The organism is Azomonas agilis, from assembly GCF_007830255.1.
Taxonomy (GTDB): Bacteria; Pseudomonadota; Gammaproteobacteria; order Pseudomonadales; family Pseudomonadaceae; genus Azomonas; species Azomonas agilis.
On record NZ_VLKG01000004.1, the window covers coordinates 230,685 to 288,355 of the forward strand.

The window sequence follows — 57,671 nt, forward strand, 5'->3', positions numbered from 1 at the left end:
GGTAGTTAATGATCATGGCGATACTGAACGCCAGCATAAACAGTACCGGCAAAGGTAAAACCCCGCCGATCAGAGCCGCCATCAGACATAGGGTTAATAAGCCGTTTACCAAAATCAATTTGGGACGACGAGCTTCAGGATACTGGGATACCGTGACTTCCGTGTGATTTTCTGGGGCATCGTCCAATTGCAGTACGCCTAAACGAGCCCGTTCGCGCAAACCGTAGAACCAAGCCATCCCCAGCAAGGCGATGCAACCAACGGCCATAGCCGGAATCATGGGTACAAATACGTCAGAGGGATCAACGTGCAGGGCACTGGCCGCGCGAGCGGTAGGGCCACCCCAAGGGGTCATGTTCATAATGCCGCCGGCCATGATAATCAATCCCGCCATAATGCGCGGGCTCATACCAATGCGGCTGTATAGGGGCAGCATGGCCGAAACACAGATCATATAGGTAGTAGCTCCGTCACCGTCCAGCGATACGATCAAAGCCAACGCCGCCGTGCCTACGGAAATGCGCAGCGGATCTCCCTTCACCATTTTGAGGATCAAGCGCACTGGGGGATCAAACAAACCTGAGTCAATCATCAGAGCAAAATAAAGAATGGCAAACATCAGCATTACCCCAGTGGGGGCCAGCTTAGTAATGCCACTCATGATCATCGGGCCAAGTTGGCTGGTGAAGCCACTGGCGATACCAAACAGTACGGGGATCACAATCAGCGCAATCAGCGCAGAGAGCCGCTTGGTCATAATCAGGGTCATAAAGGTAATGACCATGGCGAAGCCAAATAGGGTTAGCATGGGCGAAACTCCAAGCAAGGAAATGACTGAAATCCCATCCCCTTAATGAATTATGCAATTCAAAGAAGGACTCAGGTCACAGCAGATTCCTGTTGTATTTATTGTGGGCTAGAAGCTGTCTTGGAAAAGGCAAACTCCATACCGAGCCCATGCTAGCAACGCAAACTTTCAACCAGCTTTCATTGCCGAGTGTATAAAACTTTATTAACTACTCGAAACCAGCCAAGGTTAAACTTTGATTTTTGGATATAGGCCAATTTCTAAAAAATAGATCAACTCAAAGCGACGAAGGTTTGAACGAAATAACTCATTCTTATCGCTATTGAGTTGATCCTAGTCGAGCTAATTAAGGGCTATGCTATAATCTATTCTAACAAATACACCCTATGGGTTTAAAACAAGGCTTTATTAAAATAGCGAAATCGGGTAATTAATAACTACGCGGTTTTCGTTCCAACTGGTGTTAGTCCCCCAATTTGCCCTCTTGGTCGAATTACGCAAACGAATACTTAAATTCTTTAAGGCCCCACTTTGAAAGACATACCTCAGTTCATTTTCACGGCTCCAAGTTTCGCCATTCGTAGCGCCATCTCGGTGAACATTGCGGCCATCAATATAGCGGGTCATAAAATTAAGGCCGGGAATTCCCCAAGCCGCAAAATCATAGTCATGGCGAATTTGCCAAGATTCTTCTTTGGGGTTGTTAAAAGGGCCTGCATACACATCGTTAGGCAGTGGGTCAGCACTGGTACCGTTGACCTGTAGCCAGCGATCTTTCCCTGTGAGTTTTTGATAAGCCCCAGTAAAAGTATGAGCCCCCATTTTTAACGCAAACACACCAAAAAAAGTTTTGTTGTCCAAATCACCAGCGCGGGCATCACCATCTTCCTCCCCGTCAAACAGGCCTAACTTGGAACTTAAAGAAACACCCTGCGCTAAGGGTTGTGTATGGCGAATCTCAAAATAACGCTGCTTATACAGATTTTTTAGCTGGGCAAACCAAGCACTTACCATAGTTCGCCCCTCATTAAAGCTGTATTCTGCGCCACCAAAGTTGAAGCGATCCGAATGGCCACCAGAAATACCATCAATACTCATACGCTGCATGCTGGCATCATTACGAGGGCTAGTTTTATGCATTTGCCCCGCATAGATAGTTAAATCTTTAAATTCTTTTGAGGTGAGCATGCCGCCTCTAAAGGTTTGTGTTAAACCACGACCGTCATCTGAGCTAAGAATGGGCAATATAGGATTCCATTCCCCTCCCTTAAATTCAGTATTTGAGTAACGTGCTTTAAAGGCGATTCCCAAGCGACCAAACTCATCCGCGGGCTTATTACCTCGATGCACGGGTAATAGTTGAGTGCCATAAGTACCTCGACCACCATCTAACTTAATCGACCAAAGTCCTAATATGTCGACCCCAAACCCTATGGGGCCTTCAGTAAAACCTGATTTTAGATTCAAAATAAAACTTTGTGTCCACTCTTCAGCCTTACCTCGGGTGCCTCCGTGGTCATAATCACGACCCAAATAATAGTTGCGTAAATTCAAAGTACCTTTGGCATCGTTAAAAAACTCTGCATGAAGGGTTGCAGAATATATTGAGATTATCAAAGCAGCGCTAAACGCTACCTGATTAGGTTGTAGCTTAGGGAGCATTGAGGGGGTTCCTAAACAGCATGAAGAAAAAAATGCGCTGCTCGCTCCATAAAAAAGAGACGAACTTTCTGCGTTCTGATCACAAGCTGTTTAGGGTTTAAGTGAAGCGGATACGAATACTCATAGAAGTGTCGACCTCAAAGACTTTATTGTTTTTATAGGTATGCCTTTTGGCAAAACCGGGATTATGGGTCGTGGCTTAAAACAAGAGGAGCGCCACTAAACCAAGCCTAATAAAAGAAGCTTTCATTAGGCTTTCATTGAGGTACAAAGACTAAAAGCTTGAAATGAATTGGACTAAAAACCAAGCCGCCTCAATAAATTCACGCTATAAACTGTTAAACAACGCCCGCTTAACTGGCTTTTTACTGGATAAGACCAAAGTCTTTAGCGATGGCTTGATAACGAACAACTTCCCGACGAATATGGGCTTGTAGCTCAGGCCCTGTTATGGCGAGAGGAAAAAGCCTGTGCTGATCACGCAATATTGCGAAGTTTTCAGAGGCTAGGAGTTGGTCGAAGCTATCCTTCCACCACGCATAATCGCTGTCACTGGCTTTTGGGCCTAGGTAATAGCCTCGAATAACTGGCCAAGTGGTGTCTACCCTTGTTCTCTGGCTGTAGGAATGGAAGCCATACTCGGTTTATCCAAGCGCTCAGCCAATACCGCCAAAATTCGAATTCCTCCACTCTGTAAATGGGGCATAGAGTCGGAAATATCGGTACTGGCTACCTGAATATGGCCACTGAGCAAGGCTGTGGTGGTGGCTCCGCCACCCTCCAAAGCCACGTAGTGCAGCTTATGGGGATCAACCCCAATGGCTTTGGCCAAGAGTGCGGTCTATATCCAGTCTTGTCTTGGCTACCGATAGCGCCGCTTAAGCCAATAACAACAGGAGCCGGATTGGCTTTAAGGGCGGCTACCAAATCGGAGAGGGATCGGTAAGGCGAATCTGCGCGCACGGCAATAGCACCGTAACTGGCACCTACAGCGGCTAACCACTGTACCGCAGTCTCATCAAAACGGCTGAATTTCCCCAAAGCCAAACTCAACAGAGAACCCGTTGAGAAGGCAATTAATGTCCCTGCTTCCGTCGGACGTTGGGTCACTACTGTATTATAAGCCATTGCGCCCACACCACCGGGTATATAGCCGATGTGCAGCGGGGTTGAAAGTAACTGACCTTCAGCTAAAGCATTTCAGGCCAGCTTGCAGGTATAGCTTCTGAGTGGTTTTAATCACCTAGGCTTAAGAAGTCGTTTGGGCGTTGGAGGGATTAGACGTGCAAACCGCTTTAGGTTGGGTTAGCACCCAATAAGCAACGGAAAGCATGGCAATCCAAATAGCAGCCAGCCAACCGATGGTTCCGTCATAGTCTCCGACTAAAAACGCTAAAGAGGCGGTTTCATTATGGTCGGTGATTTTGCGGCCCAGCATGATGACGGCAACCCAGCCCGCATGTACCCCGATGCACCAACCAATATGTCCCGTGCGCTCACGCACTAAGCTTAAAAAGATCCCCACAAAAAATAGGGCCACTAAAGAATCTAGGTGCTCCCATTGGAAGAGGTGGCCCAAGGCGTAAACTACGGTCCACCAAGCTCCAGATAGGTCGTACTCCATGCCTTCTGGAAGCGGCTTGGGATCAATGAAATGCACAATGGAATACAGCAGGGCACTCCAAAATAGGGTAGCAACCAACGTATTGGTGCGGCGCATCGCGGTATGCAGGGCTCCACGGAAAATGGTTTCCTCTAAGAAGCTCACCAAAAATCCGCCAATGATTCCGTGCATCAACTTACCCAAAATACTAAGCCAAGCAGGCGGATTCGGATCAGGAATACGAACTTCCAGTACCATGAGGACTATCAATAATGCCGAGAGAATAGCCACTCCAATCAACCAACCTAAACCCAGTGAGCGGCGAAACTCCGAACCGGATACACCGTAACCAATGGCTGATCGCTGTGCTATCTGCAACAGTCGTAAAAAAGGCCAAGCGCCCAGCAAAATAAGTAACTGAGCCAAACGCCCCATCAAACGATGAGGCTCAAGCTCAAACCAAGTATTTAAAGGAATAGCTAGCAAAGCGGCACAGGTAAAACAGGCAAGCAAATAGGCAAAAAATAAAAGGGCAATGCGCATAAGAGGTATGACCTTAAAGTAGTTCCGTTCTTTAATTAGGATTTATCCAGTGTAATGGTTTCACTATATGCAGCTAAAACGGTAGAAAAATATTGTGTTGAGATAAAAACGAAGGGATTTCTCCTTTTAGCTTCTCTATGCAACCAGCGTTGGCAGACTCAAGGATGAGGCCACTTGATCTTTAAATAAATCAACCGCCCCTTGAAGGTTGCCTAAAAAACGAGGTTGTAACAACCAAAGGTCAATCACAGGTTTAAAGTCGCGTAGCTGCACAACCGATAGCCGTTCCCTATGCATGCTGCGTTTGAGTAAGGGTTCTGGAACTAATCCTAAACCCACACCCTGAGCTACCAAGCTCAGTTGCAGCTCAATGCCAAAGGTTTCCAAATTGACCCGCAACTCCAAGCCTTGCTCCAGCAAAGTACGGTGCAGGCTAGCTCGAAAACCGCAGCCGTCTGGATTCAAAATCCAACCCTGTCGGTAATAATCCATCAATTTGCCGGTACGTTTAAAAGCCATGTCTTGGGCACAGACCACCAGTAAGTTCATACTGCCCAGTGCCTCACCCAGTACTCCTTCGGGAAAGACTTTTCCCGCAGGGAATAAGGCTGTGGCGGCATCTAATTCCCCTTTTTCCAGTTTTCCCATCAAGTTACTGCCCCAACCTGTTACCACTTGGGTTTGTAGGTCAGGATAGACCTGCTTGAGTTGTTCAAAAGTATTGGGTAGCAGTACGTCGCCCAATGTTTGAGGAATGCCTAAACGCAAGGAACCGCTTGGTGGGGTATCACGGGCGACTAACTCGCGCAGATTATCCATCTCACGCACAATGGCGCGGCATTGCTCGTAAACACGCAAACCAATAGCCGTGGGTTTGAGGGGTTTGGTGTTGCGGTCTAATAATTCAACGCCTAAATCCTGTTCTAAATTTTGGATACGCCGTGTAATCGCAGGTTGAGTCAGTTGCAGGGATTCAGCGGCGTGGATGATGGACTGGCAGCGAACTGCCGACATAAAGGCTGCAATGTCGTCAAGCTTCATTCGCTATTCACATAAAAGGCTAAGGATAAAATGTCTAAAAATGATAATGACTATGGAGGGGTTCGAATAGTGCAAATTTGATGGCTGTATCTGGCTGGGTCTAAAATCTGCCGTTGTAAGCGGGGATGGTGGAGCCGACTTCACTGCAAAGTATTTCAACAAAGTGCGCAGGATTTTTAGCCATGCTGTGTTTAAAGAATAGCAGTCAGTGATTGCTCTTTCTCCCACACAGGACAAATCCATGAACAAGCACCTTCTTATTTTGCCAGTACTCTGCCTGTACGCTTCCGTGACTCTTGCTGCTACGGATACTCAACCTAAGAGCATTTTTTTGGCGCAAAGCACGCAGCCTGAAGGGGATGGCACTCGAGTGGATGACCGCACTGAGCGGCGTATTGAACGTAGAACAGCCATGCAAAATGCCACACCGGAAGAGCGTGCGGCCCGACGTGAAGAACGCCGAGCTAAAGCGGCGGAGGCTGCTGAGCATATTCGCAGTACAGAAGGAGGTGCTCGACGCATAGAACGCCGTCAAGAGCGACAGGACATTCGCCAACAAACCCGCAGTCAGCATAGTAACTAATTAGGGTTTAACGGATGCGTACCTATACTCGTTGTTTGATGCTGAGCCTGAGTCTTTTAGGTGCAGGCACGGCTTTGGCTGCCGCTCCAGATGGGCAACGCCTATTTGAACATCTGGATAAAGACGGAAACCAATATTTAGACCGCCAAGAATTGGAGCAAGCCAGTGCTAAGCGTTTCCAACGCTTGGATCAAAACAATGATGGCCACATCAGTAGGGCGGAGGTAGAGCAGGCCAAAGCGCGCCTTCGGGAACGCTTGGATGCACAAAACAATTTGGATACACAAAACAATAGGGGTCAAGGTCGTTTATTTCAGCATCTGGACACCAACCAAGACCAACAAATAAGCCGCGATGAGCTTAAGGTTGGTACTGAGCGACTGATGCAAACCCTTGATAAAGATGGCGATGGGCGTATCAGTCGTGAGGAGGCGCGGACTCAATTTGAGCAGCTTAGGGCACAGTTTCAGCCTCAAGCCTCTGAACACTGATGAAGCTGCTCAATCGACTCTTTTCCCGCAGCAGTGACGAAGCTTTAGTTGCTGCTGTGGCTCAGGGAGATGAGCAAGCCTTTTCGCGCTTGGTAGAACGCTATGGCCCCAAGGTATTGGGCTTGGCTCAGCGCATTGTGACTTCCAGAGCCGATGCTGAAGACATTACTCAGGAGGTTTTTACCAAGGCTTGGCAAGAAGCTGCGCAATGGCGAACTGGAAAAGCCGCCTATACGACTTGGCTGTACCGAGTCACCCTAAATTTGAGTCTGAATTGGAAACAACGAGTACATCAGCGTTTTGAGCCCTTAGATCCCCACGAGCCTTGGTTAGCTTGCCCTTATCCCGATGCAGAACAGCAATTGCTCTGGACACAAGCGACCCAAGCGCTGCAACAGGCGCTCAGCATCTTGCCTGAATCGCAACAGATGGCCATCCAACTGCGCTACGGCAGCGGGCTGTCGGTGGCCGAAATTGCTGATTTGATGGAAGTCACGCCGAAAGCCGTGGAGTCCTTATTGGTTCGGGCCCGTCAGGGGCTTCGTCAACATTTAGTTTCTTGGGAGCAACTCCATGTCATCAGCCCGAATGATGCGCTACCTTAAACACTACGGTACCGATTTACACTTATGGCCTTGGCCGACGGCGCTGTGGGCGCGTATTACCCTGCGTCGTTCACCGGAAGCACAACAGCTATGGCAGAGAGTCCATCAGCAAGAGCGACTATTGCAACAGCATCTTTGCCCTAAGCGGCTGCCAGAGACCCTGCAACAGCGCTTGAGGCGTATTCCTCAAACTTACCCTAAAACGCATAAAAATCAGACGCTAAGGCCCATCTGGTTGCCTTTAGGCATGACCTTAGCTTGCACCTGCACAGGAGTTGCAGTCAGTGCTGGACTATGGTCTGCGCCTAGCGATCTCGATACCACATACCTTGCCAACCTTTCTTGGGTGGTTCTAGACTTGATCTTACATCCGGAGGCAGTGTTATGAGTCGTAGTCTCATCATACTCAGCCTTTCACTGTGCTTAAATGGATTGCTGATTGGCTTATTTATTGGACAGAAATTGCACTCTGAGCAGCCTCAGTATGCCGATCGGCCATTGTTACAGATGATCCGCAATTTACCGCCTGAAATGCGTGCCCCTCTGCGCCAAGCTTTAATAGAACGTAGGCCTGAGCTGCAACAGGCGATTGGGGAAAGTCGCCAAGCCCTGCTACAGATACAACAACTAGCCCGTCAGCCTGATGTGCAAGAAGCACAACTACGCCAAGCTTTTGAGCAGTTGCATACCGGGCTTGAGCATCTACAGCAGCCTTTGTATCAGGCGATTATTCAAAGCCTGATGGCGACCCCCGCAGCAGTACGGCAAAATTGGCGCACTCCGTTAGCACCGCGCTCCAATCCACTGCCTGTAGAACCTTTCTTTGAAGCTGATTGAGCGTGCCGATTATTAGGTCGCAAGGACATTGAGATGGACACCGTGTTTTCGAGCCCATTACCACTGGGTTTTTTAGGCCCTACTTCGGGACTAGTGTTTTTAGTGCTTGCAGGATGTGCGTTGCTGGAGGGCGCAGTCTGGAGCTATCGTACTCCGGGAAGCTACGACTGGCGAGCCAGTACAGCATCTTTAGCCGATGCTTTGATTCGCAGAGGTTTGGATTTAGCCTTGAGTTTATCCCTTACTACCCACTTGTTTTTGTTGGCCCATCAATACCGCCTTCAAAGTATCGAAATGTCAGGTTTTTGGGCGTTTGTGCTGCTGTTTGTGGGGCAAGAATTTTGTTATTACTGGTTTCATCGGGCTTCACACCGTACCCGTTGGTTTTGGGCCAGTCATTTAGTGCATCACTCGCCGAACCAGTTGAGTTTGGCTACTGCCATGCGCTTAGGTTGGACAGGAAAGTTGGCGGGAACAGGATTGTTTTTTACTCCGTTAGTTTGGATCGGTTTTCCTATTCAAGCGGTCGCAGCGGCTATTGCCCTCAATCTTTTGTACCAATTTTGGATTCATGCGCCTTGGATACCTAAATTAGGTCCCTTGGAGTGGGTACTGAATACGCCAACGCATCACAAAGTGCACCACGGTAGCAATCCAGAGTATTTAGATGCTAACTACGGTGGGGTGCTGATTATTTTTGACCGGCTGTTTGGCAGCTTTTGTGAGCATCGTGAGGATATTCCAATCCGTTATGGTTTAACAGAACCTCTGTATAGTCATAACCCCATATATATTGCTTTACATGGTTGGGTTGAACTCTGGAAGGCTCAACAGCCTATCCGAGGGACTGGTGCGAAATTGCGGTTTTTATTAAGTCCACCTTGAGGCTTGATGGCTATCTCTACTTCACTAATAGGCTGATTTTGTTCAGAAACTATTGGAGACAATCAATTCGTTGACATCCTTCCTGCCCTGAAGGATAAGGACTTCCATAACTGGATGGTCATGCCCGACCGCGAGAATATTCTTGGTTGTGTTCACATCGCAATTATGCGTGACACCACAGGCTTCTCTTAAATCAACTCCAATTTGATCCATGCCTTGAGGCTCTGTGTAAGCACCAAGCGTAGTGTGCCGACTCATTCAGCTAAGGTCAGCGCTGTGTCCTTATTCTTAGATGTTTAATGCTCGCTAAATATATTATTGTGTATAGATTAAGCTGATAATTTAAACTACTTTATAGTGTTAATTTTGCTACGATTTTATTTATAAAGCCGTATCGAAAACCAGATCAAAATAAACTACTGTAAAAATTTAATTTATTGAGCGGTTCAGAGTTACCTTGGTGTTTAGTCTGCCGCTAAAAACATAGTTTTAATATTTTAAATAAAAATTTAATCGAAGATTATTGAGCAAACTAATTATAAATACCTAATGCTGCAATCTGTAGTACCGCAATAAAAATAAGGGTTCTAATAATTGAGATCAAAAACCCTAAGGTGAAGCAAAACCCTATTGCTTATTCAGAAAAATTGAGGGAATATTGCTTGGGAGTTTGTTACAGATGCAGTAACGATACGGAATTCAACTCAAAGATAAGAAGGAAGGTTGATGAAACGTAGCCCGTGGCGTCAAGCCTCATTATGTGAGGGGCTGATAGGCAGCCTCTGGTCATCCTTAGCGCTGTTTTCAGCACTGCTCATCCTTAGCTTTTTTTTGTTTGACCAGCAAATCCAGCAGCTAATCACCCATCTAAACCTATCCTCTACTACTTCTGAACCCTTTCAAAAGCTGTTGTTGGCCTTTTTATTAATCGCACTGCTGGCGTTAGATGTTATTTTACCGGTTCCCTCCAGCATGGTAGCACTGCTTGCTGTTGCTTCGTTTGGCGGTTTAGGAGGTTACTTACTGGTTTTTACAGGGCTTTGCCTAGGTGCAAATCTTGGATATTGGTTGGGTGCGGGCTATTTCCGACTTCTATCTAACTGGCTCAGTATTAAAGAATGGCAACAGGCAGGACGACTAGGAAAGCAATTAAGTACAATTTCTTTAATCTGTTTACGAGGTGTACCTGTATTAGCGGAAGCTTCCGTACTAGCTGCCGGAATGCAGCATTTTCCCCCAAAAAAATTCTTGTTAGTAACCAGCTTGGCTAATGCTGGTGTAGCTTTAGTCTACAGTGCCTTAGGGTCGTTTATTCAAGAGGATGATGTATTATTTTTAGCTGTTATAGCAGCTATTGTTTTACCCATTATATTTATGGGTGGAGCTCATCTATTAAAAATCTTAAAGTTGAGTTATCAAAAACAAGCAACTCGATACTCATCAGAGTTACTTGAAGGGCGTTTTGAGATCAGTTACTACTATCCAATAGTATTCACTGAACATATATTTGATCCAGTAAACCCCTGTTTATACCAACAGCTAGCCCAACCTCTTGTTGAGTCGCCAATAAAAATATTGTCCTTTATTGATACAGGATTATTACAGTCTGCTCCTGAGCTGAAATACCAAATTTACCTATACTTTAATAGTCATGCTTCAACACTTCATTTATTAGCCGATCCTATCCCCGTACCTGCTGGGGAATTGAGTAAAACACCGGAAGTATTGCAACAACTCTATGCTCAAATGTTAGATCACGGATTAGATCGACATTGTTATGTGTTGGCTATAGGCGGCGGGGCTGTATTAGATGCCGTAGGCTATGCCTGCGCTACCTTCCACCGAGGCGTTCGTCTTATCCGAATACCTACGACTGTACTAGCGCAAAATGACGCGGGCATTGGTGTCAAAAACGGAATTAATGCCTTTGGGTACAAAAATTTATTAGGGGCTTTTTATCCCGCCAATGCGGTCATTAACGATTTTCAACTGTTATCTAGCTTGCCACGACGTGATCAAATTGCCGGACTAGCTGAAGCGGTAAAAGTGGCAGTAATTAAAGACCAAGTATTTTTCCAATGGTTGGAACAGCACGCGGATGCCCTTGCCGCTTTTGAGCATGAGGCCAGTCGCTATGCCATTCGACGGTGCGCAGAGCTACATTTAGAGCATATTACACGGACGGGAGGCGACCCTTTTGAGCGTGGTAATGGCCGTCCGTTAGATTATGGCCATTGGGCGGCTCACAAATTAGAAAGCTTAGGTCAACACCGACTCCGTCATGGAGAGGCTGTTGCCGTTGGGATGGCACTAGATGCGGTCTATTCCTCCCTGTCTGGCCTACTGCCTAAGGCTGATGCGGAACGCTTATTACGACTGTTGCTTAAGCTTGGTTTTTGCTTATCTCCGCCCGAATTAAGCCTAAGAGATCCACAGGGAGGTTTACAGGTGCTACAAGGATTAGAAGACTTCCGCCAACACTTGGGGGGGCAGCTTTCTATTCCGATGCTGCATCAAATAGGTACGTCAGTTAGCGTACACCACATTGAGCGGTCATTAATGGAGCAGGCCCTACTGCAACTTTCAATGAATGCCGCCAGCGATTTCTCCTTGCTAACAGAGCAGTATGCAAAATGATTAACGCACATCCGAAGCTACAAACATGGATGACGTTAGGGCGTATTTCCAATCTGCCCACTGTGTGGACTAATACCTTTGCCGCATTATTACTGACCAGTAGTACTACCGCATTACCTATACCCTCTTCTGCCGCCTTGATACTCCTTTTAACCTTAGTATCACTGCTGTATTTAGCAGGCATGCTATTGAATGATTTCATTGACAGTGACTGGGATCAGCAACACCAAAATCCTCGTCCTATTATCTTGGGTTTAGTAAGTCGTCGGCAGGTTGGTTTGGCCATTGGTATATTGTTGTCACTGGCTCTGGCTGTACTGTTATACCTAAGTCAGCTTTTGGATCAGCCTCAATGGGTACTGAGTTTTAGCCTAGTCTTAATAGGGCTAATTTTTGCCTATAACTTGGGCCACAAAAAATATACCCACAGTGTTTGGCTGATGGGAGGTTGTCGTTCAGCGGTATATCTAACAGCTGCGTCGAGTTTAGCTGCTCCTCCTGAATTACTTTGGCTATGTGCAGTATTACTGGGTACTTATATCAGCGGCCTCACTTATTTGGCGCGGCAAGAACATCGTAATCAAATACTGAGCTATGCACCGATGCTCCTTATGTTAAGCCCAATATTATTGATAATCTACGCCGACAGTATTTGGTTTTGGTTGGTGTTATCTTTATGGTTAGGTTGGCTAGGATGGAATTATTGGCACTACTTAGCCTGTTCAACTACACGCCAAGTACGCACTTTTATTGGTGCAGGTCTTGCCGCTTTACCCTTATTTGATGCATTAGTACTGACCCTTGCCCATCAGCCATTGGGCAGTTTGCTATGTGTTCTTGTGTTCTACTCATTGCCTTATCTTCAGCGCTGGGTCAAGCCAACATGAACCTAGAGAATTCATTAGAAATAAAGCATCAAGCTTTGATCGACCTTCAAGAATACTTTATTAAGCATCTTGAACATGCTCTCTTACCTTGGTGGCAGCAGGCTTTAGATCAGATTCAGCAGACTCCTGATATACATAAGGTGATGCAGTTAAGCAGTCAGTGTAAACGCTATTTTAATGATGATCCTACTCTATCGTTATACAATAACCTTGTTTGGAGCCCGCTTAGATTAGCGCGACTGTTGTTATTAACCCAAGCATTGATACAACAGCCTGTTGATACTCAACAAACATTTCTGCACCAAGCCTTTGCATGGGTGGATGATCAAGAAAAGATTTCCATTTTAAAAGTAATAAATTGGCTTGATAACAGCGGCTGTTGTTTAGATTTAGTGCAACAAGCAGGTCGTACCAGTAATAGTCAACTATTTGCAGCCATTGCATTAAATAACGCCTATCCTATGCACCATTATACTGAGCGAGCTTTTCATCAACTCATATTGAAAGCACTGAGTATGAGCCTTGAGATTCAGCATATGGTGGGATTAGCTGAACATCGTGGCCCCGTTCTTAATCAACTAGCTTTGGAGTTACTCGAAGAACAGCTCGCGGCTGATCGAGCAATATCTGATGATCTTATTCATCTTGTAGCCTTTTCCTTATTGACTTCAGCACAGCGTAAGTATCTGGAAGATCTTTGTTTGCAACGACGCCTAGCCCCCATTTGGCAGGATCACCTTGTTAAGGTACGAGGTTCTGAGCGTCTTATCGTGTCCTAAAATAACGGCCAAGGATGTACTATGCCGAAATACTTTGATCCCCATATCCACATGCTCTGCCGTACCACGGATGATTACCAAAACATGGCGGCCGCCGGGATTTTGGGTGTTATTGAACCCGCTTTCTGGCAAGGACAGGCTAGAACCTGCGTGGGTAGTTTCGTGGATTATTTTGATACCTTACTTGGCTGGGAGCGTTTCCGGGCCAGTATGTTTGGCATACATCATTTCAGTGCCATAGGGCTTAATCCTAAGGAAGCCAACAGTCCCTCCATCGCAGCGGAAGTACTGGATATTTTACCGCGCTATTTAGGAAGGGATGGCGTCGTGGCGGTAGGGGAGATTGGATACGATGACATCACCCCTGAGGAGGATTTGTTTTTAGCACGCCAATTAGAGCTCGCTAAACAATTCAATCTTCCCGTTTTAATACATACTCCCCACCGTGACAAAATTGGGGGAACTAAGCGCACTTTAGCAGTGATCAGAGAAGTAGGTATCGCCGAACACATGGTGATTATTGATCACCTCAATGAAGTGACGCTGCCCCTCGTCCTAGAGAGCGACTGTTGGCGTGGGCACTCTGTGTATCCCAATACCAAAATGTCAGAACAGCGGATGGTAGCGCTGTTGCAAGAGTACGGTACTGAAAAAATGGTGGTAAACAGTGCCGCCGATTGGGGAATCAGCGATCCGCTTAAGGTGCCCAAAACAGGGCAGGCCATGCGGGATGCGGGTTTTACCGATGCTCAGGTCGAACAGGTACTGTTTCATAATGCGGTAGATTTTTTCGCTCAAAGTGGGCAGATGGATAAGCAGATCGTCAGTACCCCCTTAGCCATTGATCAACGCCGCCAATGGCAGAATAATTCTGCCCTGCGCGGTCAGGAGCCGGTCGTCGAATGAGCACTTATATGGGATGGAACCCAGCTCAAATCAGCTATTGCGGCAATGTACATCCCGCTAACCATTTGGCTGATTTTTGCGCTTCGATTGAGCACTTTTTTCAAGGAGTGCGCCAACAACGAGACCTCAATACGCAGGATAGTGGCTTATGGATTAGTGCTCAATCGGCTGCTGAACTGCAAGAACGCTCTGCTCGCGCCCATTTTTTGCACCTGTTGCAGCGCACGGGAGTGCGTTTAACTTCTCTTAACGGTTTTCCCTATGGTTCTTTCCACAAAACAGCGGTAAAGGCGGAAGTTTATTCGCCTGATTGGTCTGACCCGAGGCGTTTAGAATACAGTCTGCAACTGGCGCATATTTTAGCGGAAGCCTTACCGCAGGATTGTACCCAAGGAGTCATTTCTACTGTCCCTCTAGGATATGCAGCCTATTGGACAGGGGAGCGGCAACAACAAGCAGAGACTTTGTTACGCCAATTGACTCAGTCTTTGGCAGAGCTACATCAACAGACCGGCAAAAAAATTGTATTTTGTCTGGAAATGGAGCCAGATTGCGTACTGGAAAATACCACCCAAAGCATCGCCTTCTTCCAGCATTGGCAAGCTTTAGATCCACACCATGAATATTTAGCCCTGTGCTTTGATGTGTGCCACCAAGCGGTGGTTTTTGAGCATTGCTATCAATCCTTAGAGCGGCTGAGGCAGGCTCAAGTACCCATTGGCAAGATTCAACTCTCTAACGCTTTGATTTGTCGTTTGCCTGATCGCACCTCGGCTCAAGAACAGGTTCTCCAAACCTTAGAGCGCTTTGCAGAACCTGTATATCTGCACCAAGTGAGAGCTCAAGCTACTCAAGAGCAGCAGTTGGCTTGGTTGGATCTTCCTGATGCTCTGTGCTCATCCAATGAAATACTGTTGAGCTGTGCCGAATTAAGGATTCATTTCCATATACCGCTCTTTAGTGAGCAACTGCTAGTGCCAGAACTCAGTAGCAGTCAAGAAGCCCTATTCCATACGTTCGATTATTTGGCCGATCACCCTGAGTTCAGGCCTGTTCTGGAAGTGGAAACTTACAGTTGGAACGTTCTCCCCCCTCAAGTACGCCCGGACTCTGACCGAGCCTTAATTAAGGGCATCGCGGCAGAACTACAATGGGTTGAAGAGCAATTGTTACAGCGGGGTTTATTACGCCCTTGCGAATCAAGGCTAGAGGTGTAACGCCATGCACCCCACAAGCCGAAAGCCACTTCTTTTAATCAATGTGGTGGGATTAACGCCGGCCTTATTGGGAGAAGCAACACCCCGTATTAATGCTTTTCGGCAACGAGGGCAGATGGCTGAACTACAGCCCTCTTTCCCTGCGGTTACGACTACGGTACAGGCTTCAATGCTCACGGGATTGCCCCCCTCAGGGCACGGCATTGTGGGCAATGGATGGTACTTTCGTGATCAAGCGGAGATCCGCTTTTGGCAACAGTCGAATGCCCTGATTCAGGGAGAAAAAGTATGGCAAAGCCTGAAGCGTTACATACCTGATTTCCGTTGTAGCCAATTGTTCTGGTGGTACAACATGTATGCGGATGTAAATGCTTCCATCACCCCGCGTCCGCATTATCCCGCCGATGGGCGCAAGGTGTTTGGCCTATATTCGCATCCCGCTTCATTGCATGAAGCTATTGAACAGCACGTTGGCCCATTCCCGTTCCAGAACTTCTGGGGGCCTGCGTCCGATATTGGTTCCAGTCGTTGGATTGTTGATTGTGCCATCATCGAGTTCCAATTAAATCGCCCGGATTTACAGTTGGTCTATCTGCCCCATTTGGATTATGGATTGCAACGCCTTGGCCCTGAGCATCCTTCTGTCACAGACGAGTTGCGGGCCATTGATAAAGAAGTAGGGCGTTTATTGGATTTTGCTCAGCAACAGCAGGCCGCTGTGATGCTGGTATCTGAGTACGGCATTGAACCCGTGCAGCAGTCTGTCTCGATTAACCGAATCTTGCGCGCTGAAGGCTTATTAAAAGTGCGCAATTCCTTGAGTTGGGAATTACTTGATCCTGGCGCCAGTGATGCTTTTGCGGTGGCCGATCATCAGGTGGCCCATGTGTATCTGAAACGAGATCAGGATTTGGCGCGGGTTAAATCATTATTACAGCGTCAAACGGGCATTGAACTCGTACTGGATAAAACTGAACAACAAGCATGGCAGCTCAATCATCCACGCAGCGGCGATTTAGTGGCTGTAGCAGAGTCAGGTTATTGGTTCGATTACTACTATTGGTTTGATGACCGTAAAGCGCCCGATTTTGCGCGGACGGTCGATATTCATCGCAAGCCGGGTTATGACCCACTGGAACTTTTTATTGATCCGGCGATTCGTTTTCCCAAATTAAAAGTGGCTCGTCGCCTACTTCAAAAGAAGCTTGGGCTTCGTTACTACATGGATCTTATTCCATTAGATACCCGCATGGTGCGTGGTAGTCATGGACGCTTACCCAGTACCGGCCAGACAGGCCCGTTGCTCATTACCGATTGTGACCTAAGGTTATCGAACTGTCTGCCCGTTACCGCCGTAAAACAGTTGCTCCTACAGCATTTTTTGGAGCCTCTGCGTTGTAACAAAAACAAAGCCAAGGATAAGGAGATTTCATGCACCGAGTCATCCCCGCTGCACTGCTGAGTGTTTTAGCCAGTGCTGTTCAAGCCCAAACCTCATCTGATTTTAACTGTAATAACTTCTTTCGCTATGGAGATAACCCGGAAGCAATAAACCAAGCTTTTCTGAAAGATCCCGAGGCGATGGCGTGGAATTGGTTTGTATGTTTAAACCAATCTGCAACATCACAAAGCCTTGCGCGTGTGTGGGAGCAACTAAAACCCACCGATCAAGTATTTTTGGCGGATGGCGATAAACCTCTTCCCTATGACCAGCGTGAGCCTACGCCCCTTGCGGTTATAAAGCAGGCTACTGCCTTAGGTATGGATCCCAATCAGATATTCCATAATTTGGACAGTACCCAGCAAGTGGATGGCTTGATTTTGGAAATGGGCAATCAAGTACCAGCCGCGCAAAAAGGTCAACCGGTGCGTTTTCAACTGTTAATGGGCCAAGATACCTTCGATTACATCTTAGATAAGGGTGTTTATAACGCTAATGGCCAAGCGGCATTAACTTCGAGTCTGTCATTTCCTGCCAGTGCTTGGGAGCTTAAAACCTCTTGGATTTGGATAGGAACAGATGAAAACTTTAAAGCTCAGTTAGAAAAAGATGGCTATTACATCACACAGGCTTACTACTTACAAAACGGTAGCCAGTACCAAGTAGGTTATGCTGCTTTAAGTGGTATGCATGTGATTAATAAACTCACACCTGATTGGGTCTGGATGACGTTCGAGAACCGTAGTAACAGTAAATACACGGTCACCAATGCAATTCCACCCGCACCTATGACTAATACCACAGGCCCAACACCAGCAGCTCAACAAGCTAATACTAACTTTCAGGCTAGTTATCCCAGCCTGAGTCAGTACGAGCTTATTGGTGTGCAATATACTGCGGGGGGAGCACCTAAATTATTGGCTAACTCGCAGTTAGAGTCTGCATTCCAGAGTCAATCCTCTTGTTTAGCCTGCCACGGTACGGCGGCTTATTCGGCGCAAAAAGGTTACTTTAGTTTTGCGCTGCCTGAGCAGGATGGCATCGTCTATCCTACAGAGCCTTTACCAGACTCGGCTTTCGTTGGATACAACAAATTGGACTTTGTCTGGTCGTTAAAACGCGCCCAGTGGAAACGTTAAGGAGAACAGCCATGAGCGTATTAAACTTTCCCCGTATTTACTGCAATGGCCACATGTTCTGGAATCCACCTACGGCCAACAATAACGACGTATATCCGCTGTATGATGCGGTTAAAATGGATCTTAATTGGCCATTTTTGTCTTATTATGGTATCACTCCAGATAATGCTCGTACCCAATTAATGCCTTGGATTATTGCCCCTTTAGCAATAGATCAAGTACCAGATTATGTATTACAAGTTCCCGGCAATGCCTCTCCTAGTGCTTACCCAATGATCCCTGCGGAATGGGATCTCTTTGGCGATAATGCCTGCGGTGCGGTCAATTATAAAGATATTCGCTCGCGTATTATCGGCGGCGAATTTCAGGCAAATACTTATATTGATCAAGATGCTTTAGTCAATAAGGAATTCCAACTACTGGGCAATCCTTTTGGCAGTAATAGCCCCACTCCAGCGCGTTTTGTTGATGTTAGTCCTTGGCAAAATACTTTTACTGCTTTGTATTTCGACAAACTGGTATTAGGAGATAGTCAGTCTGGTTTAACTCTAAACCGTGAGTATCGCATGCTGGATCGCTTCCTAAACTTTAATTGGGGCGCATTAGGTGGGTTAAATTACGTTACTACTACTTGGCAAACTTGCTTCCCCAAAGACAACCTGCAATGGATCATCGGCGATTCGGTGCTGTTACAGACATTGCAACAGCAAATGGAGCAACAGCAGGCCCAAGGGCTTATGTTCCGCTTCTCGACCTACCTGACTTTCTACGACCGTAACGGTATTTTTAACGACTACCCACCGATCAATACGCGGTCACATAGTCCTGCAGATTTAGAAAACGTACAGGCGATGTACCAAAAGGGATTGGACAATGTCGCTGATATCTTTTTTAACCCAGCTTACAGTCGTACTGCTGGAACTTTAGGCTTATGGTTTGCTGATGAGTTTCCTACAGCACCTTCCGGCCGGCGTTTAATACCGCAATCAGCAGTACCGCTCAGCAATGATCAAACTAATACTTCAGCGGCCCTAGGTATAACCTCAACACAGATTCAAGGGAGCTTGTTGTCCTTAGATTTGGGAAATACATTCCCCTTTTATCCTCTGCCCAATACTACAGATACTGTTCCTGTGGCTGAAAAATACCAAGCTGGAGATTACCAAATCGGCTTCTCGGAGGCAGGGTTATTTATTCCTGTAGCCAAGTTTGGGTTTGATCAATATAACCAAGCAGCCTTTGATAAACGTTCCGGTATTTTGGACTTAGACTTAAAACTTGATGAAGAGCACTTAAGTAAATTACAGAGTCTAAATGCACCACCCTTGGAGTTAAGACTAATTACAGGCCAAGTTGCAGCCACTCAACAAAAATGGACAGCAGAAGTTATTGAAAGCGGTAGTTTTATTGATGTGGGCGATACTAAAACATTAAATATCATGGTGCAGTGTGATGGTAAGCCTGCTGTAAATACTACGTTATGGGTAGCAGAATATAATAACCCATTTATGTTAACTACCAGTAATTACTACTTAGCATTCGATAATGACATTGACTTTGTGTTGTTTTTTGATGATCCACAAGATCGTAGTCAGAATAAACCAAGCCTGCCCCAATTTGTAGGAACAGCTATCCCGCAAAGCTTTGCTACTTTGGGTAGTGGTCGCGATTTAGGGGCTATTGAATCAAGCGCTAACACAGATTTTACGCCTATCAGTTACCAGAGCTATTTAAAAACACCTGCTGCACTGGTATTAAGCCCTTGTTTAGAATTTGCACAGTCTATTGCTAAGGTTGGTACTCTGGATAACGGAGCCCAAGTTGATTATAACTTGGCTAAAGTACAAACTAACGCACAGGGTATTGCTCAAGTAACCATAACTGCCGTTGCACCGGGCTTCCCGACTTTGCGCTTTTTTGTGCAAGAGAGCAGCGATCAGGACCCAGCCACTCCCTTCAGTTTTAATTACATGGAGGCCTATACTGATTTTCTAGCTCCCCTACGGGTATTGCCTGAAGAGCCAAATTTAATGCAAGACTTCATTAACTATTGGAATAGTATCTATACTCAAAAAGATGCTAAGCAACAAATCTGGGATGGATTTATTTACCCCCAGATTTTTGAGCCTTTCTATTATCTGTATCCAATCATGGATAAATACATGCCCTTAAATTCTTTACAACGAATTGAAGGAGCTATTGATCAGCTATTGATTTTAATTAGCAAGTCCTACCAAGAGGAAAGTACACTAGCCATGCCTATTACCCGGGACTTACCTCAAAGTCGCCGTGCTGTGTTAGAGCGCTGGGCTAATGACTTAGTAAAACTTCAATATCCTCCAAGACCGCTCAGTTAATCGACATATAATAAAGTACACAGGATTATTTAATCCTGTGTACGATATAAAAAAGGAACATACCATGATAAGCCGCATTTCTGCTGGGTTGTTATCGGCAACTCTGCTGATTAATTATTCTCTCTGTGCTGCACAGGATCAAGGTGATGTGTACTTCACTAACGGCGTGCACAATAATCTAGGCTGTAATAAGTCCAATGGTAATTGTATTGCTAAACGCAATCCGGAGGATCCGAGTGATCCTTTCTTTCCGGCCACTTGGGTGAGTGATTGGATCATGTATCGAGTCACTCAAAACTATGAGCATAACCCACCACCTTATAGCAACCCACCTGAAACTTTAAAAGCTGAAGACTATACCGTATCTCACGGTACTAGTTATTATGATACTACTTATATTCCTGCTGATGGAGATGGCTATGGTGCGATGATGGAGCACTATGAGAACTATTGTCTGCCCATCTTTCCCATCAAAGATAATAACTACACCTGCTCGTTTATTTCACTGGGTAATAAGGCGTACTTTCTAACTTATGAAAAAGATCGCCCCAAAACCATGCCAGAGTGTTGTCTATTTTCACCAATGAACCATCCAGCACGACAGGACTTTATCCAGCATTTACCCTATAGCCCTGTGCGTAGCCAGAATTTGCAAGGCAGTGTGCAAGCCTATGCTCTGGATGTGGCTTCACCCCAGGGGCCAATCCTATTCGGTTATGCCTTTTATAAGCAGGCTACCCGCTCTGGTGTAGAACAATCCTTATTCCGTCATCCGCAATCCTTCTATTTTTCGGGCGATACCACCCTTGCTAATGCACCCATTGTTAGCCAGAACTACGTTAATTTCCGCATTGAAAAACCAGATCCAGCTAAAACATGGGATCTAGTTGCTCAAAAATGCCCTATAAACCCTGAACCCTGCCAATTATTTAACCCGCCGGAATCTTTGGCGAATGGTGCTAAACCCCAATGGAACAATCTTCAGCCTACTAATCCTTAAACGGGCAAGGAGTGCCACTATGAATAACCGCTTTCGTTTAACAGGGCTTGCTCTAGCACTATCTACCAGCTTGTCTGCGATCGCTCTTGAACAACCTCAACAGTCCAGTTCTGTCAGTACAGCCTGCCAACCACCTGCAACAGCTCCTGAGGCTGATGCCAGCCAACAGGATTTTGACCGCTATAGTTGGAATGTATTTGTTGCCCTCAATTGGCCCGCTCAAACTGGTCAGCGAGGTCAACCGGATTGCAGCCAACCTCTAGGCTCATCGGGGCCCAGTGTTTGGCAAAGTTATAAAACCCTGGATGAGATATTTTTACCCAATGGCCAAAATCCGGGGCCTTGGAATTCTCCACTGGAAACTCGAAGTCTGAGCCAAATTAATATCGCAGCCTTAAAGAATACTTCGGTGGTGGGTGCAATTGATCAGGCTGTGGGAGGTTGGTTAATTGATCAACGAGGTAATCCCACTTACTACGATATTGCAGCCAATCAAACTTCTTATGACTACATTGTAGAAAATAACTTCTATAATGCTGATATTGTCAGCAAAGCTAAGGATATCAATTTTCCAAATCAGGCTACAGAAATTAAAACCGCTTGGCGTATTCTTACTGCTCAAGATGATGCCAGCCGTTACCTAACTATGCAGGCTCAGGTAGCGCAATTTGATACTCAAGGCCAACCCACTGGTAATACTACTGAAGCAACTCTTGGGCTGGTAGGGATGCATATTATTGTTAAGGCTCCGGGGTATCCGCAGTGGATTTGGTCCACTTTTGAGCAAGTTGATAATGTGCCACCAAAGGTTAAGAATCCCGATGGAACATGGAGTAATCAACCCCAAGTAGGCATTAATTACAGTTATTTTGATGCCAATGCTCCGGCAGACAGCCTAAATCAATCGCCCTGCACGTGGCAGCAGCAAGGGAAAAATTTGATATGTACGCCCAAAGCAGGTACCAGTTTTCAAACTCCTAACCCCTTGGATCGTACTACGCCCATCATCACTGCTACCGCTGAGGTGAATGCTCAGTATCAGCAAGATTTGCAAAATACTCTGCTCAAGTACTACCAACTAATTACCACGCAAAGACCTAAGTATCCCGATAATCCCAGCAATCCTTTAGGGCAGCCCACTCCTGCAATCTCAGCGAATGTAACTATGGAAAGTTATATCCAGCCCAACAGTAGCTGTATGCAGTGTCACTCTATGGCCCAAGCAGTTAATAGTGTGTATCGGTCTGACTATTCATATCTGTTTAAATTTGCCAAATCCCCAAGTACTCTCAAAGACAACAAGGACGAGCAATAAGCTATGAGCATCTTAAATGGATCAAGGTTAAATTTTTGGGGTGGTATCCGCACCGATGTCAGTGTTCCTAATAACTCACCCAGCATTCCAGTGGGCTCGGAGAATGAGACACTTCAACTATTTGATTTAACTATTTCCCAAGTAGCCCAAGAAGCTCAGAGTTATACGGATGATCAACTTAATAATATGATCAATGCCCCCACGGGTGATTATTATACCGCTGGAGGTTGGAATCATTACGGACAGCATGTAGTGGACATGCAAAATGTATTAGTCAGCTCCCAGGGTAGTCCTAATAATATCAGTACTGTGGGTGATCTAGTAGGGCAGCCCGTTTATCTATTGGGTTCGGCTGATCCTATAACAGGCCAACCCCCTGTTTCTGGGCCGATGATGGTGGATTTAGATCCTACCAACGGTACCAGTACACAAATCTACATTGGAGGTTTATTAATAGGTACAAGCAGCAACCCCCAACTATTAATTCGCAGTGATGTGGTGGCCAGCAGTTTTGATGTTAATCAACGCTTGCTTAATGGTGAGTCTGATGCACCCGGATCATCAAAATTTAGCGGTACCTTTCAGGTTACTTTTCCGTTAACCAGCATTGTTAGCTGGAACCAAAACAGCCCCATCCTAAAAGATATTATCGAGGCACCTGAAGCAACGGGCATTGTCGTGCGTTTTGTAATGTTCGAAATGTGCCCTACCATGACGACCCAAGAACTGGATGATGATTACGCAGCCAATCAGTTCACTCCAAATCCCAGTATTGGGCGGGTCATCGGTACTCTAGCAACAGCCTTTGCTGATGAGCCATTAATTTGCCCCGTAGGCCGTCAGCTAGTTAATAAAGATATATCCAGTGTTGGCTATGCCCAATTAATACCCAGTGGTCTGAGTATTGATATGGTTAACTTAATTCCTAAGGAAAACTTTCGCCCAATACGTACAGACATTACCAGCCCTATCGAACCTAATATAAATTATGGCGATCTAAGCATCAATGCGGGTAGTACGCTAATAACCACCTTGGACTCTAATAGTTCAGTGCTAACTGACTATTACCTTTATGGTGGCATCGTCGATATCTCATTAACATCCGAGCAAACTAATTTACTACAAGAGTCTGCAATTTGTATTACGGGGTCAGAAATTGTTGCTGAGACCAGTCTCAATATATATGAATGCCCTTATCGTATCTATTGCGATCAACGTAACCTTTATATGAGTGATTATCCTCAAGGGATATCTCTCAGCTTACAGGTACGCTACTTGGGTGGCCCTATTCCTCATAATACATTCATGACTGTAGTCTCCTCTCCATCAGGTAGCTATAAAAAACCTGAATATTGGGATTTACTTGAACACCCTAAAGTTATCCATTTGATTCAGGGCCAAACCTCTGTTGAGGTGCCTATTACCCGTAAAGTCTCTAGTTATGGACAGGCGGGTTATACCTGTTTGACCTATTCTATTTGGGATGTTGAAAGCTTTTCTGGTTTTACTAATTTCCGTTGTTATGCAAATACTGATTTTGGAATTCCAGCAGGTAGTATGGTTACTTGGGAGCAAGTTTACCCCTATGTGCTGCGTTTCCACTATTTAGCCTTCCCTGCTATGTCGCGCTATATTCCTCTTAATCAGCAAGATGCTATTTGGAATGCTCGGCAAGCGATCCTTGCCCGAACATCAGATGCTTATAAGGGAACCACTCTGTATATGCCTGTAGTGCGCTCCATGTCCCCCAGCCAACGGGCCTTACTTAAGGCTTATCTCACTAATACGCCTTGGCAGCCCTTGTAAGTATTTTGATAAAGGATGATCAATATATGCAGAAATTAACAAACATCCGTATTCCCGCACAGCCTCACGAGGCTCTGTGTTCCAGCACTATTATTGCTGATGGATTACTCAATCCAAGGGGCATCAGCGTACAAGCTGATGGCAGCTTGCTGCTGATTGAGGCGGGCACAGGCCATACTGATACTCCCTTTAGTGGCCGTATCAGCCAGCTACAACCGGCCGCCCAAGGTTCTAGTACGCACTACTTGGCTCCTGAGATTTTAGTGCAAGGATACCGCTCCATGAATATGCAGCAGCGCATGCTGCGGGATGAAATCATGGGGTTATCGGATATTAGTTGCCTAGGCGGCCACTGTTTCGCCAGCCTGACCGACTATGTCGAAGGCTCAAAAGTAGTGGATTTACAACACAACCCCCCAGAGCCTGTGTTTTATAGCGAAGGCAACCTCAATGCTCTGTGCTATCACCCAACACGCCGTAGTTGGTTGTCAGTTAAACCTGACACCAACCAAGTCGTGGAATTTACCTTCGAGCGAGGTGAGCAAGAACTGGTAAAACTCCCTGATTTAGAGCAGGGTCAAGAGGCTGTCCCCGTCGTTTTAGTGTACGAACCCGCCACTGATGCACTCCTTATTACGCTTTTCTCTGGAGAAATGCGCCAAGATCCCAGCTTAGCCGGCATTGAGTTTATTAAAAATGCGGGCCAAGTTATCCGTGTTTGGCCTGATGATGGACGCATTGAGCCGGTCATCACTGATCTACAATTGCCTACGGGATTGGCCGTAACGCCGCAGGGCTCAATTCTGGTACTGGAATTATGCGACCAACTGCTACAACCACTGACACTGGACTGGGACGGAGCACCAGTACATGGCGGCTTTGAGCGTTTTAGCGGCCGCTTGCTGCACTGTGATCTAAATACAGGGGAGGTTTCGGTACTCGCTAAAAATTTAGACACTCCTTCTAACCTGTGTTTGCTTCCTGATGCAGTGCTTGTTAGCGAAGGTATGGGGTTAACGGGTCGCATGATACCGACTCCAAATAATGAGGTGGTACCATTAACCGGCAGGATCAGACGTGTAGCACTTCCATTCCTGCAAGGCGCTTAAAAGCTTTTTCAAAGTGAGCTACTATGCCGCTAACACTGGATTAATCCAGTGTTAGTTGGTTTCAGCTCATCTTGCTTGACCAAAGCCTTCACTCCAAACTGCTTAGTTTGCTTTGGAAGACTGGCCTAAAACCGCTTAAATATCGTAGAGGCGATGGTTTGGAATCGAAGTGCTTAAGAGTGCACCTAAAAAACAAAGTACCTCGATATATCATTTCACTCAAAATGCAGAAGTGTATTTTCCTGATAGTACCTAAAGTATTTTTTGACTGGCCTTATTGTCATTGTCCGCCTAGGGCATAAGTTTATGAAGCAAACTTCACCAGTATTATTCTGGTGGTTTTATCTGTTTTAAAACACAGTACTAAATTTGTATTATTCATAAGGTAATATATTTTTACCAAAATATCTGTATATAGTTCTATACGCTTTTTGACCCGTTTACCTCCTGTATGGCTTCCCTAGACTTTGTACCTATCGCATTAGCGACTGGAACTGAAGCTAAAGTGCAACGACTTCTGGCTACCGTTGTGATTGGGGGTATTTTGTCCTCCACTGTGCTCGCTCTTTTAGTCCTACCCGCTCTCTACCAATGAGTACATCGTGACAGGTTCTTAGATGAGCGGTAGGATCCTCGCTGTTTTTGATATTGATTATTATTTGATAATAATGATTAATAGCGTTTTAGCTGTGAGGATGATGAAGCAATGTTCAAATCGTGCAACAGACCATGCCCTGATTGCTGGAACTGGCAGGGCTTCATGATTCGTTGTGCCCTAAGGCCCAATGAACCCCGTTTAATCGACTGTTTTATGAGTTTGGGCATTAGCCTTGTCGAGCGAGGTCAAGTCAGCCCTTGGCATATGTCGTACAAAAGCTTGAATTTATTTTTCGATACGGCCTGTGACAGAGCCCTACCTTGGCATTGGCGGAGCCTATGTCTTGATCATGCATGGCAACCCCTATACAGCTTGCAGCGGCTGGCTAATAACCCCGAACGACAAAATCGCCTCAACCAAATGCGTTACCGTCTGAGTACCTTACGGCTACAACCCTCTTTATCCCCCACGGAACTAGCAGAAGGAAATCCCTATGAGTAACAGCAGAATAGAGCGTGACAGTATGGGCGAATTGGCTGTTCCAGTCGAAGCCTTATACGGAGCGCAAACTCAGCGGGCGGTAAGTAACTTCCCCGTATCCGGCTTGCGCATGCCCTTGGCCTTTATCAAGGCACTGATTCTGGCCAAAATTGCCGCTGCAAAAGCTAACGTCGAACTTGAGCAGCTTGCTCCAGAGTTAGGCCAAGCGATTGTGGGTGCGAGCCAGCAGCTACTGGAAGGGGATTTTATGCAGCATTTTCCGGTTGACGTATTTCAAACGGGTTCTGGTACCAGTACCAACATGAACGCCAACGAGGTAATCGCAACGCTAGCGAGCCGTATTTCTAACGATAAAGTCAACCCAAACGATCACGTCAACTGTGGTCAAAGCAGCAACGATATTATTCCCTCCTGTATTCACATCAGTGCAGCCATTGAGCTGAGCGAACAGTTGTTACCGGCGTTAGAACACCTAGTTGAAGTGATTCGCAAAAAATCGGTGGAGGTGCATCCCTATGTGAAAACAGGGCGTACCCACTTGATGGACGCGATGCCAGTGCGTATGAGTCAAGTATTGAATGGCTGGGCTCATCAAATTCAGTCAAATATTCAGCACCTTAAAGCTCTACAACCCAGCCTACAGGCTCTCGCTCAGGGGGGTACCGCTGTAGGTACAGGAATTAATGCTCACCCACAGTTTTCTGAGTATTTTTGCAAGGAGCTTCAGAGCGTAACCGGAATTTCCTTTACCCCTGGAGAAAATTTCTTTGCGCTGATCGGATCTCAAGACACCGCAGTAGCTCTATCCGGTCAATTAAAAACAACTGCTGTCAGTTTGATGAAGATCGCTAATGACCTACGCTGGATGAATTCTGGCCCTCTAGCAGGTTTGGCAGAAATCGAGCTGGAGGCCTTGCAACCCGGTTCATCTATTATGCCGGGCAAGGTGAATCCCGTTATCCCGGAAGCCACCGCTATGGTTTCGGCACAGGTCATAGGCAACGATGCGACCATTGCAATAGCAGGCCAGTCAGGAAACTTTGAACTGAACGTCATGCTACCGATTATTGCCTACAACCTACTGAACAGTATTGAGCTCTTAAGTAACATTAGTCTTTTGTTGGCTGATCGCGCTATTGCTAGCTTTAAAGTGAATCAGCCTAAAATCAAAGAAGCTTTAGATCGTAATCCGATTTTAGTCACCGCTTTGAATCCTCTCATCGGATATTTGAAAGCTGCAGATATTGCTAAACAAGCTTACCGTGAAGGTCGCCCTATTATCGAAGTAGCCTTAGAAAACACAGATCTTAAGCGCGAAGAATTAGAGCAACTATTGAACCCTGAAAAATTAACCGAGGGTGGTTTGTAACAGTTTGGTAAGGGTGAGCCGTTGCGGTCTCGGTTAAAAGCCTTGGCCGTTGAGTAGTTAACCTATGGGTATTTGTTGCTCCATTCAAATACTGCTGCATTAGGCGATCTTCAAAATTTGCTCCCCATGTACTACAACGCACGGAAAAACTAAAAGGATGCACCGCATCAGATAGCATCCAATCCAATGCGTCGCGCCGATGGCCGCTACTCACGTGAGGGTGAATCATTCACCCTCTATTTTATGGCCCTTTGATGATGGGAAGGATTACCTTTCATGATCCGTTTATTTATGTTTTACCAAAAAAACAAAGTGTTTTTACTGTTTGTTCATTAATAAATTGAAAATTAGCTTGTATATTAACCGCGATTGAGCTGATGCCTTTTGGGGATAATATGCAAAAAATTATATTTTTTATAGCATTCGTTTTTATAGGAATAAATGCTTATGCTTTAGAAGCTACTGAAGCTCACACCTATTTCTATGGAGATGATCTTGATATAGCCTCCGTTGTTTTAATAAAGACTTCGGACTCAATAAATTTTGACTGCGGAGCATTGAGTGAAGAAATGATATACAAAGATTCCAATGGAAAAGAGCATAAACTGATATACAAAGTAGTCTCTAAAAGTTGTCAGTGGTAAATTATTTTTTATCGATTAAGCTGCATCCAGCAAATAAACTACAGCAGACACCTGTTAAAACCATCATCCAATACATGGGTGTTGGTGTTCCGTCTTGAAGGCTACTCACTAATGCACTAAATAAAGCACCTAATCCAAACTGCACAGCAATGGCCAGTCCAGCGGCAGCACCAGATTGCTCTCTAAACTCCGTTAATAAATTAGCTAAACAGTTTGCTCCAAGCATGCCAGTAACACTGATTGATAGGAAGGATAAGACACTGCCTAAAAATAGCGGATACTGTACAAGAGCGATGCAGATAAAAAACCCAATACTTGATATAAGTGTAATAGCAGCCCCTGCTAGCAACATTTTCTTAGAACCAAATCTAAAAACCAGTTTTGAGTTTAATAAGGTTACACTAATAATTCCAAGACCATTTATGAAAAATATCCAAGAGTACGCTTGAGGAGATAACTGAAAAAACTCTATATAGATAAAGGGAGAAGCCGCAATGAATGAAAACATCCCCGCAAACGAAAATCCCATACACAGAATATAACTCATTGAGCGTAAGCTGCGTAATACATCTATATACCCAAGCATTGCTTTTAGTATAGACTGGCTCCGCTCATTAATGTTTTTTGTTTCCGCTACAAAAATATAGCTGGATATAAAACATAGAACTCCAAATATAAGTAATACGCCAAATACTATCCTCCAACCAAAGGCTAGTATTAGATATCCACCAATCACAGGTGCTGTTAAAATAGTCAGCATGGTTGTCACATGCATGATAGATAATATTCGTGCGGCAGAGGTGATGGGGTAAATATCTCGAACAATAGCTCGTGCTAATACAGAGGTTGCGGCTGCTCCTAGACCCTGTAGAAATCTAAATTTGATAAGATAGTCTGAACTGCTAGCAATAAAACAACCCATTGTAGCAAGTAAATAAACTACTATTCCAATAAGCAATAATTTTCTTCTCCCAAAATGATCTGATAGAGGGCCATATACAAGCATTCCTCCGGTCAGTCCGGCCAGGAAGGCGCTGATGGTTAACTGTATTTGTGGTTCTGAAGCATTTAAATTGGCTGCTATGAGCGGCAAGCTTGGTAAATACATGTCAATAGATAAGGGAGCTATTGCCACTAAAGCTGCTAGTAACACTAAGATATATTTAGGTTGGTTATTTAAAATGATACTCATGATAATAAAATCCTTTTCATCCTAAAAATCACCAAATTTTCCAAGTGTAATCAATGTTAATTCGAGTTTCATTGTCATCTCTCGTTGAGGCATTGGGCGCAAAACTGTTTTGGTATCGTGCATTTCTAAGGCGCAGTGCTAATCCTTTGAGCGGCCCGGATTGAAGGGCATAAGCAATTTCTATATCTCGTTCTGTTTCGCTTTGATTTTTTCCACCCAATCGCTCAGGAAGGTTAATATTCGTACCCTTCATAAATCTAAACATAGTGCGTAAACCCGGAATACCTAAAGCAGCAAAATTATAGTCGTAGCGCACATTCCAATAATGTTCATCATTGTTAATAAACTCTGAGCTTAGGGCATACTCTGAAATGGTATGAGGTTCTGATGAGGCTATATAAGGCATCGCTGTATCTCCACTGAGTAAGTGTCCACTTAACGTTAACCGATGCGGCCCCATGCTGTAGCTAAACGCCAAGCCCAGATTTTGATTGTCTACAGAGCCTGCTTTACCCTCACCTTCTTCATCACTGATAAAGTAACGCATCTCCGTTTTTAGCTCACCGGGGCCAATCTTTTTCTGATGAATAAAGGAAAAATAATTCTGTTGATAAATTTCATCTAATCGAGCATGAAAATAGCTCAAGGTTAAATCTTGAGAATATTTGTAATCTCCACCAAAGAATATAAATTCATCCGACTCGGCGGCACCGTTAAATCGTCCATTGGGAGCGGCAATAGTTATTTTTTGATAGTTGGTTGAATCACGCTGATTCATTCTATTTAAGTAGCCAGAGTGCAGAGTTAATCCTTGAATATCCTTTGATTGGAGATAACCACCTTTAAAGGTTTGCCAAAGTAATCTCGCTGGACTACTGATTAAAATAGGTAGTTGAGGGGCTACTGTACCAACATATAATTCGGTTTGTGAGTAGCGTAGTTTTCCAGTTAAGCCAAGTTCTGCATACTCATCTTGAGCTTTACCGCTGTGCCGATCAACAGGTAATAAATTAGTACCTGTTCGATCACGGGAGGAGTCTAACTTCACGCCCCACATGCCCTGTAGATCTAAACCAAAACCCACAGGCCCTTCTGTAAATCCAGATTTTATATTTAAAATAAACCCCTGTGCCCACTCTCGACGCGCTGAAACATTGGTTTCTCCCTTATAGTCTCGATCAAAGTAAAAGTTGCGAAACATCAATGTTCCATGACTGTCTTCAATAAATCCGGCGGCTTTTAAATTTTGTGGCGCGGTAGCCAAAAACAGCAGAACACTTGCTGTGATCTTTTTAGAGTTCAGCATTGAGATACCTGTTTTTATTTTTGTTTTTTATAACAACGATAAACAAGCCACAAAAAGGTTAAGGGGCGTTGTTTAGATCTAAATGTTTTGGGGTGGTATAAGATAAACTAGGCGCTCAAAGCGCCTAGTTTATGAGGCTTAGTTCAGCGCCAAATCTTGTCGGCGACGCTGTAGTAGAAGATAAGACATAGCGCAGGCTGCCAGCAAAATCCCCGGAGCTGAAGCGAGCATAACGCCTGCTGCCCCTGCTCCTGTAGCCAGCATGTGGCCTGCCACTAAGGGGCCTGTCATGGCTCCTAAGCGTCCAACTGCAACGGCTGAACCCACCCCTGAAGCCCGAACCTCTGTCTGATAGAAGAGAGGAGCTAACGCATAGAGAACCAGTTGGCCGCCAACAGCAAAGAATCCGGCAATAAATCCTGCCCCCAGCATACTGTTGAAGTTGGCAGCAGCTCCCAGTGCCATTAAAGCGGCTAAAATTCCTAAGTAGGTCAAAACGGTCATGAGCATAGGATGCAGGCGATCCATCAAAGCCCCCAAGGCCAGGGTGCCCAGAGTGGCGCCTATTTGCAGGGAGAACATGACTAAGTTGGCCTGATTTGCCGCAAATCCCTGACCAATGATCAAAGACGGCAGCCAGTTAATCAGCATGTACACCACCATGAGGGTGAAGAAGTAAGCCACCCACAGCAGCAATGTGGGAACAGCCGAGCCTTCTTTAAACAAGCCTTGCCAGAGGCTGGGTGGAGCTATTGCATTCTCACCCTGAGCCCGTTGTTGCTGACGCTCCCGGAATGCAGCCGATTCGGGTAGCCAGAATGCCAATAAGGGCGCGACCAACAGAGGAGCAATACCGCCCACGAAGAACACGGTTTTCCAACCCGTTTCAAAGCCCCCTAAACCAATGAGGGCTGCTAATGAGGCTCCAAGCGGAACGCCGCAATACATCAGGCTTACAGCCAAGCCCCGATGGCGTGGGCCCGCCGCCTCTGAGGAAAGGGCGATTAAGTTAGGCAAGGCCGCTCCCAGACCTACCCCGGTCATAAAGCGGGCAACCAGTAGGCTTATCGCATCCCAAGCGTAGGCGGTGGCGATAGAGAACACACCAAACAAAATGACGGCGGCGATCAGCACCCATTTGCGGCCAATGCGATCAGCCAATCGGCCTCCGACCAAGGCGCCCGGCAATAAGCCGAGAATGCCAGCTCCAAAAATCCAGCCCATCCAGGCTTTGTCTAGCTGGAAGGCCGCAGCCATACCTGGACCTGCAATGCCGGGAGCTTGTAGATCTAGACCCTCCAGCAGCGCGACAATGAAGCACAAACCAATGGTGGTTTTGGTTCGAATAGCTTGTGCGGGCGGTGCCGCTTCTAAAGATTCAGCAACAGGGTTCATAACAACAGTACCTTTGATTGTTTTTGTCGGTACAACATCAGGGGGTTGGTTGTGGGGTAAATCAGGGCTTCAGCAGATCCAGAGCTACGTCGACGATCATGTCTTCCTGCCCGCCGACCATGCGACGACGACCCAGTTCGACCAGAATATCCACGGTTTTGAGGCCGTATTTATGAGCAGCCACTTCGGAATGGCGCAGGAAGCTGGAGTACACACCGGCATAACCTAAAGCCAGGGTTTCCCGATCCACGCGCACAGGGCGATCTTGCAACGGACGCACGATGTCGTCGGCTGCATCCATTAGGGTGTAGAGGTCAGTACCGTGCTCCCAACCCAAACGCTCGGCAGCGGCAATAAAGACTTCTAAAGGCGCATTACCGGCTCCGGCACCCATACCGGCCAGACTAGCGTCGATACGGTCACAGCCCTCTTCCACGGCGACAATGGAGTTGGCCACACCAAGGCTTAGGTTGTGGTGGGCATGCATGCCGGTTTGCGTCGCGGAATCCAGTACATCCTTAACCGCACGGAAACGATCGCGGATGTCGTGCATGCTCATGGCGCCCCCCGAGTCCACCACATAAATGCAGGTGGCGCCGTAGCTTTCCATCTTCTTAGCTTCAACGGCTAGGTTCTGCGGGGTCGTCATGTGGCTCATCATCAAAAAGCCCACAGTGTCCATGCCCAGCTTGCGCGCATGTTCAATGTGCTGACGGGAGACATCGGCCTCGGTGCAATGGGTAGCTACCCGCACAATGCGGGCGCCGGCTTTATAGGCGTTATCCAGATCGTGAACTGTGCCAATACCGGGCAACAAGAGGGTCGCAATCTGCGCGTGACTGATGACTTCGGCTACGGCCTCAATCCATTCCAGATCGGTATGGGCACCAAAGCCATAGTTGAAGCTGGAACCCTGTAGACCATCCCCGTGGGCCACTTCAATAGAGTCTACCTTGGCTTTGTCCAAAGCGCGGGCAATGTCCTGTACCTGTTTGATGGAGTATTGATGGCGAATGGCATGGCTACCGTCGCGCAGGGTGACATCGGAGATGTAGAGTTTCTTTCCGGGCTTGAAGGTCATGGGCGACTCCTTAAGCGAGCAGAGATTGGGCCATACGCTCGGCAGTAGCCAGCGCAGCGGAGGTCATGATGTCGAGGTTTCCGGCATAGGCCGGTAGGTAATGAGCTGCCCCTTCAACCTCTAGGAAAATGGAGGTTTTCAGTCCACTCAAGTAGCCCAATCCGGGGATATTCAAGGGTGCTTCGCCAGAGATCACATCAAACTGAACCCGTTGCTTCAGGCGATAACCCGGTACGTAGCTCTGCACAGCCTTGGCCATTTCGTCGATGGAGGCTTCAACCTGAGCTTGATCGGCCAAATCTGAAAGGACGTACACGGTATCGCGCATGATCAACGGCGGTTCTGCCGGATTGAGTACGATGATGGCTTTGCCTTTCTGAGCCCCGCCAATCACCTCGATGGCTTTGGAGGTGGTTTCGGTGAACTCATCGATATTGGCCCGTGTGCCCGGCCCCGCGGATTTACTGGAAATCGAAGCCACAATTTCCGCGTAGTGCACGCGCGCAATCCGCGATACCGCCGCGACCATAGGAATGGTGGCTTGGCCTCCGCAGGTCACCATATTCAGGTTTTTGGCCTGAAGGTTGGCCTCTAGGTTCACCACCGGAACGCAATACGGCCCAATAGCGGCCGGGGTAAGGTCGATAATCCGCAGATCGGGTTTCAGTCCGCGCAAAAACACTTCGTTTTTCAGGTGTGCACTCGCAGAAGTGGCATCAAAAATCACGTCAATTTCTGAAAACACCGGCAAGCGGGTAAGCCCTTCTACACCCTCTGCTGTTGTGGCCACCCCCAAACGGGCGGCGCGCGCTAAACCATCGGACGCGGGATCAATGCCGACAAAGGCCCCCATTTCCAAAAACTGTCCGTGACGCATGATCTTAATCATCAGATCGGTGCCGATGTTACCCGAACCGATAATGGCTACCTTGAGCTTGTTTTTCATCGTTATTGTTGCCTCTTATGCACGCCACATGAGGGGTTAGTGAGGGCTAAACTCCACACTCACCCGTCCAATTCCTTCGATTTCTGCGTCAAAGCGATCACCGGGAGCGACATTCACCATGGGGCCTAATGCGCCCGTTAGAATTAAGTCGCCGGCTTTTAAGGGGTCGCCCAAACGCGCCATAGTGCGCGCTAACCACATGGCTGCATTCAGTGGGTGGCCTAGGCACTCCATACCGCTGCCTTGGGAAACTTCCTCAGCGTTGCGCGTCATACGCATGCTGGCCCGCGCTAAGTCCAATCCTGCTAAGTGTTGGACTGGCCCTCCTAATACAAAGCAGCCACTGGAGGCGTTATCCGCTACGGTATCGACGAAGCGAATATCCCAGGCTTGAATTCGACTGCCCACTACTTCTAAAGCGGGAAGCACCCAAGCCACCGCTTCCATTAATTCAGGAAGTGTGGTGTCGGGATGGGGTAAGTCTTTATTGAGGATTAAGGCAATTTCTGCCTCAATCTTTGGTTGTAATATACGGCTAAATGGAATTTGCTCATTGTCCCCATAGGACATATCAGCAAATAAAGTCCCAAAATCGGGTTGATCGACACCTAGTTGTTTCTGAACTTTAAGATTCGTTAATCCAATCTTTTTGCCTACCACTCTTCGCCCTTGGTTACAAGAGTAAGCAATATTTAAGCGCTGAATAGCGTACGCACTTTCTGTATCATGCTCGCTAATAATAGAACGGATTGGAGCACATGGTTCATTAGATAATTCTGCTGTGCGTAATAGTTCAGCTGCTTTCTCTAAGGCTAGCTTGTTTGACATAAATTTATTAGCTCGCTAGTTTAGTTGTCGTTTTTAAAAAGTGCGGATTAATACAGTATTATATAAATACTCCTTTAGTGCTTTCTTTGATTTTAGATTGCACTCTGTACCCAAAACAACAAAAATAGTCTTTGATGTGCACCTGATGCACAAGAAAATAAGAGCTAAAATAATGATTGAGCAAAATCAAACTGAATATAAAAAAGTACGCGGATTAATCAGAGGGATACAGCTTCTAAATGCCCTAAATAGACTGGATGGCGGAGCAACAGCATCCGAGTTATCCGGTATTACAGGTATTCATCGAACAACCGTGCGCCGTATTTTGGAAACACTTCAAGACGAGGGTTATGTTTATCGCAGCGCCTCTGATGACCGATTTAAACTCAGCATTAAAGTGCGGGAGCTTAGTGAAGGCTTTCGTGATGAACAGTGGATTGCCGGATTGGCTGCACCATTACTTGGAGATTTATTGCAAAAGGTAGTTTGGCCCACCGATATTTGTACTCTAGACATTGATGCCATGGTTGTTCGAGAAACAACGCATAGATTCAGTCGATTATCCTTCCACCGCTCTATGGTTGGAAGAAGATTACCCATGTTAATTACCGCAGCCGGAAGAGCCTATATTGCTCACTGTCCTGATTCAGAACGTGAAAAAATATTAAAAATACTGGCCTCCCGTAATGATGCCCAATCAGAGCTTGCGAAAAACCCTACCTTTATTGAAGGAATAATTAATAGAACCAGACGGCAGGGGTATGCAGAAAATAAAAATTATTGGCAGGAGGAACCTAAAATTTCGGCGATTGCACTGCCCATAAAACACCATGAGCAAGTGATGGGCTGTTTAAATCTGATTTATGTCGCCAAAGCAATGGCTACAGAAGATGCTGCTAAAAAATACTTACCCAGTATGCAAGCTATGGTTGCAAGGTTAGAACAAGATATTTGTGAATCTGACCTTTATTAATCATCATGACACCCAACCCATTTTATGGATTGGGTGTAGCTTTAGTTAAGCGGCTAATGCGCTCTGAACAACCAGCTTTCGCAGATCTTGTTTAGGATCTAGCAATAGTTCAGGATTCGACAGCTCAGCCGCTACTGAAATCAACTGTTTTGCGGGGCGCATTTCTTTACCGTTGTTAAAGGTAATAGCGCCCACAACGCAGCCATCACGTAAGCCAAATTGGGTGTAACGATCGGGCCGGTTACCGCGCGTTACCCACTCATCGACCTCTATGCTACCGGCTACCTGAATGTTGCTGCCGTATTGATCCGTCCAGTACCAAGGCAAATCCGGATCACAGGGCAAGCCGGTCAACATGGATCGCACCACCGATTGCGCCTGATTTTGGGCATTACTCCAAGTCTCTTGCCGTATGTAACGGCCCAGCTGTGGCTGCCACTGGCGAGCCACATCCCCTGCCGCATAAATACCGGGTGCCGAAGTCATACCGTATTCATCAATCAGAATGCCGTCTTCAACCTTCAGGCCTGAGGCTTGAGCCAGTTCAACATTCAGATGCACACCGATGCCGTACACCACCAAATCGCCGACAAAGACCTCTCCGTTTTGGCTGTGCAACTGTACAGAACCGTTGGCGGCATGATCGGCCTTGACCAGATCAACGTCAAAAACACAGCGCACGCCCTGATCGCGGTGCAACTCTAATAAGGCTTGAGCCAAATGTACGGGAGCCGCCCGCGCCATCAGGCGATCACCACGTTCTAACAGGGTGACTTCAGCGCCCAAAGTACGCGCACTGGCCGCCACTTCAAGGCCAATCACGCCGCCACCCACAACCAGTATGCGTGCCCCCGGTTGTATCCGCTTCGCCAAAGCTTGAGCGTCTTTCATGGAGCGCAATTGCAGCGCATCCTTACCTAAGGCATCCAACAGGGGGTAGGGTCTGGCCCGTGCGCCAGTGGCCAAAAGCAGTTTGTCGAAGTGAATCTGCTCACCCGAGGCCAGTTCCAACATATGGGTATGAATATCGATATGGGTTGCTGGAATACCAAAGCGACACTCAATATTTTGGCTGGAGTAGAAGGCACTGTCGAAAATCGTGGGTTTGGCCGTTGCCGGGGTCAGTAATACTTCTTTTGATAAAGGAGGGCGCTCGTAAGGAAGGTGCGGTTCATCTCCCACCAGAAGGATACGCCCCCCAAATCCCGACTCACGAAGACTCGACACGGCAACGGCTCCGGCCTGACCGGCACCCACCACGATGTAGCACTCTTTAGAGGTTTTTTGAGTCATGGTTGTGTCCTCAAAGACAGTAAAAGCTGCTGTTACAGCGTTAAGCCGCCCGCTACATGGCGAATGCCTCGAATGCCTAAACCGCAATCGGCATTGATCACTACGCCACTGAGGGTTCTGTTGTTGGCCCGTGAGGCCAAAAGCACAAAGGGGCCGACAAAATCCGCCGGATCAGGAAAAACCTGTAGGGGCAAAATAGCCCGAATGGCCTCCGGACTTCGGGAATCCATAATGGCCATGTCCTGCTGACCTAAGGCGCTGGGGCCGCGTAAATCACTGGCCATGCCGCTGGGGCCTACCGCATTTACCCGTACTTTGGGGGCCAGCTCGTAAGCCAGCTCCCGCATTAAGCCCAACACCGCGTGTTTGGAGGCAGTGTATAAAGGCCCGCCGCCGCCCGGATAAAACGCCGAGTTAGAAAGGGTGAAAATCATCGAGCCTTGACTGGACAACAGGGCGGGAGCCGCCGCTTTAGCACCCAACAAACAGCCCTTGACGTTGATGGCAAAGAGCTCCTCAAAGCCTTGGTTTAAGGCCTCCATGTCGGTGCCAACCAGGGTTGCGCCATGATCCCAAAGCGCCGCATTACCGATGAAGCAATCCAGTTTGCCAAAGCGCTCCTGCATCGCCGCCACGGCGCGCCGGTTAGCGTCTGGGTCTGTCACATCACCTGTGACAGCCACCACCGCCGTTCCAAAGTCAGCCTGTAACTGCTGAACCTTCTCCGGTGAGCGCTCCAACACGCCCACCTGAGCGCCTTCCTCAAGAAAGCGTTCGACAATGGCTCGCCCTAATCCAGAACCGCCGCCAGTGATTAAGCAGGATTCCCCTTGTAGCCAAGTCATCAGGCGGCCTCCTCGGGCATATCCAAGTAAATTTCCCCGTCCTCAACCACTACCGGAAAGGTCTGTAGTGGTTCAGTGGCCGGTTGGCAGAGAGCCGCCCCCGTTTTTAAGCAAAAACGGGCGGTGTGGATGGGGCACTCAACGGTACTGTCGTGGTCGTCCAGATATCCTTCCGAGATTGAAGCCGTAGCATGGGTACACAAATCGGCCACCGCGTAAAAATCCTCTCCGACATGAAAGAGTGCTACCGCCGGTTGGGTGTCCACCCGGAGGCTTTCTCCGGAGGGCAGCTCAGTCACTGAGCACACATGAACGCGGGCCATGATCAGAACAGGATGCTGATGTTGGGCGCTTGCAGCACAAACTCATCTAAAGCCAATTCGCGGCTATAGACTTCCCAGCCCGCACCATTGGAGGTACGGCGCAGCTTGTCTTGGCAGGTGCCGACAAAGCTGTAAATGTCTTGTTGCTTACTGGCGCGGTGGATCAGGTAGTTGCAGCTCAGCTCCACCGTCTGGGCATCGTGCTTAAGGATGCGCACGTTGCTGACAAAATGCCGTGTGCGGGAGGGCGGCTCTTCTGACCAGGCCATGCCGGTTTCCAAACGCGCGACCCGACGTTCTAACTGGAATTTATCCTCGTTAAAAATGTAGGTCAGCGGTGGCTGAACGCTGCGACGGCGATCACGGGTCAAGGCTTGGGTGTTGGTGAGCAGCACGTAACTAATGTCGTCTGCAATCAACTCTAACCATTCCCGAAAGCGCCATTCATCCAGCAAGGCGGCCTCCAGATACAGGAACTGCTCAATTTCGTAGTGCAGGGCCTGAGGGGCAATGACTGAGGGCTGTGCTGTGGGGCGTAGTGGTTCTAGTACAGTGGCTTGTTCGCTCATGATTACACTCCTTCCTGCTGGTCAGCAGCCGACAGATCGTTGATTTCACTCCAGTTTTCAGCCGACATCATGTTGGCCCAGTGCTGGTAAAAGCCCCGTGCAGCAGTTTCGGCAAAGGTGTAGTTGGTCAGCCCGGGAATACCGTCTTGGCGGCGTTCTTCAAAGCCCATCCCCATCTGGATGCAAAACTCAGCTTGGCGGGCCTTGTAACCGCGCAGGACTTTTTGGACTTCGACCCAGTTTTCCGAATCGTCTTGCTCCAAGAATCCAGCAGGGCCGAAGGCGCGGGCATGGCTGCGGATCAAGGCATCTTTAACCTCAACCGGCGCATCGCGGTCGCAAATACAGAAGGCCCAAACCTCAATTTTGTTCGGCCCTTTGGGGTGCCAAATACGCAAGGTTTGCGTGCCATTGAGCCAAGACAGCGTGGGGAAAAGGGTGTTGTGTCCCGCCAGACGCAGGGCACGGACTTTGCCAAGCCGTTGTTCGGCTTCTGGGTAGGTGTCGCGGAAGTAACTAGAAACTTCCCCATCAACCCAAACGTTGGCATCGGGTTTTTCGGTGAAGAAGAAGGCACTGCCATGGCCATTACCGGAAAACTGCACCCCACCCAAGGCATCGGCCCATACGGGACGTGGCGTTTGTCCCTCACCCAGCGGCTTACCGTCGGCCTTGTTGGCGGGGCTGGCTTGCAGCACCTGTACCGCCGAAGCATGGGTATAGGGTGCGTGGTACTGGTCGCTACAGAACTGTTCGGCGGCCAGCTTCCAGTTACATTCGATGGTCCACTTATGGATACCGCCGACCACTTCGGTACCGCCTTCCCGACGATCAAGGAAGCCGTCCAGATACCAGGCCATGTCACCCATGTAATCCTCTAGGGCGGGCGCGTTGGCATCCCAGTTACCAAACACCAAGCCTTTGTACAGGGTGATGCGTGGTACGCGGGTCAGTCCCCAACGGGATTTATCGAGCTTATTACGGTAGGCCTCTTCTTCCAGCGGCACGGAGGTCAAACCGCCGTCCAAGCCAAAGGCCCAACCGTGATAAGCACAGGTAAAGGCTTTGGTATTACCGCTGTCGGCATGGCACAGACGCATGCCCCGGTGACGACACTGGTTTAGGTAGGCTTCGACGCTGCCGTCTTTCTGGCGTACCACCACAACCGGGTCTTCGCCCATAAAGGTGGTAAAGAAATCACCGGCTTTAGGGATCAGGCTTTCATGGGCCAGAAACAACCAGCTACGACCAAACACCCGTTCCAGTTCCAACTGGTAAATGGCCTCATCGGTGTAGATCTCGGGGGTAACTTGCCCATTTTTGGCATCAACCATCGGGCGAACCTGAAGTTTATCGTCCATTGGATTTCCTTCTTGTGATTGTTATTAGCGTGGACACACGATGGAAGATCAGGGGCCATAAGTGAAATACTTATTAACTGTCACAGTAATAGGAATAACGTCTTAATCATGGAACTTAGGCATCTACGCTACTTCATCGCCGTGGCGGAAACGCTGAATTTCACACGGGCGGCTGAGCGCCTACATACGGCACAACCTTCGTTAAGCCAGCAGATTAAAGATCTTGAAGATGAGTTGGGTACAAGCCTATTGACCCGCTCTAAACGGCGGGTTGAGCTCACGCCTGCCGGGACGGTATTTCTTAATGAAGCCCGCTTGGTGCTGGCTCAGGCGGAGCGGGCTATACTCTTGGCACGACAAGCAGCACAGCTTAATGCCTCACAGTTCAGTATCGGTTTTGTACCCAGTGCTGAGATTAAAATCTTCCCCCATGTGCTACCTACCATGCGGGCGCAATATCCCAATCTTGAATTAAATTTTCACAGTTTAACCACCGCTGAGCAGATCAAAGCCTTAGTCAAAAAAACGATTGATGTCGCTTTTTTACGTCCCCCCATAGAGCATCCCGACCTCAGTAGTGAGGCTATCATGACTGAACCTTTGGTGTTGGTGATGCCGGCTGATCATCCACTAAGCCAGTGTCAACGGATTCTCCCGGAACACCTCATGGATACCGACTTTATCCAGATCAATGCTCAACAAGCGGGGCAGTCTTTGTACAACAGCATCCAAGATTGGCTTCAGCGCCATCATTTGGATGTACGGGTTACTCAAGAGGTGCACAACGTGCTGACCTTGCTGACGCTCATCAGCATGGGAGGAGGGGTATCACTGTTGCCTGATTACGCTGAACAGATGCTCTTTCGCAACATTGCTACACGCCATCTGGAAGATGAAGCACCACCCAGTACCACCTTATTGATGGCATGGCGCACAGCAGATACATCAATGAGTAATCAGTTTTTTCGGGGATTGGTACGCGAGCTGGTGGGATTATGAGGATGCTGTTTTTATCAAACAGCATCCTCCCCACACATTCAGGAATCAGTGCTGGAAGAAGTCCAATACCATACGGTTGAACTTATCCGCATGTTCCCACTGAGCCCAATGGCCGCAGCGATTGAAAATGTGCAGTTCGGCGTTTTGCATCCCCCAGAGCAAACGCAACCCTACATCCATAGGGACAAAACGGTCATCACGCCCCCAAATAATCAAAGCTGGCGCAGCAATTTCGCCCAAACGTGGGCCATAATCGGTGAATTGCTTAGGATTGGCGGCTAAGCTTTTCACAAAATTGTCCAAGTGCTTTTGTTGACTGAGCATGTTGTCGAGGCGGGTTTGGAACAACTCCTCCGTCAAACTGCTGCTGTCAAACACAAATACCTTCATCATCTGCTTGAGGTTATTGATCGTGGGATCACGATACAAACCCTGAAGCAGCTTGATGCCCTCCGTCGGCATAGGAACAAACTGACTGGGGCCGCCAGTTCCGCCCCCCATCAGCACAAGCTTGCCGATGCGTTGCGGATTCGCTAAGGCAAAGGCAACCGCACTGTGGGCTCCCATGGAGTTCCCGATCAAATGCACCTGCTCTAAATTCAAGGCGTTCAATAGGCCTTTGAGGGCGTTGGCATTCAGATCTGAGCGCGATCCGCTACACACGATGGGATCGCTTTTACTCCAACCGGGGCAATCCATCAAAATGACTCGGTAACCCGCATTTACCAAGGGCTCAAGGTTACGGTTGAAGTTAGCCCAGCCACTGGCTCCAGGCCCAGAACCGTGCAGCATGACAATGGTTTCTGGGCCTTCGCCCATATCGTTGTAATGCAGTTGTAAATCTAAATCGGCTTCTCGGATGCGTACCAAACGGCTGGTGGCGGCCTCTGTCAGACTGTGGGTTTGGGCTGTCATGGTTTGTTCCTTTCTTGTTCTAAAATCCGGATGGACAAAAACCCTCTGGAGCACGACTTGACGCACACCAGAGGGTCTATAGGCTTAACAGCGGAAATTAAGCGGCCGCAATGCGCCGGAAGGCACCGTTCATATAAACCAAGGGCTCGCCACCGTGTTCGCTGGTGGCCAAAACCTCACACAAAAACGCATGATGGGTGCTTTCATCGAAGACCTTCACCACCCGACAATCGAAGTTGGTTAAAGCGCCGTCCAATACCGGAACACCTGTTGTCAAAGTGCGCCATTGGCCGTGCTCAAAGCGCTCCTCACCATGAACGCCCTCAACCATGCCAGCAAAGACCTTGGCTTGGTGCTCTTGCTCGCTGGAGAGGACATTCACACACAGAGCACCACTGTTCAGAATGGATTGGCTGGCGGCTACTTTCTTGTTCACAAATACCACCAACCGGGGTGGATCTGCGGTCACAGAGCACACGGCTGTTGCAGTCAAGCCCGAGCGCTCTTCTTCATCCTGGGTCGTGATGATGCTCACCCCAACAGCGAAGTTACGCATGCCATAACGATGGTCGTCGGCGCTAACCATGGGGATTGATGCCAAGTGACCGTTGGGGGCCCAATCCAGCAGCTGATTGATGTCTTTTGTCATGTTCTTTACTCCCAAACCTAACCCGTGGATGCTTTGAGAAGACCGGCTTAAACCTTCACACCGAAGGGGTTAGCAGCAGGCAAGGGATTACCCAACAACTGGCCACCCAACAGATCGCCGATGTTGTCTTGATTCTGGGTGATGTGGTTTGCACCTACCAAGATGTCGCGCATTTGGCGTTGCAGTGGGCTGCTTACCCAAATGCCACGGGTAGAAGTCTTTTTGAACAGCATATGAGCCGCATCAAAGCACTCCCCTCCGGTGAACTGGTTAGTGGCAAAGTGACGGACACGCACCTCTAAAGGCACCAATTTACCCTTTGAGGTGAAACTCCATGCCTCGTCGGTATTTTGCAAAATGCGGGCAGCCGCGCCCAAAATTTTGGCTGAAGCCTCGCCCAAACGGTTCTTAATGAAGGGGTCTTGCGTAGCGGAGCCAATCGCCTGATTGATGTTTTGGCGTGGCATCATGTGCTCAATGTAGAGATCCACCATGCCCCGTGCCATGCCCACAATCACGGAAGAAACAGCAGCATAAAACACATAGAAAAAGGGCATTTTGTACAGATTATTGACCTGACCATGTGAGCCTTCATCGTAGGCACCGATAACATGGCTGCGATAGCTGGGAATAAATACGTCTTTAATGACCAGCTTCTTACTGCCTGTACCCGCCAACCCCACCACAAACCAGTCGTCTACAATTTCAAAGTCTTCCGCCTTAATCCAGAATGACCGGAAAACAACTTCCCCATGCTCGGAAACTCGTCCGCCGACAAAAGCGCCTCCGGCCGCGTGATCGCAGCCACTGGAGGTCAACCATTCGCCATTTAAGCGATAGCCACCTTCTACCGCAGTGACGGTACCAAAAGGCGCATAGGAAGAAGACACCAAGGTCGTATTATCTATGCCCCACAATTCATCTCCGCAGCGGGAGTCCAGCAAACCTACTTCAAACGGATGCACACCCAGTACCATGACATTCCAAGCACTGGAAGGGCAGCCACGAGCCAGCTCCATTAATACTTTATTCAGTACATTGGGGCTCATCTCATAACCGCCCCAACGCTTAGGCTGTAAAATTTTAAAAAAACCCGCTTCTTTAAAGGCTTGAATACTGTCATGCGGAACCATACGTGCTTGTTCAACCGCATCAGCTTTTTCACGCAGCCAAGGAATCATAGCTTCCGCACGAGCAACTAACTCAGCCTCTGTGGGTGCTTGATGTTCAATGGGTGTTTGAATATTCAGATTCAGATTGCTCATCTTCAAAACCTCTGCGCAAAACGCATTGTTATATTTATTAAAACCAGCCAAGGACTCAGTTATTCAGCACTCAGTACACCGTACCCAGCAATCCATTCATTAATGGGTCTGTAATAATCTTGGCGGGCGGAATAAGGTTTTTTAACAGCAGCTAATGCAGAGAATGTGGCAACCCAAGTACGAATTTCATGGGTTGAGCGCCCCGCTGTTTTTGAAATTTCTTCTATTTTGAAATCATCAATTTCATCCAACTGACCTTGAACCAGTAAATCCATAAAATACTGATCCCAGTCTGTATTTAACGGAGTTAAATTAGACTCTGATGTCCCGTAAATTTTACCAGCCGCAATAGTGCGGGCTTGTCGCGCTGCTCTTGCTTCAGGTGTTGGATTACGGCCAGCAATTAAAAAGTTAGCAATATCATCCGGAGCACCGGATAACAAAGGTACAGGAGGCTCGTGGGAAAGACCGCCCGTTCCAAGGATTAGAACACGTTTATTTAACTGAGCCAAAAATTGGCCTACTGCTTCACCCAACTTACGAATACGCCGATATGGGCCAAAAGGTGGAGCTACTGAGTTGATAATAATTGGAATCACGGGATACTTTGTTAAACTACCGGTCATTTCCTCCAGTGTTTGAGTACAACCGTGATCCACTTGTAAGCGATGAGAGATGGCAATATCTAAATCTTTATCTAATATAAAGCGCGCCATTTCCAAAGCCAATTCTTTGGGAACAGACAGCGCCCCAAGCAGCGTTTTATAATCGCCTACAGAATCTGCTGCCGTTGCAATAACAAAGGGTGGCATTAGATCGTAAAATAATCCGTTATAATGATCAGGTGCAAAAATCACAATTAGCTCAGGGTCAAAATGCTCAACCTCGGCACGTGCTTTTGCAATAACACTATCTACTTCTGCTACAACATGCGACCCAGGATCATTTAACCCCCTGAGTGGAGTATGAGATAAACATTTTATTTTGATATTGGACACTTTGAGCACCTTTTTTATAGCTTTAACTAAGTACTGTCTTCCGAGGCCAATCCTATTTTCCAAGCCATTTTGAAATAAAGTTTTATCGTATTCCGAGTGCACCTAATGCACATTGTGTACTCAATGCACATGAGAACCTTGCCTAGAGTTTGCTGTAAATTGGGCGTTTCTAAGATCAGAGGTTGAGATCCTCTGTAAGCCTGTAATGATCCACTACAAAACCGCTAAGAAAGAGATTTAAGTATGGAGTGTGGCTTGTCTTGCATACTCAACGCACTATGCGGTCTTACTTGGTTATAGAGGCTTTTTGTGCCTCTTGATCCGAACCTTTAATCCTTCCTCAGTATAGATTCGATAGGTGCGTTTTCTGTTCACCACCAGTCCCTCTGCCTTAACCAGCTCATGGACTAACAGTTGAGCGCTCAACGACCAAGGCTTTTAACTGAGACTGCAACGGCTCATCTTCTTTAGGCTTAGCTTTTGTAGCATCCTTTAGCTTAGGCAAAATGCGTGAAACAACTAACGTGGCTTTCTGATAGGATGATTGGCATAGCTGAGAAAAACCCATCACATTTCACCCCCAACAACGTGTTTTCAAAAGCGTTTACGCATTTCATTTATCACTTTAAAATCACCAAAACCTTGCCTAATACCTCTTGGCATGACTGAGTATAGAATTTAAACTTTAAGTGCTGAACCGCACTTAATAACACAGTAAGTACCTCAATGATTGAACGTAAATACATCACCGCTAGACAATGTGCTGCCGCCCGCATGCTTTTAAACTGGACCCAAACCGATTTGGCTGAAGCTTCTGGAGCCTCTAAACGAGCGATCAGTGACTTTGAAACCGGGAAGAGTGCTCCCCGTCGTGTGACGCTTGATGCTATTGAAGCTGCTTTTATTGTTGCAGGTTTACGCATTCTTGAGTCGGGTGGTGTCGACTTTGATGCTGTGGATGAAGAATGAAAATTAGGTCGTAGACTCCGATATTGAAGCCAAGGTTTCTAAATGAAGGATGAGAGCTCTGTAAAGCACGGGGGCTTGGCAGCTCGGGTTGCAGCCATTGCGAAAAAAAATACGCATAAACTGAAGACTGAAAAATCAAAACAACAGAGTCTTGCTGCAGCTCTTCAACGCGAACAAGAACAACAAATCCCTAACACTCCTCCTCAAATACCTTTGCAGCTCCCGCTGTTTCCGCAAGATAAATCCGCAATGCCACATAAATGGACAAGATCTAGCTTGTTTATGTCGGTAGCTGCGGGGGGAAAATCTAATCTGAGTCGCCCTAAATACGTAAAAACGCGCCTTGCCAGTCGCAACGATTTGACCCTCTTTTACACGGGTGAGCAGTTGGATATGGCAGACAATGATGTATTTTTGCATGCCATTCGTTTAGCTCAGGGACAAGCCGCTGGCGCACCCATTTATTTTGTGCGTAGTCAGTTTCTTGAGGCAATTGGTAGAACGACGGGCACTTCGGGATATAAGTGGTTAAAGGATTCTTTACAACGCTTAGCTTCTGCAACCTTGTTTATTGAAAATGCGGATGGGGATGGAAAGATGTTTCGGCTGATTAAAGAACTCAGTTGGAAGCGTCAAAACGAAGAGTTTTGGTTATCTCTTGATTCAGAAATTGTACAGTTTTTTGGCAAACACGAGTTGGCTCACATTGATTTCCAAGCTCGATTAGAATTAAGAGCTCCTTTGGCTAAATGGCTGCAAAACTATGCATCAGGGCATCGTTCTGGAGATTGGCATCATGTTTCTGTTGAAAATCTCCGAGTTTGGAGCGGTAGTGGTGAAATGCGAAATTTTATGGGAAAAGGCCGAGGCCTTCCTAAAGCGCTAGAGGAGCTTGTGGCCACCAATATCATTGAAGAATATGAGTTTTACGAAACTAAAACCTTAGGGCGCTACGAAAAAATGGTTAAGTGGTGGCGGCCCAGTGATTTTGGTAAATGGCTGCGAAATTACACGCTTGCCCAGCCTGCGGGTTGGTATCAGGTTGATGTAGATGAGTTATTGAGTTTGAGCCAATACCGGACATTGAAGTCTTTTTTAGCTGTAGGCAGGGGGCTAAGAAAGGCACTGAGTGAACTGGAAAAATCACTGATTATTGATCAGTCCGAAATTTATTATGAAACTACAGAGGACAATAATAAGCTACTTCGAGTACGTTGGCTGAAATTAGATAGATAGTATTTATTAAGTTAGCCCTACCAAGCTAGGCTTAAATGGGGCTAACTATATTCAAATAAACTGAATCATCCTCGTTTTTAAAGGGGAATAAATTTAGCTTTGATGGGTTTCAGTATTTTCTTTTTCAGGGAATATAACGCTGGCCACAATACCAATCACCAGTACCGTGATCACAATAACTAAACTGGTATTGGGGCTAATACTAATACCGTGATGGAATAGGTGATTAGTTGCATTAAGAGCTAATTTACCTGCGATGAAAAACAACAGAACAATCACCGCTTTTTCTAAATGTACCAGGTAGCGCTTGAGTGCTTCGAGGACAAAATACAAAGTACGCAGCCCCAAGATGGCAAACAGCATGGCGGAATAGACAATCAGAGGTTCACGACTGACTGCGATGACCGCGGGAACTGAGTCAAACGCAAATAGAATATCGGAGAACTCAATCATTACTAAGCATAAAAAGAGCGGCGTGGCAAAAATAGCACCCTTAGTTGCTAGAGAAAATTCTTGGTTCTCTGGTTTTTGTACTTCGACTTCAAGTTTTTCGCGGCTTACAAAAAAGTTATGACCGTAGAGTTTTGGCCAAACGGGGAACAGCTTATGGGCGAAACGATAGGCCATGTGCTGAGAGTAGTCGATTTCGGCATCTTTGCTTTCGTCGCTTTTGAGCATCATGACGGCAGTCCAAGCCACAATCAGGGAAAATAGGATCTCAACCCAAGGACCAAAAGCCAGCAGACTGGTACCAATGGCGACGAAAATACCACGGAATACGATAGCGCCCATGATGCCCCAGTATAGGACACGGTGGCGAAGGCCATCGGGTACCTTAAACCAAGCAAAAATCGCCATGAAAACGAATAGGTTGTCTACACTCAGAACTTTTTCTAGGGCATAGCCGGTTAAGAATAAGCTAGCGATTTCTGAACCGTGATGGATGTATAAAAATCCTGCAAAAGCTAATGAAATAGCTACCCAAAACACGGACCAAATAGAGGCTCCTAGCAGGGTGATAGGTTTATCATCACGGTGAGTCAGAATGTCTAGCAGCAAAGCCCCTAGAGCAATGCCCGCAAATACCAAGGTAGTAAGTGGTGGAAATCCAAGATGAGTTGCTTCCACAATTGGTTCCTTAAGGCTCGAAGTTATTTAAAATAAAATCCTTATACATTGGCGGTAACAAGCCACCCAGTCCTTTTCAGCATCGCAGATTACCTATATAGGTAATCGTATCCTCGACTTTTCTACTCTGGTAACTCTGTTTCAAAGCTTAAGTGCAGGTAATCTAAACATTAAATGAGATGCTTCTGTTATTGAAATTGTGTTTCTTGAAACATCAAGCATGGATCTGACCTATCCGCCAAAATTAGCACCATGAGCTTGACGAGATTTCCATTTAACCTGTGAGCGATGGAGATCTTGATATGAACAAGTGTTATAGCGAAGAACAAATCATCAAGGCGATTAAGGCGCATGAAGCAGAGGCTAAGGTTAATAACCTCTGTCGTAGGCTCGGAGTTACCTGCGGCACATTTACAACGGGCACCGCAAGTACGCAGGACTGGAAGTTAATGAGGCCCAACCTTTGAAAGACCTCGAGGCCGAAAACAACAAGCCCAAATGTGACCTCTGGGAGTTATAGGCTGTAGATCCAGTTGAGATTTCTATAGCTCAAGTGCGACGTGAGGGGGCCTAGGGCCAGTCCAAATCCTATGGCGAAAATAATGAACCATCGGTACTGATAAATGACTTTGGTTATTGCCGCCGCGAGCACTGGATCTCGCATTATCAATGTCAGGGAAATGGCAGTATTGCTGATGGTAATACTCCACCAGCGTGTGTAGTCCGTAGCGATCAGATACAGAGCTAAAGGCGACGCGGAACAGGCCAGTAAGAAGGATTCGTAGGAGATCCATTTGATATGGCTTGATAGTGCCTTCAGTATTTTTATACCTATGAAAAATATGGGGATTAATCCAAGCAGCATGTTGATATGAAATTTTAGATAAAGAGTACTGAGTACTGTGTTCGCGGTTTCCGAAGCGTTTCCCTGTAGTGTATTAAACAAAATTCTAACGGCATCCATGTTGATAGGCTGCGTCGTTGCCAGAAGATGCTCGTAGTATTTCTGTAGAGAGATTCTGGAGTCGGGATTGCTCGTACCAATGAAGATCACTTCGGCTAGGAGTAAGACGAAAACGATCAGAATCAGGCTGCTGTCGGAACTCACTATTTTGGGCTTGTTGGTGTAAAACCAAATTCCGATAAGCAGAGGAACGAACATCACGAAACTGGCTTCGTGAATGGGAATGATCAGGCAGCCTGCAAACAAGATGGCAAGTACACCGACCTTGGCCGAACCTTTGAGGATTGCAAGGATGCCGATAATGGCGATCAGATAATTGATGTTGTCCAGAAATCCTGCGGCTTGCGCGAAGTGCGGGATAATCAACGGATGGCAGATGAAGAAGAGGGCGAGAAGGAAGGCGGCCGTGCTCTGTTTGCAATAAGACAGTACGGATTGTGATAAGAGCCAGAACAAGGCGATGCAGGCACTGAGGGCAAAGAAAAAGGCCGCGATCATGTAGAACTCAGGGCTGGGTACATACCCGAATGCCTTGAGTAAACCGCCGACCAGACCTCTTCTGACAAGGCCAAAGTCATAGTTCAATACCCACTGCGTATACACCCACTCATCGAAATGATGCTCGTAGGAGGTAAAAAATACGACTACGAAGACTAGAAGCAAGATGTGAAATTTCTGCTTGTAGTTCTCTGAATACTCCTGATCCAACCAGTGACTGCTAGGCGATAGATTTTCTGCTGACATTCGATATCTCCAGTGTTCTAGCGAAGGGAATGTTGCTGAGTGGGTGCAGACTGTGCTGGCACGATTTCGGCCGTCCCCATACCGCGTGGGTCGCTGGCACCTTCAACCTGTCCAGTCAGCTTGTCCCAGTGAATGGATTGCTGGTTGCCATAGGTCGCTACCTGTTTTAGCTGATGCCCGCGTGCTGCCAGTTCGTCGCGTTCGGCTTGGCTGAACGCATCCGGTTCGTGGCTGATCACATCTGGTAGGTACTGGTGGTGGTAGCGCGGTAGGCTTACCCAACGCGAAGCCGGTTCGCCTTGTAAGTATGCGAGTGACGAAATCAGAATCATGCTAGGAATCTGGCTGCCTCCGGGCGTACCGAAGGTAACGAAGCTCTGATCAGATTCGATAAAGCTGGGCGCCATGCTGGAGAGGGGCCGCTTGCCTCCGGCTAAGGCGTTGGCGGCAGTGCCTTGGAGCCCGTAGGCATTGCTGCCACCGACATCAATGGCGAAATCATCCATTTCGTTGTTCAGTAATATGCCCGTGCCTGGGACGGTAAAGGCAGCTCCGAACATGCTGTTGAGCGAAAGGGTAGCGGCGACCGCGTTGCCTTGCGCATCCAGTACCGTGAAGTGGGTCGTGTGATCGCCTTCGCGCCAAGATTGCGCAGGCGGCAGGCTGTTGCTCGGTGTGGCGCGGTTAGGATCAATACTATTGGCTTGCTGCTTCAGATAATCCGCAGCGGTTAGTTGCTTTAGCGGTATCTGGACGAAATCTGGATCCCCCAGCACACCTCGGTCACGATAGGCGCGCCGTAGTGTTTCCACTATGTAGTGAGTGCGCTGCGCTGTCTCGGCCGCCTGCCAAGGCAGTGATTGCAGCATGCCGAGGCTTTGTACTAGAATCAGGCCGCCAGCCGAAGGCGGTGGGGCGCTGATCAGTTCAGCGCCGTTTGGCAATTTCTGGCGCAGGGGTTCCCGCTCAACGACCTGATATGCACTCAGGTCTTCTAAAGTCCAAGATCCACCCCTGTTTTGCACGCCATCGACCAGCGTTTTGGCCAGCTCATCGTTATAAAACCCCTCATGGCCGTGGTCTGCTAGGCGTTGCAGGCTGGAGGCCAACTCTGGATATTTTATCCGTTGTCCTTGGGCCGGTATTTCCCCATTGATGAGAAATAACTGCGCGCTGCCTAGATCCCGGCGTAAAGCTTCCAACCTATGGCCCGCCCACTTGCGATAATGCTCGTCGATCTCGACTCCATCGCGGGCCAGACGGATAGCGGGCTCTAGGCTCGTAGCGATGGGCAGGCGGCCGTACTGTTCGGACAGCTTAACCATAGCCGCAGGCTGGCCCGGTATGGCACTCGCCAGAGCGCCATCGACCGATAGGTCGGCCTGTATTTTGCCGTCGCGCCTGTAGTGTTCTGGCGTGATGCCCAGAGGAGCCCGCTCACGGGCATCAAGAAAACGATATTGCGGTGTCGTTCCCGCTGTACGCAGTAGGAAGAAGCCTCCGCCTCCCAAACCAGATCCGTAGGGCTCCACCACCGCCAGTACCCCGGCAATGGCAACGGCGGCATCGAATGCATTACCACCGGCTTCAATGATTTGGCGGCCGGCTGCGGTGGCCAAGGGGTGAGGGGTAGTGATTACATTGTGTGCAGGGGTATCGGCTTGTGCTTTGAGCGTCAGTGCCCACAGAGCAAGGGCTAGCAGCGGCCATTTTGGGGTGGCACGGTTTGTATTCATAGAGCTTCCTGTGAATGCACCTTCTTCGGCCATAACACCGCCGACTCTGGGGGAGAACGAACCAAGTGGTTGAGAATTTATGGCAGGTTGCACGACCTTTCCCGCAGCAGAGGCATCAATGCTGGCGGTCTTGGGGTTATGTGCCGAACTTAAGGCGGCCTTTCATCAGCACAGAGTGAGCGGGGAAGGAACAGAAGAACTGGTAATCCCCATCTGCGTTCAGCGTTGCGGTATCAAGGGTCACGCTGTCTTCTTCACCGCCGCCCAGCAGGCGGGTATAGGCAATGACACGGGGATCGTTGGACTTCAGGTAGCCCTGTTCGAGTCCGGCGGCGATGCCATCAGCGAGGATGGCCTGCATGTTACGGGTTTCGCTCAACACCCAGTTGTGTCCCATGACCTCCTTGGGCAAGGTGCCGGGATGTTTCAGGGTGATAGTGAAATGCTTGCAGCTAGCAGGCACGATGATCTCATCCTTATCGAACATCATCTGGTCGGTGCCGCGAATATCGGTGGAGCAATTGTCGGCTGACCAAGCAAAGCCGGGAAGGGTAAGGCCAAGGACTAAAAGTAGAGCACGCTGCATGGAATCTCCGCGGGGCTAAGTTCAAAAGTCCAGCTAAACAAACGATCGGGGGCCGCTTGGCTTTAGGTTTTGACGCCACGGATGCATAAATTCTGGGCTAACGCATTCGTTCTCGTAGCATGCGCTCAGGGGAGCGGACAAGCGGACAGGTACAGATGAAGTGTTCTCGGCGTGGGTTGCTGGCGGGTGCTGCAGCAATGGCTGCAACGGCAGGGGGGATAGGCTTGTCCATCGCGGGGTACCGGCGTTATCAAGCGATGGAAGCAGCCGCGCTGAACGAGGAGCCTACCATCAATCCACCCAGTCTCGGGCAGAACTTGTTGGCCGGGCGATTGGTTGGTATTTGGGATTTTCGTTTGCTGGATGGGCAACAGGATTTTGCGGATTTCTCCGGTGAAGGGCTGGAGCTGCTGCTGGACGTAGGCCCATTTGGCCGGGCCGTGCGTGGACATCTCGGGCGTAGGCCTTTTCTCGCCGGTGGTTTCGAGCTCTTTGGTGAGCTTTCGACCGATAAGGGAGCCAATTTACGCTGGAAGCTGGTCAACAGCGCTGGGCAAGCCTATGAATGCTCAGCAATCTTTGACGAGATTTGGGGTATTTCGAGTATCGGTGGTGGCGAGGCAACGCTCAGCGGCACAGTACGCCGGCAGGGTAGTCAGCCCGGTTGGTCAGCGGCACAGGCCAAGTTCTTGGCTAAGCGGCGTCCCTTCATTCCCGCTCGGGAGCGGCTCCCCGCCTACCATCCGGAGCTGCATGCTTGGCTGATTTCTCCTAGGCATCGTCTGTACCATCAGCTCTGGCATGCCAGTCGCGACCGTTGGCATCGTCTCGATAACGACCGTCGTCAGTCGCTGCGCGGATTGGATTGGCAGCCGGGGCCGCTGGGCAAGGAGCGGGATGCCCGAGGCAAGCAGCGGCACAGCAATGGTTCCGGCGAGGATTTTTTGTTTATGCATCGGCAGATGCTAAGACATGCCCGCAGCTTTCAACCCTTGCTGTCTTGGAAACGCTTGCCACCTCCTAGGCCGTTTATCGGTCATGGTATCCAAGCATTTGTGGATTACGTGGAAAACAAAGATGGCTATTCGGTGCCACCGGCTTGGGAGTCACCGGGTGACGATGCCTTCAATCAATGGCTTAGGAATGTGAAGAGCAGTGAGGGTTTTTATGGTAATTTCCAGTTGTGGGAAGCGCAGTATCAGAATCCAGAATATCTGGCCACCCTATGCTTAGGAGAGTTGGGTAGCCGCATCGAGTTGGGTGTGCATGACTGGCTGCATATGTGCTGGGCAGCGGTGAGGCGTGATCCAAACAGTCAGTACCCTTTGATCTACGATCGGGCCCCTAACGATTTTTCCGAACGTTGGTTCCGGGCCGAAAATGACTATCTGGCTGATGCCTTTTCATCCCATGTAAGTCCTGTGTTCTGGGCTTTCCACGGCTGGATTGACGATCGACTTGAGGACTGGTTTCAGGCCCATGAGCAAGCCCATCCGGGTGAGGTTCAGCGCCGGGAAATCGAGGGTGTACCTTGGTTCGCCAAGGGTCGTTGGGTTGAGATCGACAAGCCTTGGCTTGGGCCAGAACAGGCCGGTTGTGGTGCTTGGGGACGTAGCAATGGTGGTGGCGGAGACTTGGACATTGAGACCATGAAGCTGGCCTTGCATCTCATCCATGATGCCGATGAAGAAGCTAGGCGTTTAGCCGGGCGCGTTCCACGGCGGCCTTGGTACGGTCGTCACCTACCACCGGGGCCCAGTCAGAGTTGAAGGGGGTCATCCGTTCCGACCGCTTTGTTGATTGCTGGATGAACCCTATCCGTATCGGTAAAGAATTTCACAGCGACATCGTTCATGGGAAAAGGCATTCGAGCTTGGCTATCGGATGCTCTCCTTATGAGGACAGGAATGTGGCTGAACTCCCGCTAGTAATTGATTTAGACGGAACTTTGCTCCGCTCTGACATGTTGCACGAGGCCAGTCTTCGTTTTGCCAAACGCAGCCCGTGGCGTATTGCTTCGCTGTTTGGCTGGCTGGCTCGTGGCAAGGCGTACTTGAAGGAACAACTGGCCCGACAAACGCCCTTTGACGTGGAGCATCTTCCCTACAACCCAGAAGTGATGGAGTTGATAGAGCAGCATCGTTTACGGGGTACACCGGTGGTGCTGGCAACGGCGACCCATCGGCTGCACGCGGAAAAGATCGCTGCTCATCTACAGGTCTTCGATCGGGTATTCGCTACGGAGCATGATTGCAACCTCGGCGCAGAAGCCAAGCGTGACCTGTTGGTACGCGAGTACGGAGAAAAAGGCTTCGATTATGTCGGCAATGCCCACGCAGATCTGTCCGTATGGGCCTCGGCCAACCGCGCTTATGTGGTACAGCCACATTCGGGGGTGGAGCGCAGGGCCAAAGCATTAGGCAACGTCGCGCAAGTGTTCAAAAGCGCCGACCATCCGCTGAAAAACTGGTTAAAGGCCCTTCGGTTGCATCAATGGCTGAAGAATCTGCTGCTGTTCATACCGCTCTTTGCCGCCCATCTGGCTGATGATCCACAAAAGCTTGGGCAAGTGGTTATTGCGTTCCTGCTGTTTGGGTTATGCGCTTCCAGTGTGTACATCCTCAATGACCTGCTGGATATTGATGATGACCGTCGCCATCCGCGTAAGTGCATGCGTCCCTTTGCTGCCGGGAAGCTCTCCATCGGCTCAGGGCTGTTGGCTTTCCCTATCTTACTCTCAGTAGCTTTTGTCGGTGCTTGGCTGCTGTTGCCGCCTTTGTTCAGCGGGGCGATGCTCGCTTACTACCTCTTGACCCTAGCCTATTCTTTGGGGTTGAAGCGAGTCATGGTGGTTGATGTCATCACCTTGGGCTTGCTGTATACCCTGAGAATCATCGCTGGAGCTTTTGTCCTCGATTTACAGCCTACCTTCTGGATACTGGCATTCTCTCTGTTTATCTTTCTGAGTTTGGCCCTGATCAAGCGTTATGCAGAGCTTCGTGAGGCCCGAGAGCTGGGTAAGATGGGACGGGCATCGGGAAGAGACTACTTTCCTGCAGACCTAGAGATGATATCGTCCATCGGTACAGCCTCTGGCTATCTCTCAGTTTTGATACTGGCGTTGTATATTCAGGAAATATCCCAAACCGCACTTTATCGCTATCCAGTGATTATTTGGTTTGCCTGTCCCTTGCTGTTGTTCTGGATCAGTCGGGCTTGGTTCTTGACCCATCGTGGTTTGATGCATGACGACCCTGTAGTGTTCGCGGCGAAGGATCGTATCAGTTTGATCACTGGAGCTCTGTTTGCGCTGGTCTTTTGGCTGGCCGCATGAAGACACTTGGATCTTGGGGACGTTATCCATATTCCCCGCAGCAGCCAATTCCTTGCCACTGGCGTCAACAGGTCGCCGAGCAAGGGCTAGCATGGAGGGATTGTCAGGCCGTCGGACTGCCTTACGGCAACGGGCGCAGTTATGGCGATAGCTGTCTCGCCAGTAGCGACCAAGTGCTGTATATGCGTCCGCTGGCGCGCTTCATTGAGGCTGATTGGCAGCAGGGTCTTGTTACAGTGGAAGCGGGCATGACCCTCGGGGAGCTGCTCCAGTGCAGTATCGCCAAGGGCTGGTTCCTGCCGGTTACACCGGGTACTCGCTTGGCCACCGTAGGCGGTGCGATTGCTAATGACGTACATGGCAAAAACCACCATGTGCAGGGCACCTTTGGCCGCCATGTCGATGGGATCGAACTGGTTCGCACTGACCTAGGCTTGGTTCAGTGCAGCCCCACGGCGCATGCCGAACTGTTCAATGCCACCCTGGGGGGCTTGGGTTTAACGGGTGTTATTGTCGCGGCAACCTTGCGCCTGCGGCGCATAGCTTCCAGCAAGATCCGCCTACAGCAGATACGCTTCGACAATCTGCGAGAATACTTTGCCATCAGCCGTGAGCTGGATATTCGCCATGAATACAATGTCGCTTGGGTAGACTGCCTAGCGCCACTGTCACAAATTGGACGGGGCGTATTTTTGGCGGGCGATCACCATGATCAAGCACCCTGCAAGCCTAGGCCAGTTACCACGGTACGCATTCCCATCACTCCACCGATCCCTCTTTTTAATCAGCTGACGCTCAGGGCGCTTAACAGTCTCTACTTCCGTTGCAAAGGCACTCGTCCGGAGCGTCTGCAAGATTACGATGCTTTTTTTTACCCCTTGGATCGCTTGCTCGAATGGAACCGTATTTATGGCCCTTGGGGGTTTCAGCAGTACCAGTGCGTTATCCCTCACGGGGATGCTGAAGAAGCCGTAGGCGAGCTGCTTGCGACCATCCGCCGCCATAACGAAGGGTCCTTTCTTGCCGTCCTGAAGAACTGCGGGGATATGCCGTCACCGGGACTGCTGTCCTTTCCCATGCCGGGTGTGTCTCTAGCCCTAGATTTTCCCCAGCGCGGGGAACGTACTCGAAAGCTGTTCTTGATACTCGACCACATTGTGCGAGACGCGGGAGGGCGCTTGTATCCGGCTAAGGATGCCCACATGAGCGGCGATGATTTCAGAGCAGCCTACCCCGCTTGGGAGCGGCTAGAAAACCTGCGTGATCCGGCCCT

General features: G+C 48.1%; 52 protein-coding genes and 3 pseudogenes (2 of these 55 cut by a window edge). 30 read left to right on the forward strand and 25 right to left on the reverse strand.

Going from position 1 to position 57,671, the window contains the following annotated elements:
* The 5 genes and pseudogenes from LX59_RS07360 to LX59_RS07380 all read right to left on the reverse strand — a co-directional run.
* Nucleotides 1–808: the 5' portion of a CitMHS family transporter gene (locus tag LX59_RS07360; protein WP_144571202.1), read on the reverse strand. The gene continues 497 nt to the left of window position 1, outside the view; 808 of the gene's 1,305 nt are visible here — the first part of the coding sequence; the start codon lies at nt 806–808; its stop codon lies off the left edge, out of view.
* A gap of 408 nt (nt 809–1,216) precedes the next feature.
* The gene (locus LX59_RS07365; protein ID WP_144571203.1) at nt 1,217–2,470 is read right to left on the reverse strand and encodes an OprD family porin; all 1,254 of its coding nucleotides are present in this window, start codon (nt 2,468–2,470) and stop codon (nt 1,217–1,219) included.
* Nucleotides 2,471–2,835: 365 nt separating this feature from the next.
* Nucleotides 2,836–3,688 (reverse strand): annotated as a pseudogene (locus tag LX59_RS07370) (tripartite tricarboxylate transporter substrate-binding protein); the annotation flags it as partial.
* A 31-nt stretch (nt 3,689–3,719) separates the two neighbouring features.
* The gene (locus tag LX59_RS07375; protein ID WP_144571204.1) at nt 3,720–4,616 is read right to left on the reverse strand and encodes a CPBP family intramembrane glutamic endopeptidase; all 897 of its coding nucleotides are present in this window, start codon (nt 4,614–4,616) and stop codon (nt 3,720–3,722) included.
* Nucleotides 4,617–4,751: 135 nt separating this feature from the next.
* Nucleotides 4,752–5,657 carry a LysR family transcriptional regulator gene (locus LX59_RS07380; protein WP_144571205.1) on the reverse strand — a complete coding sequence of 302 codons (906 nt, stop codon included), beginning with the start codon at nt 5,655–5,657 and terminating at the stop codon, nt 4,752–4,754.
* 241 nt (nt 5,658–5,898) lie between these two features.
* Between LX59_RS07380 and LX59_RS07385 the strand changes: the two genes are divergently transcribed.
* The 22 genes and pseudogenes from LX59_RS07385 (at nt 5,899) to LX59_RS07490 (ending at nt 28,763) form a co-directional block, all read left to right on the forward strand.
* A complete protein-coding gene (locus LX59_RS07385) occupies nt 5,899–6,240 on the forward strand; it encodes a hypothetical protein (RefSeq protein ID WP_144571206.1) in 342 nt (113 codons plus the stop codon).
* Nucleotides 6,241–6,254: 14 nt separating this feature from the next.
* Nucleotides 6,255–6,731, forward strand: coding sequence for an EF-hand domain-containing protein (locus LX59_RS07390; protein WP_144571207.1), 477 nt, complete (start codon nt 6,255–6,257; stop codon nt 6,729–6,731).
* On the forward strand, nt 6,731–7,336 hold the full coding sequence (locus tag LX59_RS07395) for a sigma-70 family RNA polymerase sigma factor (RefSeq protein WP_144571208.1): 606 nt from the start codon (nt 6,731–6,733) through the stop codon (nt 7,334–7,336). The genes LX59_RS07390 and LX59_RS07395 overlap by 1 nt, the downstream gene beginning before the upstream one ends.
* The gene (locus tag LX59_RS07400; RefSeq protein ID WP_144571209.1) at nt 7,305–7,724 is read left to right on the forward strand and encodes a hypothetical protein; all 420 of its coding nucleotides are present in this window, start codon (nt 7,305–7,307) and stop codon (nt 7,722–7,724) included. The genes LX59_RS07395 and LX59_RS07400 overlap by 32 nt, the downstream gene beginning before the upstream one ends.
* Nucleotides 7,721–8,173, forward strand: a complete 453-nt coding sequence (locus LX59_RS07405; RefSeq protein WP_144571210.1) for a periplasmic heavy metal sensor — start codon at nt 7,721–7,723, stop codon at nt 8,171–8,173. Before LX59_RS07400 ends, LX59_RS07405 begins: the two co-directional genes overlap by 4 nt.
* A 33-nt stretch (nt 8,174–8,206) precedes the next feature.
* Complete coding sequence (locus LX59_RS07410; RefSeq protein ID WP_144571211.1) at nt 8,207–9,058, forward strand: sterol desaturase family protein; 852 nt, start codon at nt 8,207–8,209, stop codon at nt 9,056–9,058.
* Between the two features lie 726 nt (nt 9,059–9,784).
* Nucleotides 9,785–11,695, forward strand: a complete 1,911-nt coding sequence (locus LX59_RS07415) for a 3-dehydroquinate synthase (protein WP_144571212.1) — start codon at nt 9,785–9,787, stop codon at nt 11,693–11,695.
* A complete protein-coding gene (locus LX59_RS07420) occupies nt 11,692–12,582 on the forward strand; it encodes a UbiA family prenyltransferase (protein WP_144571213.1) in 891 nt (296 codons plus the stop codon). The genes LX59_RS07415 and LX59_RS07420 overlap by 4 nt, the downstream gene beginning before the upstream one ends.
* Nucleotides 12,579–13,361, forward strand: a complete 783-nt coding sequence (locus LX59_RS07425) for an EboA domain-containing protein (protein WP_170234346.1) — start codon at nt 12,579–12,581, stop codon at nt 13,359–13,361. The genes LX59_RS07420 and LX59_RS07425 overlap by 4 nt, the downstream gene beginning before the upstream one ends.
* 21 nt (nt 13,362–13,382) lie before the next feature.
* Nucleotides 13,383–14,267 (forward strand): TatD family hydrolase, encoded by an 885-nt coding sequence (locus LX59_RS07430; protein WP_144571214.1) that lies wholly within the window; start codon nt 13,383–13,385, stop codon nt 14,265–14,267.
* On the forward strand, nt 14,264–15,484 hold the full coding sequence (eboE, locus tag LX59_RS07435; RefSeq protein WP_144571215.1) for a metabolite traffic protein EboE: 1,221 nt from the start codon (nt 14,264–14,266) through the stop codon (nt 15,482–15,484). Before LX59_RS07430 ends, eboE begins: the two co-directional genes overlap by 4 nt.
* A 4-nt stretch (nt 15,485–15,488) precedes the next feature.
* A complete protein-coding gene (locus tag LX59_RS07440) occupies nt 15,489–16,946 on the forward strand; it encodes an alkaline phosphatase family protein (RefSeq protein ID WP_144571216.1) in 1,458 nt (485 codons plus the stop codon).
* Complete coding sequence (locus tag LX59_RS07445) at nt 16,916–18,064, forward strand: hypothetical protein (RefSeq protein ID WP_144571217.1); 1,149 nt, start codon at nt 16,916–16,918, stop codon at nt 18,062–18,064. The genes LX59_RS07440 and LX59_RS07445 overlap by 31 nt, the downstream gene beginning before the upstream one ends.
* 11 nt (nt 18,065–18,075) lie before the next feature.
* Nucleotides 18,076–20,421, forward strand: coding sequence for a hypothetical protein (locus LX59_RS07450; protein WP_144571218.1), 2,346 nt, complete (start codon nt 18,076–18,078; stop codon nt 20,419–20,421).
* A gap of 64 nt (nt 20,422–20,485) precedes the next feature.
* The gene (locus LX59_RS07455; RefSeq protein ID WP_144571219.1) at nt 20,486–21,421 is read left to right on the forward strand and encodes a hypothetical protein; all 936 of its coding nucleotides are present in this window, start codon (nt 20,486–20,488) and stop codon (nt 21,419–21,421) included.
* A 19-nt stretch (nt 21,422–21,440) separates the two neighbouring features.
* Nucleotides 21,441–22,736, forward strand: a complete 1,296-nt coding sequence (locus LX59_RS07460) for a hypothetical protein (protein ID WP_144571220.1) — start codon at nt 21,441–21,443, stop codon at nt 22,734–22,736.
* A gap of 3 nt (nt 22,737–22,739) precedes the next feature.
* On the forward strand, nt 22,740–24,542 hold the full coding sequence (locus tag LX59_RS07465; RefSeq protein WP_144571221.1) for a hypothetical protein: 1,803 nt from the start codon (nt 22,740–22,742) through the stop codon (nt 24,540–24,542).
* Nucleotides 24,543–24,568: 26 nt separating this feature from the next.
* Nucleotides 24,569–25,651 (forward strand): hypothetical protein, encoded by a 1,083-nt coding sequence (locus LX59_RS07470; RefSeq protein ID WP_144571222.1) that lies wholly within the window; start codon nt 24,569–24,571, stop codon nt 25,649–25,651.
* A 442-nt stretch (nt 25,652–26,093) separates the two neighbouring features.
* Nucleotides 26,094–26,246, forward strand: a pseudogene (locus LX59_RS07475) (efflux RND transporter permease subunit); the annotation flags it as partial.
* Between the two features lie 165 nt (nt 26,247–26,411).
* Nucleotides 26,412–26,750: a FagA protein gene (locus tag LX59_RS07480; RefSeq protein WP_246118703.1), complete on the forward strand. Its 339-nt coding sequence runs from the start codon at nt 26,412–26,414 to the stop codon at nt 26,748–26,750.
* Nucleotides 26,743–28,119 carry a class II fumarate hydratase gene (locus LX59_RS07485; RefSeq protein WP_144571223.1) on the forward strand — a complete coding sequence of 459 codons (1,377 nt, stop codon included), beginning with the start codon at nt 26,743–26,745 and terminating at the stop codon, nt 28,117–28,119. The genes LX59_RS07480 and LX59_RS07485 overlap by 8 nt, the downstream gene beginning before the upstream one ends.
* Nucleotides 28,120–28,514: 395 nt before the next feature.
* Nucleotides 28,515–28,763 carry a DUF2790 domain-containing protein gene (locus LX59_RS07490; RefSeq protein WP_170234347.1) on the forward strand — a complete coding sequence of 83 codons (249 nt, stop codon included), beginning with the start codon at nt 28,515–28,517 and terminating at the stop codon, nt 28,761–28,763.
* A gap of 1 nt (nt 28,764) precedes the next feature.
* Here LX59_RS07490 and LX59_RS07495 read toward each other — a convergent pair whose 3' ends face one another.
* From LX59_RS07495 to mhpD, 6 genes are all read right to left on the reverse strand, one after another.
* Entirely contained in the window at nt 28,765–29,955 is a 1,191-nt protein-coding gene (locus tag LX59_RS07495; RefSeq protein ID WP_144571225.1) for a multidrug effflux MFS transporter, read from the reverse strand.
* Nucleotides 29,956–29,983: 28 nt separating this feature from the next.
* Nucleotides 29,984–31,261, reverse strand: coding sequence for an OprD family porin (locus LX59_RS07500; RefSeq protein WP_144571226.1), 1,278 nt, complete (start codon nt 31,259–31,261; stop codon nt 29,984–29,986).
* A 138-nt stretch (nt 31,262–31,399) separates the two neighbouring features.
* Nucleotides 31,400–32,656 (reverse strand): 3-(3-hydroxy-phenyl)propionate transporter MhpT, encoded by a 1,257-nt coding sequence (mhpT, locus tag LX59_RS07505; RefSeq protein WP_144571227.1) that lies wholly within the window; start codon nt 32,654–32,656, stop codon nt 31,400–31,402.
* 61 nt (nt 32,657–32,717) lie between these two features.
* A complete protein-coding gene (gene dmpG / locus LX59_RS07510; RefSeq protein WP_144571228.1) occupies nt 32,718–33,737 on the reverse strand; it encodes a 4-hydroxy-2-oxovalerate aldolase in 1,020 nt (339 codons plus the stop codon).
* 10 nt (nt 33,738–33,747) lie between these two features.
* Entirely contained in the window at nt 33,748–34,683 is a 936-nt protein-coding gene (locus LX59_RS07515) for an acetaldehyde dehydrogenase (acetylating) (RefSeq protein WP_144571229.1), read from the reverse strand.
* Nucleotides 34,684–34,719: 36 nt separating this feature from the next.
* On the reverse strand, nt 34,720–35,511 hold the full coding sequence (gene mhpD, locus LX59_RS07520; protein WP_144571230.1) for a 2-keto-4-pentenoate hydratase: 792 nt from the start codon (nt 35,509–35,511) through the stop codon (nt 34,720–34,722).
* A 145-nt stretch (nt 35,512–35,656) separates the two neighbouring features.
* Between mhpD and LX59_RS07525 the strand changes: the two genes are divergently transcribed.
* Nucleotides 35,657–36,484, forward strand: coding sequence for a DNA-binding transcriptional regulator (locus tag LX59_RS07525; RefSeq protein ID WP_246118704.1), 828 nt, complete (start codon nt 35,657–35,659; stop codon nt 36,482–36,484).
* Nucleotides 36,485–36,529: 45 nt separating this feature from the next.
* On the opposite strand, the gene hcaD is transcribed toward LX59_RS07525, so the two are convergent.
* The 5 genes from hcaD to hcaE are packed head-to-tail and all read right to left on the reverse strand — an operon-like array spanning nt 36,530 to nt 40,875.
* On the reverse strand, nt 36,530–37,777 hold the full coding sequence (gene hcaD / locus LX59_RS07530) for a 3-phenylpropionate/cinnamic acid dioxygenase ferredoxin--NAD(+) reductase subunit (RefSeq protein ID WP_144571231.1): 1,248 nt from the start codon (nt 37,775–37,777) through the stop codon (nt 36,530–36,532).
* Nucleotides 37,778–37,809: 32 nt separating this feature from the next.
* The gene (gene hcaB, locus LX59_RS07535) at nt 37,810–38,622 is read right to left on the reverse strand and encodes a 3-phenylpropionate-dihydrodiol/cinnamic acid-dihydrodiol dehydrogenase (RefSeq protein ID WP_144571232.1); all 813 of its coding nucleotides are present in this window, start codon (nt 38,620–38,622) and stop codon (nt 37,810–37,812) included.
* The gene (gene hcaC, locus LX59_RS07540) at nt 38,622–38,945 is read right to left on the reverse strand and encodes a 3-phenylpropionate/cinnamic acid dioxygenase ferredoxin subunit (protein ID WP_144571233.1); all 324 of its coding nucleotides are present in this window, start codon (nt 38,943–38,945) and stop codon (nt 38,622–38,624) included. The genes hcaB and hcaC overlap by 1 nt, the downstream gene beginning before the upstream one ends.
* A 2-nt stretch (nt 38,946–38,947) precedes the next feature.
* Nucleotides 38,948–39,514 carry a 3-phenylpropionate/cinnamic acid dioxygenase subunit beta gene (gene hcaF, locus LX59_RS07545; RefSeq protein ID WP_144571234.1) on the reverse strand — a complete coding sequence of 189 codons (567 nt, stop codon included), beginning with the start codon at nt 39,512–39,514 and terminating at the stop codon, nt 38,948–38,950.
* Between the two features lie 2 nt (nt 39,515–39,516).
* On the reverse strand, nt 39,517–40,875 hold the full coding sequence (gene hcaE / locus LX59_RS07550; RefSeq protein ID WP_144571235.1) for a 3-phenylpropionate/cinnamic acid dioxygenase subunit alpha: 1,359 nt from the start codon (nt 40,873–40,875) through the stop codon (nt 39,517–39,519).
* Nucleotides 40,876–40,983: 108 nt separating this feature from the next.
* Between hcaE and LX59_RS07555 the strand changes: the two genes are divergently transcribed.
* Nucleotides 40,984–41,874, forward strand: a complete 891-nt coding sequence (locus tag LX59_RS07555) for a LysR substrate-binding domain-containing protein (protein WP_144571236.1) — start codon at nt 40,984–40,986, stop codon at nt 41,872–41,874.
* 45 nt (nt 41,875–41,919) lie between these two features.
* Here the strand turns inward: LX59_RS07555 and LX59_RS07560 are convergent, their stop codons facing one another.
* The 5 genes from LX59_RS07560 to LX59_RS16230 all read right to left on the reverse strand — a co-directional run bounded on the left by LX59_RS07560 (nt 41,920) and on the right by LX59_RS16230 (nt 46,127).
* Complete coding sequence (locus LX59_RS07560; RefSeq protein WP_144571237.1) at nt 41,920–42,789, reverse strand: alpha/beta fold hydrolase; 870 nt, start codon at nt 42,787–42,789, stop codon at nt 41,920–41,922.
* A gap of 97 nt (nt 42,790–42,886) precedes the next feature.
* On the reverse strand, nt 42,887–43,438 hold the full coding sequence (locus LX59_RS07565; protein ID WP_144571238.1) for a flavin reductase family protein: 552 nt from the start codon (nt 43,436–43,438) through the stop codon (nt 42,887–42,889).
* Between the two features lie 47 nt (nt 43,439–43,485).
* Nucleotides 43,486–44,703, reverse strand: coding sequence for an acyl-CoA dehydrogenase family protein (locus LX59_RS07570; RefSeq protein ID WP_246118705.1), 1,218 nt, complete (start codon nt 44,701–44,703; stop codon nt 43,486–43,488).
* A gap of 59 nt (nt 44,704–44,762) precedes the next feature.
* The gene (locus tag LX59_RS07575) at nt 44,763–45,692 is read right to left on the reverse strand and encodes a 3-carboxyethylcatechol 2,3-dioxygenase (RefSeq protein WP_144571268.1); all 930 of its coding nucleotides are present in this window, start codon (nt 45,690–45,692) and stop codon (nt 44,763–44,765) included.
* Nucleotides 45,693–45,995: 303 nt separating this feature from the next.
* On the reverse strand, nt 45,996–46,127 hold the full coding sequence (locus LX59_RS16230) for an IS3 family transposase (RefSeq protein WP_144571239.1): 132 nt from the start codon (nt 46,125–46,127) through the stop codon (nt 45,996–45,998).
* Nucleotides 46,128–46,427: 300 nt separating this feature from the next.
* On the opposite strand from LX59_RS16230, the gene LX59_RS07585 reads away from it, so the two are divergent.
* Both LX59_RS07585 and trfA read left to right on the forward strand, forming a co-directional pair.
* Nucleotides 46,428–46,670, forward strand: a complete 243-nt coding sequence (locus LX59_RS07585; RefSeq protein WP_211354834.1) for a helix-turn-helix domain-containing protein — start codon at nt 46,428–46,430, stop codon at nt 46,668–46,670.
* Between the two features lie 42 nt (nt 46,671–46,712).
* Nucleotides 46,713–47,906, forward strand: coding sequence for a plasmid replication initiator TrfA (gene trfA / locus LX59_RS07590; protein WP_144571240.1), 1,194 nt, complete (start codon nt 46,713–46,715; stop codon nt 47,904–47,906).
* A gap of 93 nt (nt 47,907–47,999) precedes the next feature.
* On the opposite strand, the gene LX59_RS07595 is transcribed toward trfA, so the two are convergent.
* Nucleotides 48,000–49,034 (reverse strand): TerC/Alx family metal homeostasis membrane protein, encoded by a 1,035-nt coding sequence (locus tag LX59_RS07595; RefSeq protein ID WP_144571241.1) that lies wholly within the window; start codon nt 49,032–49,034, stop codon nt 48,000–48,002.
* Nucleotides 49,035–49,336: 302 nt separating this feature from the next.
* On the opposite strand from LX59_RS07595, the pseudogene LX59_RS15920 reads away from it, so the two are divergent.
* Nucleotides 49,337–49,533 (forward strand): annotated as a pseudogene (locus LX59_RS15920) (transposase); the annotation flags it as partial.
* A 15-nt stretch (nt 49,534–49,548) separates the two neighbouring features.
* Here the strand turns inward: LX59_RS15920 and LX59_RS07600 are convergent.
* The 3 genes from LX59_RS07600 to azu all read right to left on the reverse strand — a co-directional run bounded on the left by LX59_RS07600 (nt 49,549) and on the right by azu (nt 53,064).
* Complete coding sequence (locus LX59_RS07600; protein ID WP_144571242.1) at nt 49,549–50,742, reverse strand: hypothetical protein; 1,194 nt, start codon at nt 50,740–50,742, stop codon at nt 49,549–49,551.
* Nucleotides 50,743–50,759: 17 nt separating this feature from the next.
* Nucleotides 50,760–52,478: a gamma-glutamyltransferase gene (gene ggt, locus LX59_RS07605; RefSeq protein WP_144571243.1), complete on the reverse strand. Its 1,719-nt coding sequence runs from the start codon at nt 52,476–52,478 to the stop codon at nt 50,760–50,762.
* A gap of 136 nt (nt 52,479–52,614) precedes the next feature.
* Entirely contained in the window at nt 52,615–53,064 is a 450-nt protein-coding gene (gene azu / locus LX59_RS07610) for an azurin (RefSeq protein WP_144571244.1), read from the reverse strand.
* 155 nt (nt 53,065–53,219) lie between these two features.
* Here azu and pvdP point away from each other — a divergent pair, with 155 nt between their 5' ends.
* The 3 genes from pvdP to LX59_RS07625 form a co-directional block, all read left to right on the forward strand.
* Nucleotides 53,220–54,833 carry a pyoverdine maturation tyrosinase PvdP gene (gene pvdP, locus LX59_RS07615; protein WP_170234348.1) on the forward strand — a complete coding sequence of 538 codons (1,614 nt, stop codon included), beginning with the start codon at nt 53,220–53,222 and terminating at the stop codon, nt 54,831–54,833.
* Nucleotides 54,834–54,973: 140 nt separating this feature from the next.
* Nucleotides 54,974–56,398: a UbiA family prenyltransferase gene (locus tag LX59_RS07620; protein WP_281284838.1), complete on the forward strand. Its 1,425-nt coding sequence runs from the start codon at nt 54,974–54,976 to the stop codon at nt 56,396–56,398.
* Nucleotides 56,395–57,671: the 5' portion of an FAD-binding oxidoreductase gene (locus LX59_RS07625; RefSeq protein ID WP_144571246.1), read on the forward strand. 37 nt of this gene lie beyond the right edge of the window; the window shows 1,277 of its 1,314 coding nt (coding positions 1–1,277); its start codon is at nt 56,395–56,397; its stop codon lies off the right edge, out of view. Before LX59_RS07620 ends, LX59_RS07625 begins: the two co-directional genes overlap by 4 nt.

Coding starts and splice junctions, on each gene's coding strand:
- eboE (WP_144571215.1), top strand. CDS start 14,264: ATGAGCACTTATATGGGATGGAACCCAGCTCAAATCAGCTATTGCGGC.
- mhpD (WP_144571230.1), bottom strand. CDS start 35,511: ATGTCAAACAAGCTAGCCTTAGAGAAAGCAGCTGAACTATTACGCACA.
- LX59_RS07465 (WP_144571221.1), top strand. CDS start 22,740: ATGAGCATCTTAAATGGATCAAGGTTAAATTTTTGGGGTGGTATCCGC.
- dmpG (WP_144571228.1), bottom strand. CDS start 33,737: ATGACCTTCAAGCCCGGAAAGAAACTCTACATCTCCGATGTCACCCTG.
- LX59_RS07425 (WP_170234346.1), top strand. CDS start 12,579: ATGAACCTAGAGAATTCATTAGAAATAAAGCATCAAGCTTTGATCGAC.
- LX59_RS07430 (WP_144571214.1), top strand. CDS start 13,383: ATGCCGAAATACTTTGATCCCCATATCCACATGCTCTGCCGTACCACG.
- LX59_RS07390 (WP_144571207.1), top strand. CDS start 6,255: ATGCGTACCTATACTCGTTGTTTGATGCTGAGCCTGAGTCTTTTAGGT.
- LX59_RS07440 (WP_144571216.1), top strand. CDS start 15,489: ATGCACCCCACAAGCCGAAAGCCACTTCTTTTAATCAATGTGGTGGGA.
- LX59_RS07395 (WP_144571208.1), top strand. CDS start 6,731: ATGAAGCTGCTCAATCGACTCTTTTCCCGCAGCAGTGACGAAGCTTTA.
- hcaD (WP_144571231.1), bottom strand. CDS start 37,777: ATGACTCAAAAAACCTCTAAAGAGTGCTACATCGTGGTGGGTGCCGGT.
- hcaB (WP_144571232.1), bottom strand. CDS start 38,622: ATGACTTGGCTACAAGGGGAATCCTGCTTAATCACTGGCGGCGGTTCT.
- LX59_RS07375 (WP_144571204.1), bottom strand. CDS start 4,616: ATGCGCATTGCCCTTTTATTTTTTGCCTATTTGCTTGCCTGTTTTACC.
- LX59_RS07600 (WP_144571242.1), bottom strand. CDS start 50,742: ATGTCAGCAGAAAATCTATCGCCTAGCAGTCACTGGTTGGATCAGGAG.
- LX59_RS07560 (WP_144571237.1), bottom strand. CDS start 42,789: ATGACAGCCCAAACCCACAGTCTGACAGAGGCCGCCACCAGCCGTTTG.
- LX59_RS07420 (WP_144571213.1), top strand. CDS start 11,692: ATGATTAACGCACATCCGAAGCTACAAACATGGATGACGTTAGGGCGT.
- azu (WP_144571244.1), bottom strand. CDS start 53,064: ATGCAGCGTGCTCTACTTTTAGTCCTTGGCCTTACCCTTCCCGGCTTT.
- pvdP (WP_170234348.1), top strand. CDS start 53,220: ATGAAGTGTTCTCGGCGTGGGTTGCTGGCGGGTGCTGCAGCAATGGCT.
- hcaC (WP_144571233.1), bottom strand. CDS start 38,945: ATGGCCCGCGTTCATGTGTGCTCAGTGACTGAGCTGCCCTCCGGAGAA.
- LX59_RS07470 (WP_144571222.1), top strand. CDS start 24,569: ATGCAGAAATTAACAAACATCCGTATTCCCGCACAGCCTCACGAGGCT.
- LX59_RS07455 (WP_144571219.1), top strand. CDS start 20,486: ATGATAAGCCGCATTTCTGCTGGGTTGTTATCGGCAACTCTGCTGATT.
- LX59_RS07515 (WP_144571229.1), bottom strand. CDS start 34,683: ATGAAAAACAAGCTCAAGGTAGCCATTATCGGTTCGGGTAACATCGGC.
- mhpT (WP_144571227.1), bottom strand. CDS start 32,656: ATGAACCCTGTTGCTGAATCTTTAGAAGCGGCACCGCCCGCACAAGCT.
- LX59_RS07400 (WP_144571209.1), top strand. CDS start 7,305: ATGTCATCAGCCCGAATGATGCGCTACCTTAAACACTACGGTACCGAT.
- LX59_RS07525 (WP_246118704.1), top strand. CDS start 35,657: ATGCACAAGAAAATAAGAGCTAAAATAATGATTGAGCAAAATCAAACT.
- LX59_RS07495 (WP_144571225.1), bottom strand. CDS start 29,955: ATGAGTATCATTTTAAATAACCAACCTAAATATATCTTAGTGTTACTA.
- LX59_RS07380 (WP_144571205.1), bottom strand. CDS start 5,657: ATGAAGCTTGACGACATTGCAGCCTTTATGTCGGCAGTTCGCTGCCAG.
- LX59_RS07385 (WP_144571206.1), top strand. CDS start 5,899: ATGAACAAGCACCTTCTTATTTTGCCAGTACTCTGCCTGTACGCTTCC.
- LX59_RS07490 (WP_170234347.1), top strand. CDS start 28,515: ATGCAAAAAATTATATTTTTTATAGCATTCGTTTTTATAGGAATAAAT.
- hcaF (WP_144571234.1), bottom strand. CDS start 39,514: ATGAGCGAACAAGCCACTGTACTAGAACCACTACGCCCCACAGCACAG.
- ggt (WP_144571243.1), bottom strand. CDS start 52,478: ATGAATACAAACCGTGCCACCCCAAAATGGCCGCTGCTAGCCCTTGCT.
- LX59_RS07410 (WP_144571211.1), top strand. CDS start 8,207: ATGGACACCGTGTTTTCGAGCCCATTACCACTGGGTTTTTTAGGCCCT.
- LX59_RS07570 (WP_246118705.1), bottom strand. CDS start 44,703: ATGAGCAATCTGAATCTGAATATTCAAACACCCATTGAACATCAAGCA.
- LX59_RS07365 (WP_144571203.1), bottom strand. CDS start 2,470: ATGCTCCCTAAGCTACAACCTAATCAGGTAGCGTTTAGCGCTGCTTTG.
- LX59_RS07485 (WP_144571223.1), top strand. CDS start 26,743: ATGAGTAACAGCAGAATAGAGCGTGACAGTATGGGCGAATTGGCTGTT.
- LX59_RS07555 (WP_144571236.1), top strand. CDS start 40,984: ATGGAACTTAGGCATCTACGCTACTTCATCGCCGTGGCGGAAACGCTG.
- LX59_RS07565 (WP_144571238.1), bottom strand. CDS start 43,438: ATGACAAAAGACATCAATCAGCTGCTGGATTGGGCCCCCAACGGTCAC.
- hcaE (WP_144571235.1), bottom strand. CDS start 40,875: ATGGACGATAAACTTCAGGTTCGCCCGATGGTTGATGCCAAAAATGGG.
- trfA (WP_144571240.1), top strand. CDS start 46,713: ATGAAGGATGAGAGCTCTGTAAAGCACGGGGGCTTGGCAGCTCGGGTT.
- LX59_RS07415 (WP_144571212.1), top strand. CDS start 9,785: ATGAAACGTAGCCCGTGGCGTCAAGCCTCATTATGTGAGGGGCTGATA.
- LX59_RS07450 (WP_144571218.1), top strand. CDS start 18,076: ATGAGCGTATTAAACTTTCCCCGTATTTACTGCAATGGCCACATGTTC.
- LX59_RS07585 (WP_211354834.1), top strand. CDS start 46,428: ATGATTGAACGTAAATACATCACCGCTAGACAATGTGCTGCCGCCCGC.
- LX59_RS07460 (WP_144571220.1), top strand. CDS start 21,441: ATGAATAACCGCTTTCGTTTAACAGGGCTTGCTCTAGCACTATCTACC.
- LX59_RS07480 (WP_246118703.1), top strand. CDS start 26,412: ATGATTCGTTGTGCCCTAAGGCCCAATGAACCCCGTTTAATCGACTGT.
- LX59_RS07445 (WP_144571217.1), top strand. CDS start 16,916: ATGCACCGAGTCATCCCCGCTGCACTGCTGAGTGTTTTAGCCAGTGCT.
- LX59_RS07405 (WP_144571210.1), top strand. CDS start 7,721: ATGAGTCGTAGTCTCATCATACTCAGCCTTTCACTGTGCTTAAATGGA.
- LX59_RS07500 (WP_144571226.1), bottom strand. CDS start 31,261: ATGCTGAACTCTAAAAAGATCACAGCAAGTGTTCTGCTGTTTTTGGCT.